The organism is Flavobacterium sandaracinum (assembly GCF_004349135.1).
Classification (GTDB): Bacteria; Bacteroidota; Bacteroidia; order Flavobacteriales; family Flavobacteriaceae; genus Flavobacterium; species Flavobacterium sandaracinum.
On the sequence record NZ_SMFN01000008.1, the window covers coordinates 1 to 57,671 of the forward strand.

The 57,671-nt window shown below is 34.1% G+C and carries 58 protein-coding genes (1 of these 58 running past the window's edge); 13 read left to right on the forward strand and 45 right to left on the reverse strand.

Annotated elements, in window-relative coordinates:
* Nucleotides 1–221 (reverse strand): DUF4372 domain-containing protein (locus E0F91_RS08225; protein WP_132065863.1); only part of this gene is annotated, 221 nt, incomplete at its 3' end.
* Between the two features lie 115 nt (nt 222–336).
* Complete coding sequence (locus E0F91_RS08230; protein WP_132065865.1) at nt 337–759, reverse strand: DUF2452 domain-containing protein; 423 nt, start codon at nt 757–759, stop codon at nt 337–339.
* 217 nt (nt 760–976) lie between these two features.
* Here E0F91_RS08230 and E0F91_RS08235 point away from each other — a divergent pair, with 217 nt between their 5' ends.
* The 3 genes from E0F91_RS08235 to E0F91_RS08245 all read left to right on the forward strand — a co-directional run bounded on the left by E0F91_RS08235 (nt 977) and on the right by E0F91_RS08245 (nt 5,974).
* Entirely contained in the window at nt 977–3,307 is a 2,331-nt protein-coding gene (locus E0F91_RS08235) for a glycoside hydrolase family 3 protein (RefSeq protein WP_132065867.1), read from the forward strand.
* 1,095 nt (nt 3,308–4,402) lie between these two features.
* The gene (locus tag E0F91_RS08240; protein ID WP_132065869.1) at nt 4,403–5,527 is read left to right on the forward strand and encodes a PQQ-dependent sugar dehydrogenase; all 1,125 of its coding nucleotides are present in this window, start codon (nt 4,403–4,405) and stop codon (nt 5,525–5,527) included.
* The gene (locus tag E0F91_RS08245) at nt 5,528–5,974 is read left to right on the forward strand and encodes a c-type cytochrome (RefSeq protein ID WP_243698862.1); all 447 of its coding nucleotides are present in this window, start codon (nt 5,528–5,530) and stop codon (nt 5,972–5,974) included. It begins immediately after the preceding gene.
* Nucleotides 5,975–5,996: 22 nt separating this feature from the next.
* Here E0F91_RS08245 and E0F91_RS08250 read toward each other — a convergent pair whose 3' ends face one another.
* Complete coding sequence (locus E0F91_RS08250) at nt 5,997–8,075, reverse strand: TonB-dependent receptor family protein (RefSeq protein WP_132065871.1); 2,079 nt, start codon at nt 8,073–8,075, stop codon at nt 5,997–5,999.
* Between the two features lie 276 nt (nt 8,076–8,351).
* Between E0F91_RS08250 and E0F91_RS08255 the strand changes: the two genes are divergently transcribed.
* The 3 genes from E0F91_RS08255 (at nt 8,352) to E0F91_RS08265 (ending at nt 13,013) form a co-directional block, all read left to right on the forward strand.
* A complete protein-coding gene (locus tag E0F91_RS08255) occupies nt 8,352–9,377 on the forward strand; it encodes a hypothetical protein (RefSeq protein ID WP_132065873.1) in 1,026 nt (341 codons plus the stop codon).
* Nucleotides 9,378–9,392: 15 nt separating this feature from the next.
* A complete protein-coding gene (locus E0F91_RS08260; protein ID WP_132065875.1) occupies nt 9,393–10,232 on the forward strand; it encodes a polysaccharide deacetylase family protein in 840 nt (279 codons plus the stop codon).
* A gap of 534 nt (nt 10,233–10,766) precedes the next feature.
* The gene (locus E0F91_RS08265) at nt 10,767–13,013 is read left to right on the forward strand and encodes an inorganic phosphate transporter (protein ID WP_132065877.1); all 2,247 of its coding nucleotides are present in this window, start codon (nt 10,767–10,769) and stop codon (nt 13,011–13,013) included.
* Between the two features lie 64 nt (nt 13,014–13,077).
* Here E0F91_RS08265 and E0F91_RS17705 read toward each other — a convergent pair whose 3' ends face one another.
* From E0F91_RS17705 to E0F91_RS08400, 28 genes are all read right to left on the reverse strand, one after another.
* Nucleotides 13,078–13,230 carry a hypothetical protein gene (locus E0F91_RS17705; protein ID WP_165930106.1) on the reverse strand — a complete coding sequence of 51 codons (153 nt, stop codon included), beginning with the start codon at nt 13,228–13,230 and terminating at the stop codon, nt 13,078–13,080.
* 277 nt (nt 13,231–13,507) lie between these two features.
* Nucleotides 13,508–14,725 carry a murein hydrolase activator EnvC family protein gene (locus E0F91_RS08270; RefSeq protein WP_243698863.1) on the reverse strand — a complete coding sequence of 406 codons (1,218 nt, stop codon included), beginning with the start codon at nt 14,723–14,725 and terminating at the stop codon, nt 13,508–13,510.
* A 59-nt stretch (nt 14,726–14,784) separates the two neighbouring features.
* Nucleotides 14,785–15,573 (reverse strand): lipoprotein insertase outer membrane protein LolB1, encoded by a 789-nt coding sequence (gene lolB1 / locus E0F91_RS08275; RefSeq protein ID WP_132065881.1) that lies wholly within the window; start codon nt 15,571–15,573, stop codon nt 14,785–14,787.
* Nucleotides 15,570–16,919: a tetratricopeptide repeat protein gene (locus E0F91_RS08280; RefSeq protein ID WP_132065883.1), complete on the reverse strand. Its 1,350-nt coding sequence runs from the start codon at nt 16,917–16,919 to the stop codon at nt 15,570–15,572. Before E0F91_RS08280 ends, lolB1 begins: the two co-directional genes overlap by 4 nt.
* Nucleotides 16,920–17,790: 871 nt before the next feature.
* Nucleotides 17,791–18,801 carry a sugar phosphate nucleotidyltransferase gene (locus E0F91_RS08285; protein ID WP_132065885.1) on the reverse strand — a complete coding sequence of 337 codons (1,011 nt, stop codon included), beginning with the start codon at nt 18,799–18,801 and terminating at the stop codon, nt 17,791–17,793.
* A 220-nt stretch (nt 18,802–19,021) separates the two neighbouring features.
* Nucleotides 19,022–19,456: a dUTP diphosphatase gene (gene dut / locus E0F91_RS08290; protein ID WP_132065887.1), complete on the reverse strand. Its 435-nt coding sequence runs from the start codon at nt 19,454–19,456 to the stop codon at nt 19,022–19,024.
* A gap of 221 nt (nt 19,457–19,677) precedes the next feature.
* Nucleotides 19,678–21,144: a lipopolysaccharide biosynthesis protein gene (locus E0F91_RS08295; protein WP_132065889.1), complete on the reverse strand. Its 1,467-nt coding sequence runs from the start codon at nt 21,142–21,144 to the stop codon at nt 19,678–19,680.
* A gap of 118 nt (nt 21,145–21,262) precedes the next feature.
* On the reverse strand, nt 21,263–21,724 hold the full coding sequence (locus E0F91_RS08300; RefSeq protein WP_132065891.1) for a hypothetical protein: 462 nt from the start codon (nt 21,722–21,724) through the stop codon (nt 21,263–21,265).
* A 10-nt stretch (nt 21,725–21,734) separates the two neighbouring features.
* Entirely contained in the window at nt 21,735–22,178 is a 444-nt protein-coding gene (locus E0F91_RS08305; protein ID WP_132065893.1) for a GNAT family N-acetyltransferase, read from the reverse strand.
* Between the two features lie 89 nt (nt 22,179–22,267).
* Nucleotides 22,268–23,128: an ATP synthase F1 subunit gamma gene (atpG, locus tag E0F91_RS08310; protein WP_132065895.1), complete on the reverse strand. Its 861-nt coding sequence runs from the start codon at nt 23,126–23,128 to the stop codon at nt 22,268–22,270.
* Between the two features lie 85 nt (nt 23,129–23,213).
* On the reverse strand, nt 23,214–24,791 hold the full coding sequence (gene atpA / locus E0F91_RS08315; RefSeq protein WP_114753732.1) for a F0F1 ATP synthase subunit alpha: 1,578 nt from the start codon (nt 24,789–24,791) through the stop codon (nt 23,214–23,216).
* 38 nt (nt 24,792–24,829) lie between these two features.
* Nucleotides 24,830–25,363, reverse strand: a complete 534-nt coding sequence (gene atpH, locus E0F91_RS08320) for an ATP synthase F1 subunit delta (protein WP_132065897.1) — start codon at nt 25,361–25,363, stop codon at nt 24,830–24,832.
* Between the two features lie 2 nt (nt 25,364–25,365).
* Nucleotides 25,366–25,866 (reverse strand): F0F1 ATP synthase subunit B, encoded by a 501-nt coding sequence (locus tag E0F91_RS08325; protein ID WP_132065899.1) that lies wholly within the window; start codon nt 25,864–25,866, stop codon nt 25,366–25,368.
* Between the two features lie 118 nt (nt 25,867–25,984).
* Nucleotides 25,985–26,176, reverse strand: coding sequence for an ATP synthase F0 subunit C (atpE, locus tag E0F91_RS08330; RefSeq protein ID WP_073353856.1), 192 nt, complete (start codon nt 26,174–26,176; stop codon nt 25,985–25,987).
* 114 nt (nt 26,177–26,290) lie between these two features.
* Complete coding sequence (gene atpB, locus E0F91_RS08335; RefSeq protein WP_132065901.1) at nt 26,291–27,421, reverse strand: F0F1 ATP synthase subunit A; 1,131 nt, start codon at nt 27,419–27,421, stop codon at nt 26,291–26,293.
* 120 nt (nt 27,422–27,541) lie between these two features.
* Nucleotides 27,542–27,934, reverse strand: coding sequence for a DUF6168 family protein (locus tag E0F91_RS08340; protein ID WP_132065903.1), 393 nt, complete (start codon nt 27,932–27,934; stop codon nt 27,542–27,544).
* On the reverse strand, nt 27,931–28,158 hold the full coding sequence (locus E0F91_RS08345; RefSeq protein ID WP_132065905.1) for an AtpZ/AtpI family protein: 228 nt from the start codon (nt 28,156–28,158) through the stop codon (nt 27,931–27,933). The genes E0F91_RS08340 and E0F91_RS08345 overlap by 4 nt, the downstream gene beginning before the upstream one ends.
* A complete protein-coding gene (locus E0F91_RS08350) occupies nt 28,127–28,534 on the reverse strand; it encodes a bactofilin family protein (RefSeq protein ID WP_132065907.1) in 408 nt (135 codons plus the stop codon). The genes E0F91_RS08345 and E0F91_RS08350 overlap by 32 nt, the downstream gene beginning before the upstream one ends.
* 2 nt (nt 28,535–28,536) lie before the next feature.
* A complete protein-coding gene (porW, locus tag E0F91_RS08355; RefSeq protein ID WP_165930107.1) occupies nt 28,537–31,164 on the reverse strand; it encodes a type IX secretion system periplasmic lipoprotein PorW/SprE in 2,628 nt (875 codons plus the stop codon).
* 361 nt (nt 31,165–31,525) lie between these two features.
* Nucleotides 31,526–32,221 carry an ABC transporter ATP-binding protein gene (locus E0F91_RS08360; protein WP_073353848.1) on the reverse strand — a complete coding sequence of 232 codons (696 nt, stop codon included), beginning with the start codon at nt 32,219–32,221 and terminating at the stop codon, nt 31,526–31,528.
* Nucleotides 32,222–32,269: 48 nt separating this feature from the next.
* On the reverse strand, nt 32,270–33,739 hold the full coding sequence (locus tag E0F91_RS08365; RefSeq protein WP_132065911.1) for a DUF5687 family protein: 1,470 nt from the start codon (nt 33,737–33,739) through the stop codon (nt 32,270–32,272).
* A gap of 47 nt (nt 33,740–33,786) precedes the next feature.
* The gene (locus tag E0F91_RS08370; RefSeq protein ID WP_132065913.1) at nt 33,787–34,494 is read right to left on the reverse strand and encodes a hypothetical protein; all 708 of its coding nucleotides are present in this window, start codon (nt 34,492–34,494) and stop codon (nt 33,787–33,789) included.
* A gap of 214 nt (nt 34,495–34,708) precedes the next feature.
* Entirely contained in the window at nt 34,709–35,434 is a 726-nt protein-coding gene (locus E0F91_RS08375; protein ID WP_132065915.1) for a hypothetical protein, read from the reverse strand.
* A 1-nt stretch (nt 35,435) separates the two neighbouring features.
* Nucleotides 35,436–36,110 (reverse strand): hypothetical protein, encoded by a 675-nt coding sequence (locus E0F91_RS08380; RefSeq protein ID WP_132065917.1) that lies wholly within the window; start codon nt 36,108–36,110, stop codon nt 35,436–35,438.
* A gap of 9 nt (nt 36,111–36,119) precedes the next feature.
* Entirely contained in the window at nt 36,120–36,716 is a 597-nt protein-coding gene (locus E0F91_RS08385; protein WP_132065919.1) for a hypothetical protein, read from the reverse strand.
* 74 nt (nt 36,717–36,790) lie between these two features.
* Nucleotides 36,791–37,456 (reverse strand): hypothetical protein, encoded by a 666-nt coding sequence (locus E0F91_RS08390; RefSeq protein WP_132065921.1) that lies wholly within the window; start codon nt 37,454–37,456, stop codon nt 36,791–36,793.
* Nucleotides 37,453–38,118, reverse strand: coding sequence for a hypothetical protein (locus E0F91_RS08395; protein WP_132065923.1), 666 nt, complete (start codon nt 38,116–38,118; stop codon nt 37,453–37,455). The genes E0F91_RS08390 and E0F91_RS08395 overlap by 4 nt, the downstream gene beginning before the upstream one ends.
* A gap of 10 nt (nt 38,119–38,128) precedes the next feature.
* Nucleotides 38,129–38,470 (reverse strand): PadR family transcriptional regulator, encoded by a 342-nt coding sequence (locus tag E0F91_RS08400; RefSeq protein WP_132065925.1) that lies wholly within the window; start codon nt 38,468–38,470, stop codon nt 38,129–38,131.
* Between the two features lie 151 nt (nt 38,471–38,621).
* On the opposite strand from E0F91_RS08400, the gene E0F91_RS08405 reads away from it, so the two are divergent.
* The 4 genes from E0F91_RS08405 to E0F91_RS08420 all read left to right on the forward strand — a co-directional run bounded on the left by E0F91_RS08405 (nt 38,622) and on the right by E0F91_RS08420 (nt 40,855).
* Complete coding sequence (locus E0F91_RS08405; RefSeq protein ID WP_132065927.1) at nt 38,622–39,674, forward strand: ferredoxin--NADP reductase; 1,053 nt, start codon at nt 38,622–38,624, stop codon at nt 39,672–39,674.
* 304 nt (nt 39,675–39,978) lie between these two features.
* Complete coding sequence (locus tag E0F91_RS08410) at nt 39,979–40,230, forward strand: type II toxin-antitoxin system ParD family antitoxin (protein WP_132065929.1); 252 nt, start codon at nt 39,979–39,981, stop codon at nt 40,228–40,230.
* Nucleotides 40,223–40,516 carry a type II toxin-antitoxin system RelE/ParE family toxin gene (locus E0F91_RS08415; protein WP_132065931.1) on the forward strand — a complete coding sequence of 98 codons (294 nt, stop codon included), beginning with the start codon at nt 40,223–40,225 and terminating at the stop codon, nt 40,514–40,516. Before E0F91_RS08410 ends, E0F91_RS08415 begins: the two co-directional genes overlap by 8 nt.
* A gap of 30 nt (nt 40,517–40,546) precedes the next feature.
* A complete protein-coding gene (locus E0F91_RS08420) occupies nt 40,547–40,855 on the forward strand; it encodes a hypothetical protein (protein WP_132065932.1) in 309 nt (102 codons plus the stop codon).
* A 109-nt stretch (nt 40,856–40,964) separates the two neighbouring features.
* Here the strand turns inward: E0F91_RS08420 and E0F91_RS08425 are convergent, their stop codons facing one another.
* Genes E0F91_RS08425 through E0F91_RS08435 form a run of 3 tightly spaced genes read right to left on the reverse strand, consistent with a single transcriptional unit; the run spans nt 40,965 to nt 42,854 of the window.
* The gene (locus tag E0F91_RS08425) at nt 40,965–41,981 is read right to left on the reverse strand and encodes a glycosyltransferase family 9 protein (RefSeq protein WP_132065934.1); all 1,017 of its coding nucleotides are present in this window, start codon (nt 41,979–41,981) and stop codon (nt 40,965–40,967) included.
* A gap of 32 nt (nt 41,982–42,013) precedes the next feature.
* Nucleotides 42,014–42,247, reverse strand: a complete 234-nt coding sequence (locus E0F91_RS08430) for a hypothetical protein (protein ID WP_132065936.1) — start codon at nt 42,245–42,247, stop codon at nt 42,014–42,016.
* Nucleotide 42,248: 1 nt separating this feature from the next.
* Complete coding sequence (locus E0F91_RS08435) at nt 42,249–42,854, reverse strand: DUF4254 domain-containing protein (RefSeq protein WP_132065938.1); 606 nt, start codon at nt 42,852–42,854, stop codon at nt 42,249–42,251.
* An 86-nt stretch (nt 42,855–42,940) separates the two neighbouring features.
* Between E0F91_RS08435 and upp the strand changes: the two genes are divergently transcribed.
* Nucleotides 42,941–43,594 (forward strand): uracil phosphoribosyltransferase, encoded by a 654-nt coding sequence (gene upp, locus E0F91_RS08440; RefSeq protein ID WP_132065940.1) that lies wholly within the window; start codon nt 42,941–42,943, stop codon nt 43,592–43,594.
* Here the strand turns inward: upp and E0F91_RS08445 are convergent.
* The gene (locus E0F91_RS08445; protein ID WP_132065941.1) at nt 43,589–44,518 is read right to left on the reverse strand and encodes a DUF6427 family protein; all 930 of its coding nucleotides are present in this window, start codon (nt 44,516–44,518) and stop codon (nt 43,589–43,591) included. The two genes, upp and E0F91_RS08445, sit on opposite strands and share 6 nt — an antisense overlap.
* Nucleotides 44,519–44,661: 143 nt before the next feature.
* On the opposite strand from E0F91_RS08445, the gene E0F91_RS08450 reads away from it, so the two are divergent.
* Nucleotides 44,662–44,892 (forward strand): DUF6341 family protein, encoded by a 231-nt coding sequence (locus tag E0F91_RS08450; protein WP_073353823.1) that lies wholly within the window; start codon nt 44,662–44,664, stop codon nt 44,890–44,892.
* A gap of 31 nt (nt 44,893–44,923) precedes the next feature.
* Here E0F91_RS08450 and purD read toward each other — a convergent pair whose 3' ends face one another.
* Nucleotides 44,924–46,198, reverse strand: a complete 1,275-nt coding sequence (purD, locus tag E0F91_RS08455) for a phosphoribosylamine--glycine ligase (RefSeq protein ID WP_132065943.1) — start codon at nt 46,196–46,198, stop codon at nt 44,924–44,926.
* A 132-nt stretch (nt 46,199–46,330) separates the two neighbouring features.
* Between purD and E0F91_RS08460 the strand changes: the two genes are divergently transcribed.
* Nucleotides 46,331–47,641 carry a phenylacetate--CoA ligase family protein gene (locus E0F91_RS08460; RefSeq protein ID WP_132065945.1) on the forward strand — a complete coding sequence of 437 codons (1,311 nt, stop codon included), beginning with the start codon at nt 46,331–46,333 and terminating at the stop codon, nt 47,639–47,641.
* Here the strand turns inward: E0F91_RS08460 and E0F91_RS08465 are convergent.
* The 9 genes from E0F91_RS08465 to E0F91_RS08505 form a co-directional block, all read right to left on the reverse strand.
* A complete protein-coding gene (locus tag E0F91_RS08465; RefSeq protein ID WP_132065947.1) occupies nt 47,625–48,407 on the reverse strand; it encodes a glycosyltransferase family 2 protein in 783 nt (260 codons plus the stop codon). The genes E0F91_RS08460 and E0F91_RS08465 overlap by 17 nt on opposite strands.
* Nucleotides 48,408–48,409: 2 nt before the next feature.
* Nucleotides 48,410–49,762 carry an exopolysaccharide biosynthesis polyprenyl glycosylphosphotransferase gene (locus E0F91_RS08470; protein WP_132065949.1) on the reverse strand — a complete coding sequence of 451 codons (1,353 nt, stop codon included), beginning with the start codon at nt 49,760–49,762 and terminating at the stop codon, nt 48,410–48,412.
* 289 nt (nt 49,763–50,051) lie between these two features.
* Nucleotides 50,052–51,035, reverse strand: coding sequence for a UDP-glucuronic acid decarboxylase family protein (locus E0F91_RS08475; RefSeq protein ID WP_066075904.1), 984 nt, complete (start codon nt 51,033–51,035; stop codon nt 50,052–50,054).
* A 271-nt stretch (nt 51,036–51,306) separates the two neighbouring features.
* Complete coding sequence (locus E0F91_RS08480) at nt 51,307–52,269, reverse strand: NAD-dependent epimerase/dehydratase family protein (protein WP_132065951.1); 963 nt, start codon at nt 52,267–52,269, stop codon at nt 51,307–51,309.
* A 5-nt stretch (nt 52,270–52,274) separates the two neighbouring features.
* A complete protein-coding gene (locus tag E0F91_RS08485) occupies nt 52,275–53,021 on the reverse strand; it encodes an FkbM family methyltransferase (protein ID WP_132065953.1) in 747 nt (248 codons plus the stop codon).
* A gap of 295 nt (nt 53,022–53,316) precedes the next feature.
* Nucleotides 53,317–54,531: a WcaI family glycosyltransferase gene (locus E0F91_RS08490; protein ID WP_132065955.1), complete on the reverse strand. Its 1,215-nt coding sequence runs from the start codon at nt 54,529–54,531 to the stop codon at nt 53,317–53,319.
* 9 nt (nt 54,532–54,540) lie between these two features.
* Nucleotides 54,541–55,632, reverse strand: a complete 1,092-nt coding sequence (locus E0F91_RS08495; RefSeq protein ID WP_132065957.1) for a glycosyltransferase family 4 protein — start codon at nt 55,630–55,632, stop codon at nt 54,541–54,543.
* Nucleotides 55,629–56,837, reverse strand: a complete 1,209-nt coding sequence (locus tag E0F91_RS08500) for an O-antigen ligase family protein (RefSeq protein WP_165930108.1) — start codon at nt 56,835–56,837, stop codon at nt 55,629–55,631. The genes E0F91_RS08495 and E0F91_RS08500 overlap by 4 nt, the downstream gene beginning before the upstream one ends.
* Nucleotides 56,838–56,839: 2 nt before the next feature.
* On the reverse strand, nt 56,840–57,671 hold the 3' portion of the coding sequence (locus E0F91_RS08505) for a hypothetical protein (protein WP_132065961.1). 227 nt of this gene lie beyond the right edge of the window; only the last 832 of its 1,059 coding nucleotides appear in the window; its start codon lies off the right edge, out of view — the gene reads right to left on this strand; its stop codon occupies nt 56,840–56,842.

A 57,671-nucleotide genomic window follows, 5' to 3' on the forward strand; every position in this document is an offset into this window, starting at 1 on the left:
TGACAAACCCCTATACCAGTAGAAATATCACTCAAAGTATAGCATTTATTGAGCTGTCCGAAAGTTAAAGCTACGAACTGGTCATAAGTCTTGTATTTGCTACATCCTTTGTCACTTTGATGTTTTTTAATACACGATTCCAAAATCCAGCGAGGAACTAAATCTAATATTTGCCCAAGTAAAGGTTTATTGTTATTTTTGTTTCGTCTGAAGAGTCCCATAAAATTATTTTATTTTTCGCAAAACAAAAATAAGGGATTCTCAGACAATTTTAATTTCCGACTTTCGGATAGCAGTGACTTAAAAATAACACCACTACAAAAATAAGTACCGTAATTATGATTGAAAAAAAGAATCATTCCCATTAAGGTAAATCCATTTCTTATCACTATTAAGTTTAAAGGTGCCAATATGTTCCTTGTTCCACTCCTGCGGTCCAATTAACGATAGAAAATGTACTCCTTGAGCGTCTCGGTACAAATGATAAATCTCGCCAATCACAGGTTCGAACGAAAATTTAGCACTGTACACTAATTCATTCCACTCGTATTCCTCCATCAATTTTTGATATTGCAGTTTGAGTTCGTTGAACTTATTGCCTAACTCTTTGTTTACATTGTCAATTCCTCTGCTTTTCCAAGAAACAACATCATCAACACGAATTACAGGAGCACCAACTCCGGTTGCGTAAGGTAAAATATTAGCGTTATACCCAGCTTCGGCAGTATAGACAACATTATCTGGTTTTTTATCTTCCATTTCTTTTCAGGTTACAAAACACAAAGCGGTGTTTTTTGTTTAAAATATTCTATGCAAAGTTAAACAAAAATTATAAAAAAATACCATTACAATCCTTTGTTGCCGGCAATTGGAATTGGAAAACGCAAAATAGATTCATTGCGTCCATACAACACATATAATTTTTTATTACATTTGGTACACATCAAATAAAGTTATTGACCTGAAAATAGACTATATGAAATCAAAAATTGTAATTCTCCCTTCCTTACTCCTACTTGCAGTAGGATTGCAGGCACAAACTAAATGGACGGAAACCACCAAAAGCACCTATAAATTAGTGTCGAATAAAGGCGGTCAAACTTTAGGCTATTCGCCAAAATCAGGCATCAAAATCATTCAAGTAGCGGGTTTTGCTTTTAAAGATTTGAATAAAAACGGAAAATTGGACGGATACGAAGATTGGCGCAAACCAGTGGCAGAACGTGCCAAGGATTTAGCCAAACAAATGACAGTTGAACAAATGGCTGGTTTAATGTTGTATAGCAGACATCAAGCGATTCCAGCGCAAGAGGCTGGCATGTTTACGGGAACCTATCAAGAAAAACCTTTTTCTAAAAGTGGCGCTAATCCCGCTGATTTGTCCGATCAGCAAATTGCTTTTTTAACCAAAGATAATTTGCGCCATGTATTAATGACCTCGGTAGCATCGCCAGATATTGCCGCCCAATGGAACAATAATATACAAGCTTTAGTCGAAGGAATTGGAATGGGAATTCCGGCCAACAATAGCTCTGATCCTAGAAATGGAGCCAATAAAGATGCGGAATACAACGCTGGTTCTGGTGGCGCTATCTCACAATGGCCGGAGGAATTAGGTTTAGCCGCTACTTTTGATGCTGCCATCACAGCACAATTTGGCACCATTGCAGCCGCAGAATACCGAGCCATGGGAATCGCCACGGCGCTATCGCCACAAATTGACTTGGCAACAGAACCAAGGTGGAATCGTTTTGTGGGTACTTTTGGCGAAGACCCAAAACTGGCGACCGATATGGCAAGAGCGTATGTAGATGGATTTCAAACCTCTACAAAATCAATTGACGCTTATGAAGGTTGGGGGAATCAAAGCGTGAATGCCATGGTAAAACACTGGCCAAGTGGCGGCCCGGAAGAAGGAGGTCGTGATGGCCATTTTGCCTACGGTAAATTTGCGGTGTATCCAGGAAATAATTTTGAAACACACTTAAAACCGTTTACCGAAGGCGCTTTTAAACTAGATGGTAAAACTAAAAAAGCCTCCGCTGTGATGCCTTATTATACGATTTCGTATGGTCAAGATAAAAAATACGGAGAAAATGTAGGGAATGGCTTCAGTAAATACATCATCACGGATTTATTGCGTGATAAATACGGTTATGACGGCGTGGTGTGCACCGATTGGTTGATTACAGGAGATGAAGGAGCTAAACCAGATATTTTTTCAGGAAAATCTTGGGGTGTTGAAAAATTAAGTGTAGCCGAAAGACATTATAAAGTTTTAATGGCTGGAGTGGATCAATTTGGAGGAAATAATGATATCAAACCCGTTTTAGAAGCCTACCAAATGGGTGTTCAAGAACATGGCGAAACGTTTATGCGGAACCGCTTTGAGCAATCAGCAGTTCGCTTGCTTTTGAATATTTTCAGAGTGGGATTGTTCGAAAATGCCTATTTAGATCCTATCGAAACCAAAGCGATTGTGGGAAAACCAGCGTTTATGAAAGCAGGCTATGACGCACAATTGAAGTCGGTGGTGCTGATTAAAAACCAGAATAAAACCTTGCCAATTGCAAAAGGAAAAACGGTTTATGTCCCTAAAAGAGTTACTCCGGCGGGAATCAACTTTTTTGGTCAACCCTCACCAGAAAGAATAGAATATCCAGTTAATTTAGAATTGATTAAGAAATACTATACCGTAACGGATGATCCTGCTAAAGCAGATTTCGCGATTGTATTCATCAAAAGCCCAATTAGTGGCGGATACAGCAGAGCGGACAGAGAAGCTGGTGGAAATGGATATGTGCCCATCAGTTTACAATTAAAAGACTATACCGCAGTCGATGCCAGAGTTCAAAGTATTGCTGCTGGAGATCCCGTAATTGACCCAACGATTACAAACCGTTCCTATGTGAATAAAACAAGTAAATCCAATTCGTATCCGGATTTAAATACTATCCTGGAAACGAAAAAAGCAATGAAAGGAAAGCCCGTTATAGTCTCTGTCAATATCTCAAATCCTATGGTTTTTGGAGAATTTGAAAAAGAGGCAGACGCCATCGTGGGAGAATTTGGTGTACAAATAGAAGCATTATTGGACATTGTTTCTGGTAAAACCGAGCCTTCTGGATTGTTGCCTTTACAAATGCCATTGAATATGTCAACCGTTGAAAAACAATTGGAAGATGTCCCTCACGATATGATTCCCTATACAGATGCTGTTGGAAATGTGTATGATTTTGGTTTTGGATTAAACTGGAAAGGAATAATAAAAGACGCCAGAACGGCAAAGTATAGCGTTAGGAACTAAGTAAATTATATTTAAACCACCTAGATTTTTAGGTGGTTTTTTTAATTCGATTGCCCCCATAACCGGCAGTCAATTTCAAAAAACTAAAATTCTAATTTAACATATAAGTCATATAAGTCGTTGTTGGTTAAACAAAATTAGGTAAACACTCTCATGACGTATCTATTTAAAAAGATCACGAAAAACAATTTCTTTAAACCATTAAGGAATTTAAGGAAATTAAGATTTTTACTTTATGACTCAATTAAAGAATACAATTTTAAAACTTATATGAACTTAAATGCCTTATATGTTTCAAAAATCACGAAAAAACTAAAATTTTAATTTAACATATAAGTCATATAAGTCGTTGTTGATTAAACAAAATTAGGTAAACACTCGCATGACTTATCTATTTAAAAAGATCACGAAAAACAATTTCTTTAAACCATTAAGGAATTTAAGGAAATTAAGATTCTTACTTTATGACTCAATTAAAGAGTAAAATTTTAAAACTTAAATGCCTTATATGTTTCAAAAAAATCATTAAAAACTAAAATTTTAATTTAACATATAAGTCATATAAGTCGTTGTTGATTAAACAAAATTAGGCAAACACTCTCATGACTTATCTATTTAAAAAGATCACGAAAAACAATTTCTTTAAACCATTAAGGAATTTAAGGAAGTTAAGATTTTTACTTTATGACTCAATTAAAGAATACAATTTTAAAACTTATATGAACTTAAATGCCTTATATGTTTCAAAAATCACGAAAAAACTAAAATTTTAATTTAACATATAAGTCATATAAGTCGTTGTTGATTAAACAAAATTAGGTAAACACTTTCAGGACTTATATGTTTAAAAAGATCACGAAAAACAATTTCTTTAAACCATTAAGGAATTTAAGATTTTTACTTTATACGAACTTAACCAGAATAAATTTTAAAAAACTTATATGCCTTATATGTTTAAAAAAAACAGAATTATTTTGCTTTAGCTACTGACTTTGTTAATTCTAAGCAAAATTAAAAGCGATATGGCTCATTTTATTCCTCTTTTACTATCTTTAAAAAAGATTGTACTCATTCTACAGCTTAAAAACCAAACTCATGAAAAAAATCACATTAGTTTCACTTTCCATTATATCTTTTCTTTCTTTTAGTTGCGATGCGCAGGTAAAATCCAACGACATTCCAATTAAAGACGAAGTAAAAAACTATACACTAGAAACCGTAGCTTCCGATATTGCCATTCCGTGGGGAATGACTTGGTTGCCAGACGGCACAATGTTAGTTACCGAAAAAAGCGGTGTTTTATATCAAGTTAAAAATGGTACAAAAACTGAAATCAAAAATGTTCCTAAAGTATATGCTCGTGGGCAAGGTGGATTATTAGATATTGCTTTACATCCTGAGTATGCTAAAAATGGCTGGATCTATATGACATTTGCTTCAGATGAAGGCGAAGGAACTGGTGGTCACACAAAACTCATTCGAGCCAAATTATTGGACGGAAGTCTTACACAAATTGAATCACTTTATAAAGCGACTCCGAATACTACTAAAGGGCAGCATTTTGGTTCCCGAATTGTATTTGACAACGACGGCTATTTGTTTTTCTCCATTGGAGAACGTGGGGAGCATTTTGTAAATCCGCAAGATATAAAACGCGATGGTGGGAAAATATACCGCTTAAACGACGACGGTAGCATTCCAAAAGACAATCCGTTTGTAGGTCAGACCGGAGCTAAAGAAGCGATTTATACCTACGGGAATCGAAACCCACAAGGAATGGCAAAAAATCCTGTAACAGGAGCAATTTGGGCCCATGAACATGGTCCTCAAGGGGGTGATGAAATCAACATCATAAAAAAAGGAGTCAATTACGGCTGGCCTGTTGTTACTTATGGTATCGATTATGATGGGACAACAATCAGCAAAGAAAATGAAAAGCCTGGCATTGAAAAACCTATTTATTATTGGCTGCCTTCTATCGCGCCAAGTGGAATGACCTTTGTTACCAGCGATAAATATCCAGATTGGAAAGGACATTTGCTCGTAGGATCCTTGAAATTTCAATATCTTGAATTACTTAAACTCAAAGGAAGTGAAGTAATCGACAGACAAAAAATCGCCACTGGCGTAGGTCGCGTGCGAAACGTAGCGCAAGGTCCTGATGGTTATATTTATATGGGCGTTGAAGGAAAAGGAATTGTAAAAATTATACCGAATTAAATGATGTTGACAACCAAATTATTTTTAGGATTAGGCGTATTTGTATTGGGAAGCTTCTCATTCGAAAACCCATTTTCCAAAGAAAACTATATTGATTTGAATCCTGAAACCGCAGTTGTTTCAAAACTTCAGACGCCCGGAAAAGAAATTTATGCTGATTTTTGCATGCAATGTCACGGCGCTAACGGCAGAGGAGACGCTACAAACTTCCCTCCACTTGACGGTTCTGATTGGCTAAAAAACAAGAGGAATGAAAGCATTGCTGCAGTAAAATTTGGGCAAAGTGGCCCCATAATAGTCAACACTAAAAAGTACAATAGCAGCATGCCAGCGATGGGACTTACGGATCAAGAAGTGGCTGATGTGATGAACTACATCATGACTTCTTGGAGTAATAAACAAACTAAAGTCGTTACTGAAAAAGAAGTAGCGGCCATCAAAAAATAAAATTCATACTTGGGATTGGAATTTAAAAAACGTACGATACTGAAAACCCACCATAATAATTTACCGGATTTCCAGGATAAAAATAACGCGGTGCAGCAGTGCCAAAACCAACTGCGTTCGGCAAAATGTTGGCTGCATATTTGGTGTCCAAAGCGTTATTGATTCCGGCAGTCAACTCTGTTTTCAGGATTTTAAGAATCGTGAAAACATAGGTCGTTTTAATATCCAGCAACGAATACCGCTCACTGTATTTTGTATTGGAATCATTTAATGGGATTTTGCCCATCGTTCGGAAAGAAGTGTTCAAACTCAAGCCGTTTTTCGTGTTTACATCTACTCCAAAATTAAATTGTGTTTCGGGCACGCCTGTCAGTTGGTTTCCTGAATAGTCCTCGTCACCATCTATAAATTCTTTGAATTTAAAATTATTAACTGCTCCAGATAGATAAGGCGTGATTTGAAGTTGCGTCTTTTCTAAGAGTTTATAATTAAATAAAAATTCAACACCCGAATGGGAACTACTTCCGGCATTAATTCCCACAAATTGATCCTCAGCGGTGCGTCGTGCTACCAATAAATTTTCAATTTGTGTGGTATAAAAAGTTACTTCGGTATAGACTTTATTTTTTAGCCAATTTCCTTTGAAACCCAATTCATAATTCCAACCCACTTCTGGTTTCAGATCGGTGTTTATTTGACCTTCAGGCGTCAAGGTTTCCGCCACAGAAGGAACCGAAAATCCATTGCTGATGGAAGCGAAAATATTCTTACCGTTACTTACTTTATAAGACAAACCAACTCTTGGTGACCACACATTTCCAAAAGTAAATGGCATATTTTGACCGCCAGAATTATTTTCGAAAACATTTTGTAAAGAATAGGAAGTGGTATTCAATGCCAATCCGCTTTCCAAATGTAATTTTTGAGAGAGCCAAAGTTCCATTTGTAAAAAGTAGTTGCTGTACTTCCTATTTTGTTTAATGGCACTGAACGCATCACCTTGAAGACTTCCCTGACCCGGTTGCGATTGGTATAAATTACGATACAGCGTAAAGTCATATTGCTCTGTAAGCAACTCCGTACCCAAACTCAATTCAATGGGCAACGAAAACAATTGGTCTTTATAATTCACATTGGAACGAATCCCAACTGAACTGGTTCTATCCTCCAAAATATCAAAAGGTCTGGGTTCGTAAGCGTCTTTGAAATTTGAAAAAATACTGGTTTGCAGAGACCATTTTTCAGAAAACCGATGATCGTATCCCAATCCAAGCAGGAATTTATCGTACGACTCAAAACCTTGTGCAGAAGCCCAAGTGGTAGCCGCTATTTCTGGATTATTTCTCAAATCATTCTCATTAATAGAACTCGGAATAAAGGCTTTCAAGCGGGTAAAAGTACCTAAAAATGACAATTCCCCTTTGGCACTTAGTCGTTGCTTTCCGTGCAAGTTGAACGTCTTTCGTTTATAAGAACTGTTGGCTCTAAAACCGTCACTTTCCAAATCCGTAAAACTGGTAAATACATTCGTTTTAGAATCGCTATATCCTGCTGCAAGTCGTTGTTGCAATAAGCCAAAACTCCCAAAAGTAACCGATGCGTTCCCAAACGATTCCAGCAAAGGAGTTTCCTTAGAAAACAATTGAATCACGCCTCCCAAACCGGAACCAAAACTGGTGGAATTGGGTCCTTTTATAATTTCAATTTTTTCGATAGCAGCCAAATCAAGATCATCAATTGTAGTATCACCTTCGCCAGAAGTCAACGGAATTCCATCAAAATAGGCTTTTATTTTAGTGGTGCCAAATTGCGATCGTGCCCCAATCCCGCGAATCGTTATTCTATTGGTGTTCAAAGCGCCTTGTTGCATGGTAACACCTGGGATTTTATTCAAAACGGGAGTCAATATAATTCCGTCACTTTTAGCAATGTCGGCAGCGGTAATCACTGCAACAGATGAAGCAGTGTTTTGAAGCACATTTTTGATTGGCGAACCCTTCAAAGTAATTTCTGAAAGAGCAATCGTATCTTTTTTTATTTGGCCAAAAACAGCAGTGGCACTACATAGAAAAAGAAAAAAAATAAGAATTTTTTTGAACAATTTTTAGAGTATTTGAATGAATAAAAACTTTTATAAAGTTAGCTTTTTCTTTGTATTTCCAAAAGCTATTGTGAAATTATAATAAAAGCAAACCGTTTTTATAATTATATTAGCAAGCCCACAATTAACGTAAATAGATTTCGTTTGAATCTTGAATTAAAAGAAATTTAAAATTAGAATCCGTAAATTATGTAATAAATAGGTGTTGAAACACAATTACAAATGAATTCTCGGCTCTAAAATACTTTACCTTTACATTAAAAATTAGACCAATATATGAAAAAATCAGCTATTGCATTACTTGTACTTCCATTACTGATTATGACCATTTCCTGTGAAAAAGGAAAAGCTACAAATGGAGTAACCGCTACAGAAAAATCAGATACTGTAAAAACAGTAACCCAAGAAAAAAAACCAACACTGACCATTGACACTGTTGATTTTAACAAAAGAATGATCGCTTTAAGCAACAATGATACTACGGGCAGATGGCCCGTAAAAGCACCTTATCCTTTGCCTGGAGCACTTTTGCCGTACAATAGAATTATTGCATATTACGGGAATTTATACTCCACCAGAATGGGAATATTAGGAGAAATTCCTCGAAAAGAAATGTTGGCAAAACTACAAGGCGAAGTTGCCAAATGGCAAGCAGCCGACTCAACCGTGAAAGCAATTCCGGCTTTACATTACATCGCGGTTACTGCTCAAGGCGCCCCTGGGAAAAACAATATGCACCGCCTACGCATGCCTTTTAAACAAATTGACACGATTATCAGCTGGGCAAAACCGATCAATGCTTTGGTGTTTTTGGATATTCAAGTAGGACACAGCACTGTAAAAGCAGAGGTAGCCGAACTAGAAAAATACCTTGCTATGCCAAATGTGCATCTTGGGATTGACCCTGAATTTTCTATGAAAGGCGGAGAACGTCCAGGTTCTAAAATTGGGCATTTTACGGCGGCTGACATTAATGATGCGATAGACATTCTAGCAGACATTGTGCGCAAAAACAAGTTGACTCCAAAAGTATTGGTAATACACCGATTTACGCAAGGAATGGTAAAAAACTATAAAGAAATCAAAAAAGTTCCTGAGGTGCAAATCGTAATGGATATGGATGGTTTTGGAAGTAAAGTATTAAAGAAAGACACTTATAAAGCATATATATACAGAGAACCCGTTCAGTTTACAGGTTTTAAACTATTTTATAAAAATGATAATAAAAACGACTGGAAAATGTATAGCCCAGAAGAATTAGTGAAATTTACTCCTAAACCGATTTATATTCAGTACCAATAATTTACCATTGAATTCATGAAAAATATTTTTTATTCCGTTTTCGTTGGCCTATTTTTAATGGTTAGTTGTCAATCAGAACCCCGTAAAATAGTACCGGAAGTTCCGCTGGTTGTTGCTCCCGCGAAAGTTGTAGCACCCAAAAAAGTAGCTGCTGATGCCGCGACCATTCTTTCGAAAAAAGAAGTGCCTATTTTATGTTACCATAACATTAGGGATTTTAGTGCGAGTGCAAGTGGAAATATAAAAGTGTACACTGTAAAACCGCCGGCCTTTGCCCAACAAATGAAAGCCTTAGCCGATGCTGGATACGAAACCATTTTACCAGAACAACTGTATAATTATTTGGTTTTTGATGGTCCATTGCCCGCAAAACCGATCATGATAACATTTGATGATACTCGAGAAGAACAATTCAGCATTGGCGCAGCTGAAATGAAAAAATACGGTTTCAAAGGCGTATTTTTTATTATGACTGTTTCTATTAATCGTCCGGGATACATGAGTAAAGAACAAATTAAAACCTTGTCAGACGACGGGCATGTGGTAGGTGCACACACTTGGGATCATCATATGGTTACGAAATATGCAGGAGACGACTGGAATTTACAATTGGTAAAACCAAAGGCAAAACTAGAGGAAATCATAGGAAAACCAGTAACCGATTTTGCTTATCCGTTTGGATTATGGAATACTGCGGCAATTCCTGAAATAAAAAAGAGTGATTATAAAATGGGTTATATTTTGTCCACGAAAAGAGATTCGGTAGATCCTTTATACACTATCAGAAGAATCATTGTTTCTGGAACGTGGTCAACTGAAGGAATGATGCGATCTATTGATTCCTCTTTTAAATAAGCTGAATAGTACCGTTGCAACGAGCAACTCACAAACATTAATCTTATTTTAATCACGAGTAAAGACCTTTTTAACTGTATTTACGGCATTCTTAAACGAAAAGACTCACTATAAAAGCACTATCAATACTTAGATATTCGATAGTGCTTTTCTGTTTTATGAACGGCTGTTACTATCCAATTGCACACCAAGCAGGATGAATAAATACCCCAAACTTCAAAACTATTCCGATTAGAAGTGGAACAGAAGGGAATCTTTATAAACACCACTTGATGTTGTACTTTGCATCTCCAGAAAGGAAAAGGCAACAGCAATAAGTATAGTAAAATAAAGCGTGACTTTGAGTCTTTCTTTTTGCAACAAAAACGGATTCCAATTGTTTTTATTTGAATATCATTCAATACGAATTTGTAATTTTACATTTAGGTACTGATTTTTCACTTTATTTCAACTTTTCTGGTTTTAATAACATTAAGTTAACATGAAAACAAAGTCCTTAAGGGACTTTTGTACAAAATTAAACCCCAAATTAATATGGAACAGATTTATGTAATTATGTTGATTGCGCTAGGTGTCTTAGCTATCATCGATTTAATGGTTGGTGTGAGTAATGACGCAGTAAACTTTTTAAATTCTGCCATAGGTTCAAAAGCCATTTCATTTAAAACTACTATGATTGTCGCTAGTATTGGAGTTTTAATTGGAGCTCTGTTTTCTAGTGGAATGATGGAAATAGCGCGAAGTGGTATTTTTGTTCCCAGCATGTTTAGCTTTAACGATGTCATGATCATTTTTTTAGCGGTCATGATTACTGACATTCTACTTTTAGATGTTTTTAATTCCTTAGGCTTACCTACCTCCACTACCGTTTCCATAATTTTTGAGTTACTAGGAGCGGCAGTTTGTTTAGCCCTTTACAAAATATATACTACCAGTGATTCTATAGATACTTTGGGAATGTACATTAACACAAAGAAAGCTTCTACTATCGTTTACAGTATTTTACTTTCAGTGCTACTGTCTTTTTCAATAGGAAGTCTTGTCCAATACATTTCGCGATTGATTTTTACTTTTCATTATGAAAAAAAGTTAAAATATTTTGGCGCAATTTTCGGAGGAATAGCCATTACGGCAATTACTTTTTTTATCCTAATTAAAGGATTAAAAGGGGTTTCCTTCATCTCTAAAGCACAATTTGACTGGATCGATGAGCATCAGTTTATGATTGTAGGTTTAAATTTCCTTGTTTTTCTAGTACTGTCTCAAGTCCTGATTAGTTATTTTAAGGTCAATATTTTACGTGTTATTATACTTGTAGGAACTTTTGCTTTAGCACTGGCTTTTGCAGGAAATGATTTGGTTAACTTCATTGGAGTACCCATTGCGGCATTCAACTCTTATGAAATTTTCAAAGGCAGTGGTGTTTCAGGAGATTCCTTTATGATGGGCGCTTTAGCGAATGATGATATTGTAGCACCCTTTTACTTTTTATTATTAGCTGGTGTTATTATGGTGATCACCCTTTGGACCTCAAAGAAAGCCAAAAGTGTTATTGAAACGGGCGTTAATTTATCCAGACAAGGCGATGGTATTGAAAAATTTGCACCCAATACAGCTTCAAGATTTATCGTTAGATTGGGCTTGTATATTGGCGAAGGCATTAATTTCTTTTTACCAAAAAAATTACAAATAAAAATCGACAGACGGTTTGAAAATATAGTGAAGCCCTCAAAAAAAACAGATGATGAACCAGCTTTCGATATGGTGAGAGCTTCAGTTAACTTAATGGTAGCCAGTATTTTAATTGCTATAGGAACCTCTTTAAAGTTACCTCTATCCACTACTTATGTAACATTTATGGTTGCCATGGGAACTTCGTTTGCTGATAGAGCCTGGGATCGGGAGAGTGCAGTTTATAGAATTGCTGGCGTTTTTAAAGTAATTGGTGGTTGGTTTTTTACCGCAATTATTGCTTTTATCTTGGCTTTTATCACCGCTTATATTTTAAAAATTGGTGAAGTTTTCGCATTCGTAGCATTATTACTTTTACTAGGAATCATGTTATATAGAAGCTCTAGAAAACATAAAGAAAAGGTACAAAGTGAAGCAGAAATTAAGAGCTTGCGGAAGGAAGATATTGGAACTGTCAAAGAAATGATTACGGAAAGCTCTGCACAAATTTCCAAAGTGTTCCGCAAAACTAGTGCTTTGTATGGTAATTTGATTGACAATTTAAGTTTACAAGATTTAGCTAAATTAAAAGAAAATAAAAAAGACCAAAAGAAATTAGAAAAAGAAATTGACGAATTAAAAAGTAACGTTTTTTACTTCATTAAAAACCTAGACGATAATTCAGTTGAAGCGAGTAAATTTTACATATTGATTTTGGGTTATTTGCAAGATATGGTTCAATCCATAGATTTTATTACAACCAATAGTTATTCGCACGTCAATAACAATCACAAGCAATTAAAATTCAATCAAATTAGAGACTTGAAAACAGTGGACGAACAATTGCAACAGTTGTTGCGACTGTTAGAAGACAGTTTTAAGACCGAGAATTTTTACAAGATTGACCTTATATTAAACGACAAACAGGTTCTTTTAGACACGGTTTCTGAGTTGATATCAAAACAAATAATAAGAATCAGAACTACAGAAACGAGTCCTAAAAACAGTAAGTTATATTTCGCTTTGTTGTTAGAAACAAATGATCTAGTTAAGTCTATTATGAACTTATTGGAATTATTCAAAGAATTTAATAAACTCAATAAAGAGTAGTTCAGTTGACAATAAAAATTAGAGAGATTACTCTAAAAGGATTTTAATTCCCAAAACAGTCTTATTAATAGTGTTTTATACCTAATTGTGACTTACTATAACAGAAATAGGCTTCGGTTTCTATCCGCTTTGGTTTGGAGATCGCTGCAGTTTTTGAGTTCATAGCTTCGCCAACGAGCAACCAAGCCAAAGTGACAATTGGTAAAATCGAGTTCATTTTAATTTCTAAAACAACTATTAATAAATAAGTATTCCGGCAAAAAATCTGCTCGATTTGTAGCGTAAGATAGTATCTCAAGAACTTTTAGCGCTGCGAGATAAATCGCCATTAGGATGCCTTCAAACTAAGGATAGATTGCACAATACAGCAGCAAGAAATGGCTACTTCCTATACTTTATGCCTTCTTACTTTTTTTCATTAGAACAGATTTCATAAAAAAAGCACCATCACATTCCTTAGAATCGATAGTGCTTTTTTATGAAAATTACTTTTTTTATCTTGGCGACAACCAACCCTCAGGATTGTTATAAGTCGTATTTTGTAGGATTAGGAACTTAATGATTGTTTTTCCTGTTTCGCCGTTGGTTCTAACTTTACCAAGGCTTTGCTTGATACTCACCTTATCCCCTTTGCTTACATTCACTGAACTCAAATTTTGATACACCGTGAAGTAATCCCCGTGTTGTACCATTACCGCTTTGTTTACGGGTGACAACACAATCACGCTGGTGACTTCTCCACCAAAAACGGCTCTGGCACTTGCGCCTTTATCAGTAGTGATTTCTACCCCGCTATTGTGTACGGTTATTGTATTAAACAATGGATGCGTTTGGTTCCCGTACCCTAAAGATACATATCCTTTTTCAACAGGGTAAGGCAATCTTCCTCGGTTTGCTCTAAAATTATCTGCAACAATTTTGGCTTCCGGAGTTAACTCAATTTTGGATGATGACACCGCAGCTCTTGAAACAGGTGCACTTGGATTGGCTTTTGCTTTTTCTAAAGCTGCTTTTCTATTGGCAGCAGCAATTGCCTCCCGTATTAATTTATTGATTTGTCTGTCAATTGTTCTGTATTCTTGTTGTCTTTTCTTAATTTCTACAGAAATCTTGTTTTTATCTTTCTTGAGTACACTAACGAGTTTCAATTGCTCTCTTTTCTCAATTTCGAGAGACAAACGTTCTTTTTCATTCTCGGCAATCAGTTTCTGTTTTGCTGTTTTTTGTACGTTTAGTTTTTGATTGAAATCCGTAAGCTTATTCGATTTCGTTTTTATTTCTTCCCCTTGCATCTTTCGGTAGCTAGTATATTGCTTCATGTACTGCGCTCTTTTGTACGCCTGCAAAAAGTTTTCAGACGACAATAAGAACATCGCTCTACTTTCTGACGAACGACTTTTATACGATTTCACAATCATTTCGGCATAATCCTCCTTAAGTTCAACCAATTCTTTCTTCAATTTATTAATCTGAACTTGATTAATATACATGTCATTACTCAGCAATTTGGTTTGCTTTTCAGTGGTACTTATTAATTTTTCTTTCAGCTTGATCTTAGTGCTTTGAACGATCACTACGTTGACCGCAGATTTTTCTTTTTTCTTTACCGATTGTAATAACTTTTCATTTTCTCGAATTTCTTTTTGAATTTGAGCTTTACGTTCTTCTAATTTTTCTTGTTGGGATTCCTGACTCCATAGCAAGGAAGTCATACAGATAAAAATTAGGCTTAGGAGAAATTTTGGCATATCGAAAAAATATTTTGGCTAATTTACTTAATTAAAATTCTTTTGTACCCATTTGGAACACTATAAGGAAAAGAAAGTTCTTCATTGAACGTTACGGAGTTGTATTCCAGATTAATTTCGGTGTTTCCTTTCTTCTGAAACGTATTGATTGAAACGCTGGTCGGCAATACCACCTCGCTATATACTTTGTTATCTGCATACGCTACTTTGATCATTCGTTCTTCAGCTGTTTGCGTGATTTCTTGCTTTTGAACTAAAAATTTATCCGCGTCTAAAAAGAATGATTTTTTTGTGTTCTTATTCGATGTATCATCCAATCGATAAGTTTGTTCCAATAAGGTTTCTAAATATTTCCCTTTAGTCAAATCATCAATGGCTTGTCCTAATAACATATTTTGAATTTTATTGTAATCCAAATCCGTTCCTAACCATTGGCTTAAGCTACTAAAATCACCTTCAAAATATTTCCCATTGATCTTTTCGTAATAGCTCACTGTTTTAGGAGTGATTAATGCTTTTGCCATTGTAATTCCCAGAAAACGAATGCTTACCAAAATTTGTTCGTCTTTCTTGATTTTGATTTCAGCAGTTACGTTTTGCGTTTGCTTATCATCTGCATAACGGGCGCTTGACTTAATATATAATGTAGAAAATTCGTTTTTATTGTTGTAATGATTTTCTATTATTTTTTTAGCCGACATTTTTTCAGCCGCAGCAATTGGCTCATTACTGGCCGCAACGGCAATGGCTTTCGATTTGCAAGAAACCATAAAAACAGTAAGTACTACTAGTATTGAAATTTTTTTGATCATTTTTTTTCTTTTAATAATTGATTGGCTTTAGCAAAAAACAAGTCTTTTTTCTTGAAATCTCCCAAACCGTTGTACGCTTCTCCAATTTGGATATTGAAATTTATTTCCAATTCCTTATTCTCCACTACATAATCCATGCCCATTTCTAAAAAATCCTTCGCTTTTTTAAATTGCTGCAACTGATTATTGGCCAAACCAGCATAATAATAAAACTGAGGCTGCGTTGGAAAAGTTTCTATTATTGTCATCGCTTTTTTAGCCACGGCATCAAATTGTTTCAACTCTGTATGCGCTTGAAGCAAAAGTAAATTCGTTTCAACTACATCACCTACTCCATTATTTATCGATTTTTCATAATATAAAATGGCTTTTTCCCATTGTTTTTTGACTTGGAAAAACTTACCAATTTCTTTCGCAACATCAACAGAAGTGTCATTTTCGAAATAACCGACAGCCTTTTCTAAATCGGCCGAAAATTGCGGATTCTTGTCGGTAAAAATCAGAAATTCATTGAGAATCCGGTGCTTAATTTTCGAGTCTATTTTGGCACTAGCCAAAACAATATTCATGGCCATGATCGCTTTTGGTGCATCATTAGCATCCAAATAATTTTTGAATAAACTCACTTGCGCCCACTCCGAATTAGGAATGGCTTTTTCTAGTTTTTTGACGGTTTCAAAAGCTTTTGCCTCTTCATTATTTTTGGAATACAAAAAGATCAAACTGATATAATTTGCCTCTCCTTGTGGATTTTTAACAATCAATCCTTCTAGATTCGAAATTTCGTTGTTCTGAAACTTTCCTTCGGATAGGATTTGGCTTTTGTATAATTCCCTGCGATCTGTTTTTCCAACAGTTTCATTGAGTTCTTGAATTAACTCCAAAGCTTTCTCATACTGATTGGTCCCCATATACAAAGAGGTCAAATCTTCTTTATACTTTGGATCAAATTCAATTAATTTATTAATGACTGTAATTCCCTGAGTGAAATTTTTAGTTTCATAACTCACATCGTACATTCCTATCCAAAACCATTTGTTTTTAGGATCAATCTTAGTGGCGTTTTCAAAATAATTATAGGCGCTTTTATATTCTTTTAAGGCTAAATAATTCTTTCCCAATTCGTAATAAACAGTTGGATCATTGGGTTTTAATTTATCGGCTTTATCCAAAGCTGCAATTGCTTTGTCATAATTCTCAATCCCTTTTTGAAGCAAAGATTCGTAAAAGAGTTCTTGAAATTGATCCGTATCGAGCTTGATTTCTTCGGGTTCCGTTTGCGCCCACAGCAAAGCCGAATTGCATTGCAAAACGAGAAATAAAATTATGAAAGCGCTCTTTTTCATGCTGTTTTTTAATCCTTAATCTTTATTATATAATACCACTTAACATTACAAATACTAACATTTTGTCGCTTACTTTTTTAAACATATAAGTCATATAAGTTTTTAATTTATTCTCTAAAAGTTTGTAAACAATGAAAAACTTAATTTCCTTCAATTCCTTCATGGTTTAAAAAACTGTTTGCAATAAAATTTTCAAACATATAAGTCATATAAGATTATTAAAATTTAGAACCAATGAAAAAACTTAATTTCCTTCAATTCCTTAATGGTTTAAAAAACTGTTTTACGAGTTCTTTTGAAACATATAAGTGATATAAGGTCATATAAGTTTTTTAAAATTTATTCTCTAAAAGTTTGTAAACAATGAAAAAACTTAATTTCCTTCACTTCCTTAATCGTTTAAAAAACTGTTTACAATAAAATTTTCAAACATATAAGTCATATAAGGTCATATAAGTTTTTTAAATTTATTCTCTACAAGTTTGTAAACAATGAAAAACTTAATTTCCTTCACTTCCTTAATCGTTTAAAAAACTGTTTACAATATAATTTTCAAACATATAAGTCATATAAGGTCATATAAGTTTTTAAAATTTATTCTCTAAAAGTTTGTAAACAATGAAAAACTTAATTTCCTTCAATTCCTTAATGGTTTAAAAAACTGTTTACAATATAATTTTCAAACATATAAGTCATATAAGCTTTTCAAAAATTTGTACCCAGTGAAAAAACTTAAATTCTTTAATGTTTTAAAAAACTGTTTACATTATGATTTTGAAACATATAAGTCATATAAGAATTAAACTTACATGACTTATATGGTGAAAAAAATACGACATTGTTTTATTCTTATTGCATTAATTGAACCATTCTACTCCAATACCGAATAATCTCCAATACTGATGCTGGTGAACTTCCCATCAAAACTAGCATGATTTCCGATCATGGCATTGTCCAAATTCGCATTTTTGATATGAGAATGAGTTTGCACCAAACTGTTTTGTATCGTACTATTTGAAACATGGCATCCATCGCCTAAAGATACATTAGGCCCAACCGTTGCGTTTGTCAAAACTACATTTTTACCGATATAACACGGCGGAATAATCGTCGAATTCTCTAATTTGACATCAAAGTCTACTAAATGTTCGCCATCGCTATGTAAGAATCCTAGCATTCTAGAATTGGTTTCTACAGTTACATTTTTGTTACCGCAATCCATCCATTCGTCTACTTTTCCGGGAACGAAAGTCATCCCTTTGGCCATCATTTGCTTGATACCATCATTGATTTGGTATTCGCCACCATGGATAATATTGTTGTCTAATACTAACTGCAGTTCGTTTTTCAGCACGGCTACGTCTTTAAAATAGTAAATTCCGATAACGGCAAGATCCGATACAAATGTGGCCGGTTTCTCTACCAATTCTACTATTTCGTTAGCATCGTTTAATTTTACAACACCAAAAGCTTCCGGTTCCTCTACTTGTTTTACCCAAATCACGCTATCTGCATTTTGATCTAAATCAAAATCAGCACGAATTAACGTATCAGCATAAGCGATAACTGCGGGTCCGCTCAAAGAATCTTTGGCGCACATAATCGCGTGACCGGTTCCTAAGGCTTCGTTTTGGTAATAAATAGTTCCTTTGGCACCTAGTTTTTGTGCGATAGCAAGTAGTTCTTCTTCTACTTTTTTACCAAAACTTTCGTGAATAATAAAGGCTACTTCTTCGATATCTTGATTTAACACTCCGGCGATATCTTCTACTAGACGGTGCACCATTGGTTTTCCAGCTACAGGAATTAATGGCTTAGGAATGGTTAATGTATGTGGGCGAAGGCGTGATCCACGGCCAGCCATTGGGACAATTATTTTCATATTATTTTTTATTGAAAAATTAAATGATTGAAAGATTTAAAAATTTAGTACAAATCTTTGAATTTTTTAATCTTTGAATTATTAAATTAATTTAGTTTTTAACCGCAAAGTTCACAAAGGATTTCGCAAAGTTCGCAAAGTTTTTTTGTTTTATTATGCCACAGATTTAACGGATGAAACAGATTTTCACAACTGTTAACTGCGACTGAACACTGAATGCTTATTTCACTCCAGTGCTTCCAAAACCACCTTCTCCTCTGGAGGTTTCTGATAATTCCTGAACTTCGATCCACTCTGCTCTTTCGTGTTTTGCGATGATGAGTTGAGCGATGCGCTCTCCGTTTTGGATTACAAAATCTTCATTGGATAAATTTACTAAAATTACTCCAATTTCGCCACGATAATCGGCATCTACCGTTCCGGGAGCGTTTAGGACTGTGACTCCGTTTTTGGCAGCGAGACCGCTTCGTGGACGCACTTGTGCTTCGTACCCAATAGGTAATTCGATGAACAAGCCTGTTTTTACGATAGCTCTTTCTAGTGGTTTTAGTGTTATAGCTTCGGTTATGTTCGCTCGTAAGTCCATTCCTGCGGAAGCTATGGTTTCATAGTTAGGCAAGGCGTGCTGCGATTTGTTGATGATGTTTATGGTCATTTTTATTTGTTTATTTTGGAACTAGCAATGGCTTGCCGATTCACACTATTTATGTACTATTTATGTTCTAGCCGTGATGGAAGTGGAAAGCCTTTATTATGAAATTGTATTTTTTCTTGGGTAAAAAGAGCGACCGCAGGAAGCTCCTTTTTTGCCTTAGAAAAAAACAATTTCAGGAAAAAGCTTGAAACGTACAGCGCGATTAGCTCCTAAAGATTGTTTTAATTGTTTTTTCGTTTTATAATTTTCATTAATAATTCTTTTTCGTTGTGGTATATAAAATACAAGAATATAAGTAATAACGGAATTCCAACGAAATAATTCTCTCGGAAACCGTAAAAAGAAATTGCCGAAAATCCTATTGAAATCAGCAGATACAACGCGATTTTATTGATGTCATACGGAATGGGATAATATTTGTTTCCAAAATAATAAGAGATAAACATCATGCTTCCGTACGCGGCTATAGTGGCGATTGCCGAACCGTAATAGCTCATTGTTGGGATTAAAAGGAAATTTAATGCGAGTGTGATTATCGCTCCCACGATGGAAATGTACGCGCCTATATGCGTTTTGTCAATCAGTTTGTACCAAACCGAAAGATTGGTGTAGATACCCAGAAAGAAGTTGGCCAGAATAATCAGTGGTACCACTTTCATCGCTTCCCAATAGGATTCATCTTGGATCATAATGACTTTTAGAATATCAGCAAAAACGATTACGGACAGTAATATGAAAGACCCAAATATGACAAAATATTTGGTAATTGTAGCATACGTTTGTGGCGCATCTTTATTTTCAGAATGGCTGAAAAAGAATGGCTCAATTCCAAGCGTGTAGGCCGTACGGTACAAAACCATGAATAAACCAAGCTTGTAACAAGCGGAATATACTCCTACTTCGGCATCGGCAATATCCAGTGGCAATAAATAACCCAATAAAATTTTGTCGAATTGTTCGTTGATGGCAAATGCTATTCCGGCGATCATTATTGGCGTGCCGTACTGCATCATTTGTTTCCATAATTTGTAATCAAAATGCCATTTCAGTTTGAAATAATTGGGTGACAAAACTATAAAGGTGAGTAAGCTAGCCACAATATTAGATACAAATATATAGCCTATCTGAAAATCTTCCAGGTATAAAGAGCGTAAGATACTGTCTGGATTTGATGTTGCAATAGCAGGTAAATAACTCAAAAAGAAAAGGTTCAGAAAAAGATTGACCGCTACATTTCCTATTTTGATTATTGCATATTTTACGGGTTGCTGTTTGACCCTTAATTTAGAGAAGGGAACAATGACCAACGCGTCAAGTACTAAAATCCAAATGGTGTAACTGATGTATTGTTCGTCAATTTTAGCCCAACTCGATATTGTATTTCGGAAGAGTAAGGAGACAAATAAGAAGGAAATGGACGTCCAAAAAATAGAAATCGAAGTGGTTTCTACAACCGCACTTTTATTGGTTTCTTTATTGTAAAATCTAAAAAAAGCAGTTTCCATTCCATACGAAAGAATGACATTAAAGAAAATCATTCCTGCAAAAATGATGGAAACCTTTCCGTATTCCGCTTTTGGGAGTAATCCTGTGTACAACGGCACCAATAAAAAACTGAACATCCTTGGAATTACTGTTGCCAATCCGTAAATCGCAGTTTGTTTAAAAAGATTTTTATATAATCCCAAAATGGTGTGTTTATTAAAATTAAGGAAACAAAAATAACTAATTCTTTGGTTTAATACGACGAAGTGAATATTTGTTTTGAAAGAGAAAATCAATTACAAAAGCTTTTCTATTGCGCAATTACCTTAATGGCTTTTCTGGGACATTCACTATTTTATAAAAAAGGGTTTTACTTTCTTTCTTATATTCCAAAACTGCTTCGTTGCGTTTTAAATCGAATTTAGATTTTAGAATTACGGGCGCTTTATTTCCATATTCTCTTGAAGGATCTTTGTGCAGAATCACATCTTCCTTTTTATTGCTTTGCAAAAAAGAGGCTTTAAAGTCTTTTCGTGTGATTTCTTCAACCGGAGATTCTTGATTGTGAAAATAGATTTTTTCCAGTTTTATATTTGCTGACAGGGGATTTTTGAATTCGATGTAAAAATGAGTTGTGCTGCTTTCGGCATCATTTTTCTCTATTTGGTAAAATACGGATTGTATTTCTTGAGGAAATTCCTTCTGAAGTTCTGGTTTCATGGCACAAAAAGTAAGACTGATAGCGGTAATCAATAAGAAACCAATTGTTTTATATTTTTTCATAATTTTCATTTTAACTTAATCCTTCTTCATTCAAAATTTTGAGAAAGTGAAATCCTTTTGGGACATATCCTTGATTGTAATAAAAGCGATGCGCAGTATAATTTCCTGTAAAAGCGTCAAGAACAATCATCGTACAGCCCGTTTCTTTTGCTAAAGCATCAACATAATCAGTCATCATTTTGCCAATCCCTTTATTGCGGTGTTCAGGATGCACAATGAAATTGTCAATTTCCAGATATTTACCAGACCACAATTTAGTGCCTGACCATAATCCCGAAATCCCTACGCAAACATCGTTTTCAAATACGCCTATTTGCTTGTAATTATGCGGAATCATTTCCGTAAGATAGGAATCGTATTTTTCTAAAGTGAAATTGGTATATAAATAGTGCATGACAGGATATTGCGCCAGCATTTCTTGTTTTGTGGTGAGTTCTTTGAGTTGTAGTGTCATTCTTCCAAGTATTGTTTTAAACTATAAAATTAAACAAAAAAAGAGTCACGCTACGCGTGACTCTTTATATATTTCGAATCAATAACCTATTACCCATTCAACGCTTCAGCACCACCAACAATCTCTAAGATTTCGTTAGTAATCGAAGCTTGACGTGCTTTGTTATAAGTTAATTTCAATTGATTTCTCAATTCTGTTGCGTTATCCGTTGCTTTGTGCATTGCAGTCATACGTGCGCCGTGCTCTGAAGCAAATGAATCACGAATCCCTTTGTACAATTGTGTTTTCAATGATTTTGGAATCAAAGTCAGTACAATTTCTTCTTTTGACGGTTCAAAAATATAATCACCTGTCGAAACTGGTACATCAGATTTTATAGGTGCCAATGGTAAAAATTGCTCCGTTTGAACGATTTGTGTTGCTGCATTTTTAAATTGGTTGTAAATCAACTCAATTTTATCGTATTCACCAGAAACGAATTTCTCGGTTAACAAGTCTGCGATTACAGCCACATTATCAAAAGTCAAATCGTCAAATACAGCGCTATGATTGTCTACAACCGGAAGTGTTTTACTTAAAACATCGTTTCCTTTTTTACCGATAGCAAAAACATCCACCTGTTTTCCAGCATAAAATTCTGCACGGCTTCTGGCTTCTTTAATGGCATTGGTGTTAAAAGCGCCAGCCAAACCTCTATTAGAAGTTATTACAACCAGTAACACTTTTTTAACTTCGCGTTGTATTGTAAATTCACCACCTGCATCACCTTCAAGTGTAGCAGAAAGATTTTGCAATAGTTCCGTTAATTTTTCGGCATAAGGGCGCATTGCTGTGATCGCATCTTGTGCTTTCTTTAGCTTTGCTGCAGAAACCATTTTCATTGCCGATGTAATTTGCATCGTAGATGAAACGGAAGTAATTCTATTACGGATTTCCTTTAAATTTGCCATTGTTTTTTAAGTATTAAGATTTAAGTATTAAGTATTAAGCTCAGGACTAACCTTGATACTTAATACCTAATACTTAATACTTTTTTTAGTTATATTTCGCTGATAATTCTTTTGCTACAGTTTCGATTACATCTGTAATTTCGTCTGTTAACTTTCCTGCTTTCAACGCATCAAGTGTAGCTCTGTGTTTGTTATTCAAGAATTCCAAGAAATCTTTCTCAAATTCTCTTACTTTATTCACAGGAACATTTCTCAATAAGTTTTTAGAACCAGCATAGATAATGGCAACTTGATCTTCAACAGTATAAGGATCGTTCAAACCTTGTTTCAAGATCTCAACGTTTCTTTTTCCTTTTTCAATTACGTTTAAAGTAACGGCATCCAAATCAGAACCAAATTTAGCAAACGCTTCCAATTCACGGAATTGTGCTTGATCTAGTTTTAAAGTACCTGCTACTTTTTTCATTGATTTAATTTGTGCATTTCCACCCACACGAGATACCGAAATACCTACGTTAATCGCTGGACGAACCCCTGAGTTAAACAAATCTCCATCCAAGAAAATTTGACCATCAGTAATCGAAATTACATTTGTTGGGATATATGCCGAAACGTCACCCGCTTGCGTTTCAATAATTGGTAAAGCAGTCAAAGATCCACCCCCTTTTACAATTGATTTCAATGAATCTGGTAAATCGTTCATGTCTTTAGCAATTCCATCATCAGCAATTACTTTACAAGCACGTTCTAATAAACGACTGTGTAAGTAGAAAACGTCTCCAGGGTATGCTTCACGTCCCGGTGGTCTTCTCAATAAAAGAGAAACCTCACGATACGCAACAGCTTGTTTAGATAAATCATCATAAACAATCAAAGCTGGACGACCTGAATCTCTAAAATATTCTCCAATTGCAGCACCTGCGAAAGGAGCATACACTTGCATCGGAGCTGGATCAGAAGCATTAGCAGCAACAATAATGGTATACGCCATTGCACCTTTTTCTTCTAACATTTTAGCAATTCCTGCTACAGTTGACGCTTTTTGTCCAATTGCAACATATATACAGAATACTGGTTTCCCAGCATCATAAAATTCTTTTTGATTTAAGATCGTATCGATACAAACAGTTGATTTCCCTGTTTGACGGTCACCAATAACGAGCTCACGTTGTCCACGACCTACTGGAATCATAGCATCTACTGCTTTGATACCGGTTTGTAATGGTTCAGTAACGGGTTGACGGAAGATAACTCCAGGAGCTTTTCTTTCCAAAGGCATCTCGTATAAATCTCCACCTATTGGTCCTTTTCCATCAATTGGAAAACCAAGTGTGTTTACTACACGACCTACCATTTGTTCTCCTACTTTAAGAGAAGCAATACGTTGTGTTCTTTTTGCAGTTGAACCTTCTTTGATTCCTGTAGAGGGTCCTAAAAGTACCACACCTACATTGTCTTCTTCAAGGTTCAAAACAATAGCTTCTAATCCATTGTCAAATTCAACTAATTCTCCATATTGAACATTAGAAAGCCCGTAAATACGAGCAATACCATCTCCAACTTGAAGTACTGTTCCTACTTCTTCTAGTGTAGCACCAGATTCAAAACCTTCTACTTGCTTTCTTAATATTGCTGAAATTTCAGCAGGTTTAATTTCCGCCATTTTATTTTATAATTTAAACACTTAAATGTGCAATAAAACTAATTACTTAACTCTCTCTTTAATACTTGTAATCTGTTGGCTATTGAAGCATTGTATTGCTTGTCGCCTATTCTTAAAATAAATCCTCCAATAATTGAAGCATCTACTGTATTTTCAATTGTGATTTTCTTATCTGAAAGTGTTGCTATTGTCGCTTTCACTTTTGCTTCTAATGCAGCATCCATAGGAATAGCGGTAGTAACTTTAGCTACTTCAATACCATTCATCACGTCAGATAATTTGCTGTATTCTGTAGCAATACCTTCTAGAATTTCGAATCTTTTGTTTTCAAATAACAAATGAAATAACCCTTGAGTAACTACATCAATACCTGCAAAAACTTCCAAAAGTGCTTTCTCCTTCACCTCCACTTTTAAAGTTGGATTTTGGATAAAAGTACTCAATTCTAAGTTTCCATTGATTGTTGAAGCAATCAATTTCATATCGTTATTTACAACTTCGGCAACTCCTTTTGAGTTTGCTAAATCTAAAATTGCTGTTGCATAACGAATTGCTGCTCTTGTACTTGCCATAATTAGTTCAGTTTTACGTCACCTAACAATTTCTCCACTAATTTAGTTTGAGCTTCTTTGTTAGACAATTCGTCTTTCAATAATTTTTCAGCAATACTCAATGATAAAGTAGAAACTTGTAATTTCAACTCAGCCATAGCTGCATTTTTTTCACTTTCAATTGCTGCTTTCGCTTGTTCAATCATTTTCAATCCTTGAACTTGCGCTTCGTTTTTAGCATCCGCAACCATTTTTTCTTTCATTTCACGAGCCTCTTTAAGCATGTTGTCACGCTCTAATCTAGCTTCTTGTAAAATACGTTGGTTGTCAGCTTGAAGATTTTGCATTTCTTTTCTAGCGTTTTCAGCAGAAAGTAAGGCATTCTTGATTCCTTCTTCTCTATCATTTACTGCATCAAGAATTGGCTTCCAAGCGAATTTTTTTAACAAGAGTATTAATCCAACAAATATCACTATCTGCCAGATAAACAAACCAAACGAAAAATCATTTATTAACTTATCCATTATATCTAATTATAAATTTTAAAGTATGTATTGCTTTTAATCGCAATTTGTAATGTTTTAATTTTAAAAACAATAGTTACAACCAACCGTTGCAACTATTGTTTTATTTTAGTTTTAATTAAGATGCGAATAACGCAGCAAAACCAATACCTTCAATAAGTGCAGCTGCGATAAGCATAGCTGTTTGGATTTTTCCAGAAGCCTCTGGTTGACGAGCAATAGCGTCCATTGCTGAACCACCAATTCTACCAATACCTAAACCTGCTCCGATAACAATCAATCCTGCTCCTACAATAGTTGGAATTTCCATAATATATAAATTAAAAATTAAACATTCAATTTGATTTTAGATTGAAGATTAACGATTTTTGATTTCAGAATTGCAAAATCTGCAATCATAAATCAAGTTTCAAAAATCTGAAATCTAGTGAGCCTCTTCGTGATGATGCTCTTCGTTTCCTGCTCCAAAATACAGTGCAGATAACATGGTGAAAATATACGCTTGTAAAAAAGCTACTAATATTTCAAGTATCGAAAGTGCAAATGCCAAACCAAATGACAATGTGCTTCCAATCCAGCTTTTGAATATAAACATTAAACCAATGATACTCATTAAAACAACGTGTCCTGCTAAAATGTTAGCATACAAACGTATCATTAATGAAAATGGTTTGATAATTGTTCCCAATAATTCAATTGGAGCCAAGATAAATTTCATTGGAGTTGGTACACCTGGCATCCAGAAAATGTGAGCCCAGTAATTTTTATTAGCCGTGAAAGTAGTAATTAAATACGTTAATAAAGCCAATGATGCTGTAATAGCAATATTCCCTGTTACGTTAAATCCTAGTGGAGTTAATCCTAATATATTTAAAAAGAAAATAAAGAAAAATATAGTCAATAAATAACTCATGTATTTTTTATATCCTTTTTCTCCAATGTTAGGAATGGCTATTTCATCTCTAATATAAAGTACAAGTGGTTCAAAAAACCTTCCCGCACCAGAAGCTATTCCGTTATTTTTACCATACGATTTTGCTAATCCTGTAAACAAGACAAACATTAAAAGTGCAATCCCTAAAATACCAATTACACTTTTAGTAATCGATAAATCAAGTGGCGCAGCGTTTGTTGGGTGACCGTGCTCCTCTATTAAAGTTCCAGAAGCATCTGTTTTGTATATTTTTTCGTGGTGCAACACATAGAAGTTTCCATTGTGTTCTGCTGTTTCCTCACCGTGGTGAAATTTTGAAGAAGAAAATACTTGTAAACCATTATCCCAAAGAATAATTGGCAAAGAAAAACCATTATGCACTCCTGTTGCCTCGTCAACATTAAAAGTAAAATCATGCGCATCTAAAAGGTGATGATTGATAAATGCCTTAATTTTAGATTTTACATCTGTTGGTTCAGCATGAGCTCCTTCGGCTGCATCATGGGCAACTTCCGTTTTTACTTTCACAGTATCCACCTCAGGATTTGCAAAACTAATTAGTGGAAGACACGCTATTAAAGTCGCTACTATAAATCGAAGTGGTTTGTTTGAAATCACCATAACAGTTAATTATCTTAATTTATTACGTTTCTGAAATTTGGTGCAAATGTACATCTTTTATTAATATTCAAAAGAATATAAAAATTTATTTTTGATGGATTTGTTCCTTAAATCACATATTCATTGCTTTTCGTTTAATATCCGTATTGTTAATATCGTTTCAATTGCTAAAAAGATAATAAACATCACAAAAAAATTAATTTTCTCCAATGTATTTTCCTCGTTTGTCACCTGCAATATAGGTTTTAAAATTACATAACAAACAATCATTTTGATACTTGTGCTCAAAAGAAAAGACATCCCTACATTGTCAAAACTGCGTTCTTTAACTTTCAACAAAACTACAAATACCATAATTGACAATACTAAAAACAAGAGATATAGGGTTTCTATAGAATAATAAAAAGACGTGTCGTTTATGTCTAAAGCATAAAAAATAACGCGATGAATAAGGTATGCTAATCCTACAACTGCAGTTAAAGACAAAAGCGGTCTGTATTTTTTTAAACTCATTGTGTTTTATTAATTTCGTTTACTTGCCGAATCACGTTATACAACGCCAGTACAACACCAACGAATACTAAAATTTTAGAATAATATACCTTGGGATTGGGATGGTTTTCATCTAACCAGCCTCCAAGATAGGAGAACAAGAAAATAATAACACCCATTTGAATGGGAATATTAATGAGTGCAAGCCATTTATTAGGCCGTTTTTGAGGCGGTTTGTTGTCCATTAGTAGGCATTTGATTTTTAATATTGGTCTTCATTGCGCACGATGCACTAAAATCAGCACCTGGTTCCACAGATAATTTGCCTACGATAACTTCACCATGAATACTAGCTTTCGATTTTACATTTAGCACCTCCGTTACCTGAATTTTTCCGTTAAATTTGCCTTCGATATCTGCATTTTTACATACAATATCTCCCGTGACACTTCCTGCAGGGCCAATTACAATTTTTCCGCCAGACTCAAAATTACCAATCAAGTGTCCGTCTAATCTAAAATCAGCTTGTGAAATAATGTCTCCTTTGATCGTGGTTCCTTCTACAATTCTATTGGTCTTTCCTAGAAGATCAGTATATGATTTTTGTTTTTTATCAAACATAATTATTGCTTTTTAGAGGCTAAATACGTTTCAAGATTTTTCTTGATTTGGATGACTTTATAATTTTCGCCAGAAACTACTATAGCCGCATCAGTAATTTTATATTTTATATTTTCTTCTAAAACCAATGCAATATCTGCTGCGTAGGCCTTTGATTTTATTCCATGTATCGTGATGAAATTTCCTTTGTCCGTATAGATATCATACGAATAATACATTTTTTGAAAGTTTTCACTAGCCAAGAATACTTTTATTTTTTCTTCTAGCGCTTTGGTGTTTTGAGCATCGCGTGCTCCCACTTGATATAAAATTTTCCAGTTATTTGAATCTGTTGTAACAAAGTCCATTTTTTCTAAAAACGGAATTTGATCATTCAATATCAATAGGGCATTTTTCCCCTCTTCGCTATTTGGATAATTATCTGCAACCACTTGCAGCGCGTTTTTGTAAGCGGCAACCCCTTTTAGCTTGCCTATCACATTCGCTTTAAGCAGTTCAAATTTAGATCCAATCTCTTCGCCCGAAAACTGAGTAATAAGAGCATCGGCATTCTCTAAAACCAAAACAAATTGCTCTTGTTGAAACAGTTTATACCACTTGTTATAGACGCTTTCTGGTGAGTCAACTGCTGAAATAGCACTTGGATTGGTATTGTTTATAATTTGGGCATAGCGGGAGTCCGGATATTGCGTTACGATTCTGTTTTTCATCGCCTCTGCTTTTTTGCTACCGTTGATTTGATATAACTTATACAAATTGTACATAGCAGGAAGAATCAGTTTTTCCTCTGGATTATTTTTCAATAGGTATTCCAGTTTGGCGATAGCCAAATCATTTTCTTTGAATTTTTCTTTGTAAATAATTCCCAATTGATAGTAGGCAAAATTGCGTTCTTTACTAATGCTGTCTAATTCTATTTGTGCGGTCGGAAGTTGTTTTAAATAATAATTCGTAGTGTACTGCTCTACAACTACTATGATGTCCGATTCCTTTTTTGTACCGTTCTTTTCCAAAGTCAAAGAATCAGCAGTTACTGTATTTACATTCCCTGATGAAAGTCTCCAATTGCCATTTAGAACCCTGTCGCCCCATATTTTTTTAAATTCTAATTTACCAAAAGCCACGGTTGTAAAATTATAAAAGTAGAATGTACTCGCTCCAGGCTGCGCATTAATGGACGCCGCTGTAGGTGGAGTCATTGTCGATTTGCGGTTTGGTCTTGTCGGATCTTGAGTAGAAACGGGATCAATAGAAGAAGGTGCATTATTACGCGCGCTATTTTCTTGTATCACTTTATTTTTTTCTTCTAAGAGCCTTTTAACCTCATCTTGTTCCTTTAATTTAGTAATGTATTTTTCATAATAAGCGGAACGATCCGCAGGATTCATTGCCACTACATTTAGAATACTGTCATTTCGCTTTGCCAATGCCTCGTACAAAATAACCTCATCGAGATTACTTCTGATTTTTTGAATTTTACCAAACTCTCTGGTTTTCTTATTTAGCTTGACTAAAGTACTGTCATAGTATTTTGCCGCCAAAGGATATTCCGCGTTTCTAAAATACATGTTTCCTAGATTTCTATAATTAGAGGCTACTAAATAGCTGTCTTTTGAATTCGTTTTTAAGGAAGCGCTATACAAATCCATTGCTGTTTTCCGATTGTTTTGCTTGTCATGATACACGGCCATTTGATGAAAAATCAAATCTTTGTAGGGACGATTTTCTCGGTCTTGCATCAGTTTATTGAAGGTGTTTACAAAAGAAATCGTATCCCCAATTTGGTAATCAAACAACTCCGCTTTTTTAGCATGTGCTTGAATGACAAATTTTCGCTCCGCTTTTCGATTCATACTAATTACTTCTTGGTAGGCTGCAACAGCACTGTCTTTATACCCCATCTCTTGATACAATTGTCCTAAAACAAAACGGTATCTTGCTCTTTCCTGATTTACTTTAGTGAATGCGATGGCTTTTTTTATTTTGGCCACGGCGCTATCCTTTTCTTCCAAGTTTAAAAAAGAAGCCGCTAAAAGGGCGTTTGCATCTGCAAAAACCTGTTTCTTTACTTGGTGCTCTTCTAATAATTTACTGATGTTTTTTATCACCAAAGCATCATTTCCCAGACGCATATTGGTTTTTTCTCGCCATATTTTAGCTTCGTAAATCTTGCTGCTATTGGGATATTTATACAGTATATAATTGAATGCCTCGAGAGCTGGCACAAATCGTTGGTCATAATACCTTGCTTTTCCAAGCATGAGATAGGCTTCATCAATTTGGGAGTTTTTTTCTTTGCCTCCAATATTCATGGAGTGTTTTTGAATGGCTTTGGTCGCTTTGGTTTCAGCCAATTCAAAATCAGCATTTATTGGTTTTGTGGTAGCGGTGAAGTCCTCTACAATTTGCATTTTTTCTGGAGGTAAAAGTTGCCAGAAGTCATCATCATCATTGGATTTTAAGGTTTGAACTCCTTTGTCTAAGCCTGCTTTACCGTTGTATAAAATGTTATACTTGGTGCTCAAAGCATGTGAATTCCTAGCCATAAAGGTGTCTTTTTTAGTAGAACAAGCTACCAAAAAAGCAAAAAACAATAAGAAGGGTAACGGTTTAAATATATTGATTTTCAAGGGGAAGCGTTTTTATCAATTAACTTTTAAATATGCTTTTTAGTATACTGACTGGTAAAAATACGTTTCTTTTTGACATCGTGAAAATTATCCGGGTTTATTTGACTCTTTCGCGTGCGTGAGGGATGGAAGCGGCATCCTTTATTTTCTTTCTTTAAGAAAATAAAGATACAGCGTACAGCCCGACCCGAAGTCTAGTCTTTTTGGACGAGACGGAGGGGCACGCCCACATTAAATTCTAACCGAATTACAAATGCCTTTTGACTGGAAAGCTTAAAAATAAACCGCTAATTCGCAAATTTCAAATGTTTAATTTGCGAATTAGCGGTAAAAATTTTGACTAGGACTGTTGCGTTAAATTTTAAACAGCAAAAAACAATTCTAGTTCCTTTAAGGTTTCTGGTGAGGTTTGAATATCCTTGACTACTTCGCCTTTGTGCATGGCAACAATCCTGTCGCTTACCTCAACGGTGTGCTGCAAATCGTGGCTAGAAACCAAAACAGTAATCTCTGGATTATCGGCTAAATCTTTGATGATTTTTTTTAAACGGAATTGAGTGGTTGGGTCTAAATTAGCAAAAGGTTCGTCCAGAATAATCACTTCCGGATTCCCGATTAAGGTAGCGATGATGCCCACTTTTTTCTGATTCCCTTTGGATAAATCGCGTAAATATTTCTTGTTTTTCAGGATTTCACCATTGAAAAATTCTTCGTGTGTGGCTAATAAAGCATCGACATCGGCTTTGTTTTGTCCGCGTAAATCGCCAATGAAATAAAAATATTCTTCGGGAGTCAAATAGCCAATTAAAAAACTTTCATCAAGGAAAGAGGCGGTGAAAGGTTTCCAAGATTCACTGGTGTTTACTTGTACGCCATGGTTGACAATATTTCCTGTTGAAGGCTGGATTAAATCCAATAAAAGGCTAAAAAAAGTGGTTTTTCCTGCACCGTTATTGCCTACTAATCCAAAGCTTTCGCCTTTTTTTATTTCTAAAGAATCTATTTTTAATACGGTTGTTCCGTTGTATGTTTTCGAAAGGTTGTTTACTTGTATCATATTTGAAAAAGTTTATTCGGTTATTTGTTGATTTTGTTAATCGCTGGATTATCCTTTTTGTTTGTAAGCAGCAATGGTCGCGTATTTCTCTGCTTTGTAGATTTTTTCGATCAAGGAGAATGCTTTGTCTTTGAAAGCAAAACCAATTACTCCTACTGCGGCTACTAGAGACAATCCGATAGTTGGATTCCCATATTTAGAACCTAGCCAATACAGTAAAACGGGCAGTCCTAATTGCGGTATAGATATTAGCATGGTTTTTACGTTGAATGCTTTTTTGTCTCCAAAAGCCCCTTTTCCAGAACTCAAATCGATGGGTGTTTTTGTATATGCTCCACCCAATAAAACCAAATGCGAGTTGATACCAATATTATAAATCGCTCCAACAACAATGGTTAAATACACCTGCACGCCAAAATAAAGATAGAAAGACGCAATAGTTGTAGTCACTAGTGTTGCAATTACCATCAGCCACCACTTCGAACTCAAATAGCCTTTATACGGAATGTTTTGTGTCATCATTAATTGGTAATACGCGCTGTCCCAACTTGGTACAAACTGCCCAAAAGTGATTAAGAATCCACCGGAGACAAAAATCCCGGCAAAAATGTGCATTACGGGGTTGTTATACGCTTCGATAGAATTAGTGAAGAATAGCAAACCATAAAAAAGGAACATCACGCTCAGTCCTACCGTGGTTTTTGAACGTTTGTTTCTTTTAATCAATTTAATGTCGTTTTTCAAGAAGGTTCCTATGGTTCCAAATTGGTTCAACCAAGTCAAATCCTCTGTTTTGGCAATATCATGTTTGCTTGACAATCCTGCGTCGAGGTATAAATTGTTTTTGAAATACTGAAATGTGGCAACATACAACCCAACAAGCGCCATAACTGGAATAGCAAAAGCCCAATAGGTATTGAAAATTGCATCAAAAAATGGAGCAGTATAATCTGTAATATTAAAATAATCGTAATAGTGCAATCCTCCTAAAATCGCAACTATCGCAAGGAAAATACCAAATAAATTATCTTTATTACTCAGTATAATATTTATGAAATTATTGATGTACAAAAGCGAATACACGGCCGTGAACCAAAGCACTACTGACAACGCATCATAGCCTTCGATGATTAGTACAACGCTAAACGGAATCAGGAAAAAACCATGTACTAAATTAAAAAAAGATAAAATAGTTTTCCCCAAGGAGAAATGCACAATTGTCGATTTTTTGATTGGAAAAACCAGCATCGGGCGAATGTTTAAAACTGGGATTTTTTGCAATAGCAATCGGATGATTAAATCCATCAACACATAGTAAATCATGAACTTATTTACCGTTGCAACAGGATCCATGTTCTCTTTCTTGAGGATGTAAAAAACACCAATTCCCACGGCTAAGAAAATCAGAATAAAATAAACGGCGACAAAACCCATCAGGATTTTTAAAGCTAAATTGGTCGCGAACGAAGCCGATCTAATAAATGCTTTCCATTCGAGATAGAGGAATTTTTGAATCATAGTTTGGTTTTTTGGTTTGCTAATAAGTACCTAAAAGTAAGGAAATGTTACACGTTTTCTAATTTATATTCTGGATAAGTTGTTTGTAGATACTCTTCTGCTTTGGCTGGAATGATTTTAAAAATGATAAAAAGCAGTAAGATGACCACCACTAAAAAGAAACTCAATCCCATCATCCAATAGTAATTGCCTAAATACTTTTCGGAATGGTTAAAAACTGAAACGAATACATTAAACGGAAAAATAATAGCTCCTGAAAAGCTGCCGTATTGATTTATTATTTCTTCAAAAAGCCATCTTTTTTCTTGGGTTTGCTTTTTTCTTTTTTTGATTCTATTGTTTTTGAAAAGTTCGTAAAAAGTAAATCCTACTACAATAAGATAGAGACCTACAAAAATCCATGCGCTATAAGCGCTTATTTTTAAAATACTGTATAAAACTAGCGTCATGGCGATTGTCAATATAATTTTTGGAATGCCAAAGAAATCTTTGAAATGTTGCCAAACCAAACCATTGTATTTTTTATCCAAAACGGCTTGTCGTTTTTCGACCACATCCATAAACCCAAAAACACCAAACTTTTTGAATTCAAGTTGGAGCGCTTCATCAAACGAGCGATTTGGGTTTTCTTGCCATTGGGTTTCTATTGCGTTTGCTATGTGATCTACCAATTCTGATTGTAAGTCGTACCACTCTACATAATGCTGGCGCGTGAAAGTGAATAGGTGGTCAATTTGTTGAGAAGTTAATTTCATATTCTATTTTGCTGTTCTTGAAAGTTATTTGTCACTTACGATTTTCTTGCTTTTTCTCTCTTTTTTGTCATGCTGAGGAACGAAGCATCTCAGCATTGTGAGTCATTTTAGTAACTTAAAAAAACGTTTTCATTTGCGATTATTTTATCCGGTACACTGTGAGCAACTTGTGAAGACACTTCGTTCCTCAGTGTGACAAATTTGTGGAAACGCGCTAATTAGTATAAAATCTAGTTTCATTTTCTAATTTATATTCCGGATAGGTAGCTTCTAGGTATTGTGTAGCTTTAGAAGGGATAATACAAAGCACAATGTAATAAACAATCCCAATTAATACGAATATAAAACTAAGGACAAAAAGAATAAAATTATCAAAGTTATAATCAAATGACTGATATTGCGATTGAATAATTATATTTAAAGGTAGACTTATTAATCCTCCCAAACCTCCCAATCTAAAAATTGTCTCCTCAAATAGCCATATTTTTTGTCCAGATTTGGTTTTCTTTTTTCTAGCTTGGTTCATTTTTATCATTTTATAAAAGACGAATCCAACTAGGACGACTAACACCCCAATAATTAGCGGTTTAAAATTTTCACTATATTTTACTACACAAAATAAAAGCGTTGTCAATATTACTGTTACTAAAATTCTAGGTATCGTAAAAAAATCTTTCAAGTGATGCCAAATATGTTTGTAATACGTTTTGTTTAATGCCTTTGTCTTTTTTTCAACCACATCCATAAACCCAAAAACACCAAACTTTTTGAATTCAAGTTGCAGCGCTTCATCAAACGAGCGATTTGGGTTTTCTTGCCATTGGGTTTCGATAGCGTTTGCTATGTGATCTACCAATTCTGATTGTAAGTCGTACCACTCTACAGAATTCTGGCGAGTGAAAGTGAAAAGGTGGTCAATTTGTGAAGAGGTTAGTTTCATGTTAGGCAAAAATTTGTTGGTTTAGTTCGAGGAGGGTTGTTTTTCGCATTTTCATAAATATGAAGTATGTCATTAACGTGCTCGTAAATATAATAGCCATGAAGATTTTGATAAATACATTATGGAAATCTATCACGTCTTTGCCTATAATTGCCATAGCATTATTTATATGCATTCCTATCATCAACAAGTTAAAATACAAAAAGATTGATTGGGTTCTCAAAATAAAAAGCCCTTCTTTTTTTATTAGTTTTCTAAAAGGCAGTAACTGTAATAAACCTACTACTAAAATTGCTACGAGTGTTATTGTATGAAAAATTCTTGGTTTATCTAGTACGGAAAGCAATAAAAAATAGATTACAAATACTGTAATTGCAATCATAGATTTAGGAAAATCAAAATACGACTTAATCTGTAAATTAAATGATTTTCTGTTTTTACGATTTATAGCTTTGACTTTTTCAGTCATCATTCCTTTAAAACCAATTTTCCCAAAAGCCTCTTCTTTAGCCATTACAACCGCATTTTCAAAAGAAATTGTTTCCTCTTTTTCTAAGATAGCTTCAACACTCAATATAATATGGTCTAAAATTTCCAAGTATACTTCGTAGTACATAGTGTCACATCTAGTGATGTAATTTTTGATATATTCTATTTGTTGGTTAGTTAGTTTCATTTTGTAACTTTATGAAAGTAGGTACTGTTTTCTGATTGTATTAATTGATTGCTTTTGAAGATAAGTGGCACTCGCGACAAATAAAATTCCTACTGTCCAAATCAAACAAAAAACGAGAACTACTGCAGGGTATTGATTAATTTCCTCTTTAAATGGATTAATTGAGCACATTCCTATTTGAGGCACTCCCATTATTGTTAAATAAGGATGTACAGATTCAATGGCGAGAAAACGTTTACCATTTATCTTGCGGTTTTTGTGAAAGAAATAAAGCAGTGGAATTGCTAAAACATATAATGACCAAAACAATGCTAGTATATATTTGTAAGGGCTATCGAAATAGAATGATACTTTAAAACTTATAATAACAAGCAAAATACAACCCATAATTTTAGGAAACTTTAAATAAGTTCCAACCATTTTTCGTTGTTGTTTATTGTACTCTTCGACAAGAATTTGTTTACGCTGCTTTTCAATCGCTTTTAATTCTGGTTTTGTGAATTTTTTAAATGTGTTTTCTTTTACTTGCTCAAAAGACAGCTCAGGATTCTGTTCCCAAAATTCTTCCATACTAGTAACCATGTGATCGGTGAGTTCTAGTTGCAACTCATACCATTTGATATCTTTGGATTCAATGTGATTTGAGATGCATTGTATTTGTTGGTTGGTTAGTTTCATCCTTAGTTATTTTTTAATTTTCTTTCAAACTGAAAATGTTTTAATGCCAGTTGCAAATACATTCCTGCGAGCAGGACATAAATTATAGATATAAAAATAGTAACGAAAGAGATTTTAAAATCCGTATGATTTAATTGCGCTGGAAATAAGCCAATTCCTATCATAAAAAGAAAAATGAACAAACCGATACTTTTTTTCTTAATTAAGTAACTGAACGATGTTTGTCGCTTTGATAACGAAAGTAATCCCCAAATGGAGAGAACCAAGCAGAACACAACGAAAATAAAAGTTTTAAAAACTTGCTGTATCTCTAGGATAAAAGCTAAAAATTCTAAGTTTCTTGTCAATAGCAGTACTAAACTAGTCGTAAAACTTGCGATACAAATTACAATTAACAATTTGTTTTTTATTAGTTCATGACATTTTGTTGTCATTATTTTGGGATTCGCAAAACCAATTAAAAATGAAAACGAAGGCTGTAATTGTGGCTTCCATTTATCCAATACCAATTTAAAATTTTCTTCAAAAGGTAGTGTATTTTCCTCCATCAGAATTTCTATTTCTGAAGCAATATGGTCCGTAACTTCTAGTTTTAAATCTTCAAAATAAAGACCGTTTAAAACTAATGTTTCTTCAATATGGGCGATGTGTTCTTCAGTTAGTTTCATACTAAACTATTTTTTAATTTCTTTTCAAATTGAAAATGTTTTAGTGCCCGTTGTGAACTTAATAGCAACTGAAAAAGCATGAAAGTACTTGTAAAAACAAGCATAGATTGATTCCTTAAATCTAGTGGCGGAGTATTTATAAAACAAAATGGGTATATCCAAGTTATATATACCGCCATTTTAGACTTATGATTCATATAAAATGAAGTGTTTAGTTTTGATTTCCAAATCCTAATTGTATTAAAAATCAGAATTACATATCCAAGGACAAAAACATAACGAGCAAAAGCTTGAAAATTATGTGTGATCATTTTGGCATCATAAAATTCAATTAGACTCATAAAAACTAATAAGGCAACTATACTTGATGAAAACCCAAACAACATTTGTTTCTTTACAAGTTGCAGTTTTTTCTCTAAAATAATTTTCGGATAACTGACGCTTATTCCTGTAAAAAAAGAGCTAGAAGGTTTTAATTCTTCGGACCATTTATCTAATACTAGTTTAAAATTTTCATCAAATGAAAGAGTATTTTCAGCCATCTCATTTTCAATTTCTGAAGCCATATGATCCATCATCTCTAATTTTACATCATCATACATAATGCCGTTTGATAATAAGATGGAATCTATAAATTCTATTTGTTCCGCGGTTAATTTCATCTTTAAAAAATTAAAATTCTAAATTCGGTTTTGGGCTTACTAAACTTTGCATGTTCCTAATGAAATCTTCGAGCTCGGAGAGTCGGTTTATGGTTTCCTTGGTGCCAGCCTCCGTCAACTTGTAATATTTACGCATGCGGTTGTCGACTTTCTCCATCTCTACGTCCAGAATTCCTTCTGCTTCCATTTTGTGTAGCGCAGGATATAAAGCACCCTCGGTGATATTGAGTTCGCCTTGCGTGATGGCCTTTACTTTTTGCGTGATTTCATAACCATACATTTTGCCGTTTTCCTCTAGCAGTTTCATAATGATGGTGTTCAGACTTCCTTTGTATAATTGTGAGTTTTTCATTTTTTTGTCATAGCGAGACTAGAAGCCATCTCATATTGAAAAACAAATATACATAAGATTCTTATACATAACTTCATTAGGTATGTAAATTTTCAAACACTTTAATTTAAGATACCTATTCACTTTAGTATATTTGCAAAAAAATAATCAGATGTCATCCTTTTTAAAATTAATTATAAAAGAAGTAAAACGCGAAACCAAAGATGCGGTTTCCATACTTTTTAATGTCCCTCAAGAACTAAAAGCGAACTATTCCTTTATTGCGGGTCAATACTTAAACTTGAGATTAACCCTTGATGGTGAAGAAATTCGCCGTGCCTATTCGATTTGCTCTTCACCCGATAGCGGAGAATTACGTATTGCAGTAAAAGCGGTGCCTAGCGGTGCTTTTTCTCAGTTTGCTAATACCAAACTTAAAGTAGGTGATGCATTAGAAATAGGAACTCCAGAAGGTAAATTTACTTTTGAACCTCAGGCTGAACGCCAAAAAAACTACGCGGCATTTGCTGCTGGAAGCGGAATTACACCGGTAATGTCCATCTTAAAATCCGTATTGAAAAACGAACCGAATAGCTCTTTTGTATTGGTTTACGGTAACAAAACTCCCGAAGAAACCATATTTCATCAAGAATTACACGACTTGCAATTGCAATATGTAGGTCGCTTTTTTGTGCATTATGTTTTCAGTCAAGCCAAAGCAGAAAATGCTTTGTTTGGTCGCATCGAAAAATCAACAGTGAATTTTGTTCTGAATAACAAACACAAGGAATTAGAATTTGATAAGTTCTATTTGTGTGGACCGGAAGAAATGATCAATATTGTTTCTGGAGTTTTGAAAGAAAAGAACGTAAAGGAATCGAACATCAAATTTGAATTGTTTGCTACTTCAACACAGGTAAACGAGATCAAAAAATCATTAGGCGGACATTCTAGAATTACCATTTTGGTAGATGACGAAGAAACCACTTTTGAAATGTCGCAAAAACAAACCGTTCTTGATGCAGCCTTGAAACAAGGTATTGATGCGCCGTATTCTTGCCAAGGTGGAATTTGTAGCAGCTGCTTGGCGCGTGTTACTTCAGGAACTGCCGAGATGTCTAAAAATTCCATCTTGACGGATAAAGAAATCGCCGATGGTTTGATTCTTACCTGTCAAGCACATCCAACATCAGAATCTATTTATGTAGATTATGATGATGTTTAAAAGATAAATTGCTTTATAATGAAACTTCTCTGAAAAGGGAAGTTTTTTTGTTTTACGGAGGTTGGGATTTTTAGTATATTGGTGAAAAGATGAAACTGTCGAAAATTATCTAGTTACCAAAGGATAAAAGACTAATAAAAAATACTTTGCGGTTTTACATATCCTGCTTAATTTAATGTGACAATCCATAACAACAATCTTAACATAATCTCAAAACCCTAGCGAAGAGGACAGAACGTTAAATTTGCGGAAAAAAAATTCCAATTGTTACCAATATTTGGTACTTTAGTAAAAAATTAAAATCATGGGAAAGAACACATCAATCTCTTTAGATAAGCATTTTGAAACTTTTGTAGAAAAAAGTATTTCAAAAGGTCGGTTTCAAAATGCAAGTGAGGTTATCCGGGCCGGACTTCGCATGCTAGAAGAGGAAGAAGATAAAGTTTTACTATTAAAAAATGCCATTCAGGCAGGTATTGATAGTGGGATTGCCAGAGACTTCGATCCAAAAAAACACTTAGAAACGTTACAAGCAAAGAAAAAAGCAAATGGCTAAATATTATTTGACCAATTTAGCTGTTGCCGATTTAGCTGAAATCTGGGAATATACTTATGAGGAATGGTCAGAAAAACAAGCCAATAAGTATTATAAACTCCTATTAGCATCTTGTCAGGAATTAGCAAATTACCCTAACTTTGGCAAAAAATACGAGCTAATTCAACCTGATCTTTTAGGATTTAAAGCCAATCATCACATTATTTTTTTTAGAATTATTTCGGTCAAAGAAATAGAAATAATAAGAATTCTTCACGAAAGAATGGATTTAAAATCAAAGCTTTAATCCAAAATTAGCCACTAAACCGTTTTTAAAATGAAATCCACTCGAGAAATTTTCAAAAGCAATCCTTCCCTTCTTGACGAACCAGAAGTAGCGCAACTTTTGGAATATTGTGAGCAATTGCAAGATGAAATCGTGGAATTCAAATTTCAAAAAACAAACAACAAAGAACTAGCGATGCTTGATATGATTAAAGAAGTCATAAAAGGCTGCAATGCCATCGAGAAAGAACATGCGGAACATGAACGTTTTGGTTATGATGCGCCAAATTATCAAGAAACGATTTCGAATTTAAAAAGATATATTTTGGGTCGCTGTCGTGAGGAGAAAATTTGGCTTTAAATCTCGTAACATCCTTAATGATTCAAAACAAGATTTGAGTTTTAATTTTTAAAACATTAAGAAAGTTAAGTTTCATTAAGTCTTAGTTTTCTTAAATCTCTTAACGCGCTTAATGATTCAGTAGAAGAGCATTAATTTTTAAAACTATTGTTTCTGGCAAAATCGTTCGCATGGCATCTTCATAACCAGCTACTTTTTTGTTCCCATACACCGAAGTTGGTAGTTTAGGAAACTGATTTCTATCAGAAATCAAAGCATTTTCCATTGGTTGATTAAAAGGTGAAAATCCCGCATAAGGATGCGTCGCGCCCCAAAGCGTAATGACTTTTACACCAAGCATGGCCGCAATATGCGCATTCCCGGAATCCATGGAAAGCATGACATCAAGATTGCTAATGAGTTGTAATTCCTGCTGAAACTTAATTTTTCCTGCAACAACAACTACATTATCTTTATTCGCAGCAAGCGAATTTAAGAGCTCTATTTCCTTTTTTCCACCGCCAAAAAGCAGAATAGTTTGGGTTGAATCCAAAGCTAATTTATCAATAACTTGTTGCATCAAATCCAACGGATACACTTTAGAATCGTATTGTGCAAAAGGTGCGATTCCAATCAATTTGCGATGATTTGTTCCAATTATCGCTACAATTTCCGGACTTAAAACAGCTTTTTCAGGAAAAACTACATGAGATAAATCAACATTAAAACCGAGTTGTTCAAACACTTTTACATGTCTTTCGAACATCGTAGGCAGTTGCTGGAACACTTTGTTTTCGGGTTGAGTCAAAGCTTTCTTTTCTGCTCTTCCTTTATCCACCGAAGTTGTTTTTTTTCCGCTTAAAGCAAAAAGGTTTCGGATTATTTTAGAACGCAAAACGTTATGTAAGTCGGCGAAAGCATCAATTTCTAAACCTTTCAAATCTTGGAACAAACGCAACAATCCTAAAAATCCTTTGTGTCGTTCTTTTTCATCGAAAGCAAAAAAAGAAAGATTAGGAATTCCTTCAAAAAAAGGTTTAAAAAAAGGTCTAGAAATAACAGTGATTTTTACTTCTGGGTACTGATTTACAAAAGCGCGTAAAACAGGAACCGTCATGGCGACATCTCCCATTGCGGAAAGTCTCATGACGGCTATGTGTGTGTGTTTACTCAACACCACTATTGCGCTGTATTTTTTGAATTGTTTTGTGATTTTCTGTGCTTCAACATAACATTAGCTCTTCTTAGATGAAAAAGACCGAATAATAAAAGAATATAAATGGCAATTCCAGACTGTTTCTCTTTTTCAAGAAAAATATTTTCGTACAAAGCATAAAAAGCGCCTAAAAAGCCAACGATATAAATGAACTTAAAAAACAATGGTTCCGTTGAAAAGAAAGAAGCTTTTACCATCTTATTTTTTATTTTGATACAAAACAGGATTCAAATCATCATCGTTGTACATTTTCATTTGTTTGTACACTTTCATGAATTTATTACCATTTTCGATGTCTGTTAACAAATCATCTATTGCGGTTGACAAATCGGATCTTTGTTCCAATAATATATTCAACTTTGCCTGACATTTATCTCTGTGGTCTTGGGAAGCTTCTGCACGCGTCGCTTCTTCATTCATGTGATAAATTTTTAATGCTAAAATTGACAATCGGTCAAAAGCCCAAGCTGGACTTTCTGAGTTGATTTTTGCTTCCTCTTTTACCACAACATGACTGTATTTTTGAAGAAAATAACTATCAATATATTCCACCATGTCCGTACGTTCTTGATTAGAAGCATCGATTCTTCTTTTCAAAGTCAGCGCTGCAACTGGATCGATATTTGGATCCCGAATAATATCTTCAAAATGCCATTGAACGGTGTCAATCCAGTTTTTGTGGTATAACAAATGTTCAAATTTATCCTTCGGGAAAGGATTGTTTATAGGCTGATCGACATTATCAAATTGATGATAATCCTTGATACTTTGTTCGAATACGGAGTACGCTAGTTTTGAAAACATATCTTTATATATTAAAAGACAAAGATACTTTTTATACTTTTATACCATAAAAAAATAACTAGAAGTTTAATTACAAATATATAACCATGCAAATTCATTATTTATCAGAGGGAAACAGTGTCCTAAATCATTTTTTGGGGCAAATACGGAATGTGAATGTTCATAATGACAGCATGCGTTTCCGAAGAAATATTGAACGTATTGGCGAAATAATGGCGTATGAATTAAGTAAACAACTGCATTACGCACCCATTGAAATCCAAACGCCGCTAGGCATAAAAAATACGACTGAGATCAAAGATCAGTTGGTTTTATGCTCCATTTTAAGGGCTGGCATACCCTTGCATCTGGGTTTTCTGAACTATTTTGATAATGCCGAGAATGGTTTCGTATCTGCTTATAGACATCATCCCAATAATGACGACTACTTTGATATTTTAGTCCAATACCAAGCCATTGCTGATATCAATGGAAAAAATTTAGTACTAGTAGATCCCATGCTTGCCACAGGTCAATCCATAGTTGCGGTGTACAATAAATTAATGGAAAATGGGACGCCAAAAGAAATCCACATTGCAGTTGTGATTGCCGCGCCTGAGGGAATTGCTTATCTAGAGGAACATTTACCAGAACATTGTCATCTTTGGGTGGCTTCCTTAGACGAGAAATTAAATGAACACCGTTATATCGTTCCAGGATTAGGTGATGCAGGTGATCTTGCCTATGGCAATAAGTTATAGCTGGCTAAAAAAAGAAAATAAACTGCAGATAATTAGTACTGAAAGTACCATCTCTTGCTTTAATTTAAGCTGTGGTATTTCTATATAACTAGTTGCCATTATTGCTAAAGGTGCAACCGTAAAAATTAATAGGTCATTGCTTTTATTAGATGAAATCAAGAAAATAAGTACTCCAATAAAAAAAGAAGCAATGATTTTTTTGAAAGAAGTATGCAATAGTTGTGGTCTGCCTGATAATGTGGCAAACATAGAGACTAGAAAAAATAAAGCGATTGTAGCATAGATTGACAAAGCCGCATTTTGATAATTATTAGTAAAATAATCAATGCTAAAGTTTGTCGTTACACTATTAGTTATGTATTCCAGCACGTTTACATTGAACACTGTAGCATATACTAAGAAAATAATTGAAGTAATAAAAAAAGCAATAAAAGGCAGTATCCAGTTTCTATAATCTCTAGAAACATGGAAAATTATAGATATAAAAACCAATACAATAAAAATTATACTCCAGAAATGAAATAATGTTGCCAGAAAAATCCACAAAGAAGCATCAAATATTTTTTCTTTGGACGCTTTCAAAGATTGTAATGAAATCAATCGACGTAAGGCTAATAGAATAAAGAAATTAGACAAAATCAGACTTAAATTATCCAATACGGTTGGAAAAAAAAGCAGCAATAAAAAATAAAAAAAGATCGTGTAGGTACTGTCTTTGCTCAATCCGTTCTTTTTAGCTACAAAATCTGTAATGAACATAGAAGCCAATAAAAGACACAGTAATCCACCCTTACTTAGCATTAATAAAAAGGAATTGGTCCAAGATAAATCTTGAATTTGAAACAGTAAAAAGAAAATCAGCATTAAAATTAAGACCAATGAAAAATTTAATGGTGTAGATTTTCTAAAAACACTTGTTATCATAAGGATATTTTATACTTTTGTGTTCGTAAATATAATACTTGTTTAAAAAGTAAACCCTGCAAGTTCAAAAAGATTCTTCTAAATAAGACTTTTTACTTTCCAGAGTTCCTCAAAAACAATTAATAAAATTAATTTTATACATTATGAAATCATTTTTCGAAGGAATACAGTACTTATTTGTAAATATTTTATTTGCTCCTCTAGACTTTTTACGCTCATTAGAGCTATCTTCTTGGTTTGTTGCTAATACAATCAACTGGATTTTCATGATTATTTGTGCCTCTGCCATGGTGTATTGGATCAAACAATTGAAAATTTTTGAAGATGCTGGAACAGAGAAGCAAGATACTACCGCTCACTCTTTCTTAAAATAATATTTAAAAAAAAGTGAACGATAATTGGAAATTATTTTAAATCGTTTCCAATATCTTTTCTAAAATACATCTTATCAAAGTGTAGCTTGTCTATATTTTGGTAAGATTTTTTTATGGCCTCCTCAAAATCATTTCCATACGAAGTTACGGCTAAAACCCTTCCTCCATTTGACACTATATTTCCATTATCCAGTTTAGTTCCAGCATGAAAAACAATTGAATCTTTAATGTTCTCTAATCCAGAAATTACTTTTCCTTTTTCGAAATCCTCCGGATATCCACCAGAAACAACCATAACTGTAGTGGCGCTTCTTTCGTCAACTTCTAAGGTAATTTCATCCAGTTTTTCATTGGCTACAGCCAAAAACAATTCCACTAAATCCGTTTTTAATCTAGGAATCACCACTTCGGTTTCCGGATCGCCCATTCTTACATTATATTCTATTACGATTGGCTCATTATTGACATTAATCAACCCAATGAAAACAAAACCTTTGTACGGAATTCCATCTTTTTGAAAACCATCAATTGTTGGTTTTACAATACGTGTTTCAATTTTTTCCATCAAAACAGCATCAACATAAGGAACTGGAGAAACTGCTCCCATTCCGCCTGTATTCAATCCTGTATCGCCTTCGCCAATGCGTTTGTAATCTTTAGCAGTTGGCAATATTTTATAATTTTTTCCATCGGTGAGAACGAAACAGCTTAATTCTATTCCGTCAAGAAATTCTTCTATTACCACTTTAGAACTAGCGTCACCAAATTTTTGATGCACCAGCATGTTTCTTAATTCTTCTTTGGCTTCCGCCAAATCTTGAATAATCAAAACCCCTTTTCCGGCAGCTAAACCATCTGCTTTCAAAACGTACGGAGGTTTTAATGTTTCCAAAAATTTACATCCGTTTTCCACCGTTTCAGCTGTGAAACTATCATAAGCGGCAGTTGGAATGTTATGTTTGATTAGAAATTCTTTGGCAAATTCTTTACTTCCTTCCAGTTGCGCACCCATTTTTGATGGACCGATAACTGGAATGTGTTTTAACTCGGCGTCATTTAAAAAGAAATCATAAATCCCTTTTACCAAAGGATCTTCTGGTCCTACGACAATCATTGTTACTTTTTCCTGAATCACAAACGTTTTTATAGCTTCAAAATCAGTTGGACTCATCGCAACATTCGTCGCTATTGATCCGGTTCCAGCATTTCCTGGCGCTACAAAAAGTGTGTCGCAAAGCGGACTTTGAATCATTTTCCATGCAAAAGCATGTTCTCTTCCGCCTGAACCCAGTAGTAAAATTATCATGTGTAGTTGTGTTTAGTTGTCGTGCAAAAATAATTGCTTTTGAACTTAAAAAATAATTAAATTTCAAAAAGTTGTTGGTTCTCCATCATTAGTTGTTGGTAAATATTATTTTTGGTAAAATATACCTTTGAAATGTTTCGACTATTCGACTTATCCTTGCAAATAAATGGCTTTCCTATGAAGGAAGCTAAAGCCGAATTGCGGAAAATTGTAGCCTTTTCTGAAAAAGAACATCAAGTTTTTGTTCAAAATAAAAAACAAGAAATTGTCCATTTTCATTTGCAAAATAATGCTTTTTATAAACATTTAGTCGGTTCAGAAAATTATGAAAACTGGGAAGATTTACCAGTTCTGAATAAGAAAAACTTACAAAAACCATTACTAGAAAGACTGTCAAAAGGCTATTCCGTTAAAAACAGTTATGTAAACAAAACTTCCGGTTCCAGCGGAACTCCGTTTATTTTTGCCAAGGACAAATATTGTCATGCCTTGACTTGGGCTTCAAATATGTACCGTTTTGGTTGGTACGGAATTGATTTTAATACTTCCTATCAAGCGCGGTTTTATGGAATTCCAATGGATTTTATTGGCAACAAAAAAGAACGTTTCAAGGATTTTTTAAGCCATCGGTTTCGGTTTTCCATTTTTGATTTATCGGATGACGTTTTAGAAAAGATGCTGAAAAAATTTCAGAATAAAAAATTCAATTACATCAATGGATACACGAGTTCGATTGTTTTATTTGCTAAATTTTTACAAAAGAAAAATATCGTATTAACTTCAATTTGTTCTACTTTGAAAGTATGCATGGTAACTTCTGAAATGCTTTTTGATGACGATAAAATGCTTTTAGAAAAACAATTTGGCATTCCTATCGTCAATGAATATGGTGCTTCAGAATTGGATTTAATTGCTTTTCAGAATACGGAAGGAGAATGGCAAGTGAATTCAGAAACGTTGTTTGTAGAAATTTTAAACGAAAATAATAAAGCGGTTGCAAATGGTACTTCGGGCCGAATCGTCATTACCTCCTTGTTCAATAAAGCGCATCCTTTTATACGATATGACCTTGGTGATATTGGAATTTTAGATGAAAAAAGTACATTACAAAAACCCATTCTGAAAAAATTAATAGGAAGAACTAATGATGTAGCAGTTTTGCCCAGCGGGAAAAAATCACCTGGACTTACCTTTTATTACGTCACAAAAAGTATTATTGAGGATGACGGAAACGTCAAAGAATTTGTGATCAAACAGACCAAAATAGATTGCTTCGAAATTGAATATGTCAGCGAAGCCGAATTGAATTTGGAACAAATAAAAAAGATTAAAAAGGCGATTGAATTGTATCTCGAACCGCATTTGAATTTTATATTTATCCGAAAAAATAGTTTAGAAAGAAGCAATCGAGGAAAATTAAAACAGTTTAAATCGATGCTTTAATGATTTTAGAATAACGTGGTTTGAGTAGCAATTGTGTGAATAAAAACCCAATCATACAAAGCGTTGCGCCAATTAAATTCAAACGGTGATGCGCTCTATAAACGTAAAAATTATGTTTAATCAAATCGAATTTAGAAGCCGAAATCGAATTTTCTCGAATGCGATACAGCGCTAAACTTTCCGGAACAGGTTGTGCGAATTGTATTTTTTTTAGAATAGTCAACCACATCATCCAATCTTGCCGTTTCCGAATTGAGGAAATAGCAATTTTTCCAAAATAATTGACATCATAGATTCCCGTAAGGTTCCCAATATAATTACAAAAAAACAACTGTTGGTACGAAAGATGCAAAGGCGCTTCTACTCTTTTGTTCACAGGTATGCCTGCTTCGTTAATGCAATCATAAAATGAAAAGGTGAAAGGAAGGTTATTCGCTTTCATAAAAGTAAGCTGTTTGTCTAATTTTTCGGGTTTCCACAAATCATCCGCATCTAGAAAAGCAATGAATTTGCCAGTTGCTTTCTCCAAAGCAGTATTTCGGGCAATTCCAGTTCCAGCGTTTTTCTGGAGTTGAAAAAGATGAATTCTATTGTCATTATTCACGATTTCTTCAATGATGGAAACCGTTTCATCTGTTGAACAGTCATCCACAATAATCATTTCCCAGTCCTGATACGTTTGATTTTGGACTGATTGGATCGTTTCGGCAATGAATTTAGCCGAATTAAAAGAGGGTGTGATTATGGATACAAGTGGATTTTCCATTTTCAATATGCTTTTTTATCACCTCTTAAAGTGTTGTATATTGTGATGAAAATGATCTTTATGTCTAATAAAATAGACCAATTTTCCATGTAAAAGATATCAAATTTTACGCGATTGATTATGTCCTCATCGGTTTCTACTTCACCTCGAAATCCTTTAGTTTGAGCAAGCCCCGTAATTCCTGGTTTGACAAAGTGACGCACCATAAACTTATCAATTTTCAGGGCATACATTTGGGTATGACTTACCATGTGCGGTCTAGGCCCAACAACAGACATATCTCCAAATAATACATTGAAAAATTGTGGAAGCTCATCAATGCTTGTCTTGCGTATAAAGCGCCCTATTTTAGTAACGCGTATATCATTTTTACAAACCTGATTTAAATGTGCCTCCTCATTAATCTCCATCGATCTGAATTTGTAGCAACTAAATTCTTTATAATTTAATCCGTTGCGCTTTTGGATAAAAAACAAAGGTCCTTTGGATTCCCACTTAATTAAAATTGCAAGAATTATACTCAACCATGAAAGCAGACCAAATATGACTACAATCGAAAACAAAAGATCAAAAACGCGTTTGATTATCTTATTCAAGGTATCATCTAACAAGATATTTCTCAATGAAATTACTGGAATGTAATTGTAATATTCAAAAGTAAAATTTCGAGAAAGAATTTGCTTTTCATCAGGAATAAACTTTAAGGTTTTCATGTTATTATCAGCAAAATAAACAATCTCATTCATCTGATTTTGCGTTAAATCACTCATCGAGCAATACATTTCATCTATTTTTTGCTCTAAAACATAGTCAAAACTCTCCCTTAGAATGCGGGTTTTATCCTTTTCAAAATTAAAAACCCGTTCTAATTTGTATCCATAATCTGGATTCTCCGTAAAGAAATGCTGTAAAGGTTCAATACTTTGAGCTGTTCCTAATAAAATAACCGTTCTGAAATTTCCACCGAAAAGAACTCTGAATTTCTTTAGAAAGTAATAAATACATAATTTAACGACTAGAATTACTGCAAGTGACAGCGTAGTAAAAAGGACAACTCTTTTAAAACTAGAATTTTCCGAATCAAAAAAAGCTAAGGCGAGACAAAAAAGAGTAAACAAAACACCTTGCTTTAAGGCGCAGTTTAGTATTGATATTACTTTAGTATATCTGTAAACTTCGTAAAAGCCAAGGTTTGCAGCGATGACAAACCAACTGACACTGATAAATAAAGGATAAAAAATCTTATCTACAGGGAAGTCGGTCAAGTATACTGAAAGTACATTGATAACAATCAAGTCTATGACAAATGAAAAAGGGCGAATATAGCCTGAATATCTTCCCGTTTTGGTTTTCACTATTTTATACAATTAGAAAAGTCATGCTACTTTTCTTTTACTACTATGATTACACTCCTAAGCCAGAAATAAGTGGCTGTTAAACGCACTATTTTCACACCTAAATTATACTTTTTAAAACAAAAACAACGAAGTGGGTTAGCTAAATTTTAAAATAATTCATTCCTCACTTATACTCCGCAATCCAGTGTGTAAAGATGGTTTATATTAGCACCATAAAAGATTAAACATTGTATAATAAAACCATACATGGCCTCTAAAAAATAATTTTTGCGTCTAAATCACGGCTTTAAAAAATATATTTTGAAAAATCCTTATGTTCTTCTTTAGACAGCTCTTCTTTAGACAAGGATTTGAAATAATCGTAGGTGATTTTCATTCCTTCGGCCCTGCCTACTTTGGCTTCCCAGCCTAATAAATTTTTAGCTTTAGTAATGTCAGGCTGACGCTGTAAGGGATCGTTTATTGGTAACGGATGATAGACCACTTTTTGATTGGTTCCGGTAAGTTTGATGATTTCATCAGCAAAATCTTTGATGGTAATTTCGTCAGGGTTCCCAATATTTACTGGAAAAACATAATCTGAATGCAGTAATCTGAAAATACCTTCTACCTGATCATCGACATAACAAAAAGAGCGCGTTTGCATGCCGTCACCAAAAATCGTTAAATCTTCGCCACGAATCGCCTGACCAATGAATGCTGGAATCACACGTCCATCATTGAGTCGCATTCTTGGACCGTAGGTATTGAAAATGCGCACAATTCTGGTTTCTACTCCGTGAAAGGTATGATAGGCCATGGTGATTGATTCCTGGAAACGTTTGGCCTCATCGTATACACCTCTTGGTCCTATCGTGTTTACATTGCCATAATATTCTTCGGTTTGTGGATGGACTAACGGATCCCCATAAACTTCAGAAGTGGATGCGATAAGAATTCGGGCTTTTTTGACTCTCGCCAATCCTAATAAATTATGCGTTCCCAGAGAACCCACTTTCAAGGTTTGAATTGGAATTTTTAGATAATCTATTGGACTTGCTGGTGATGCAAAATGAAGTATGTAGTCTAAATTACCTGGAACATGGACAAACTTTGTAATATCATGGTGATAAAATTCGAAATGTTCCAATTTGAATAAATGTTCGATATTTTTTAAATCTCCTGTGATGAGATTGTCCATTCCGATAACAAAATAACCTTCCTTGATAAAACGGTCACAAAGGTGTGAGCCTAAAAATCCTGCAGCTCCGGTGATAAGTATTCTTTTCATGAAATATTTTTGTGTTCGCAATATATAAAAAATGCTCGTTTTTAAAAGCGAATTATAGAATTATATTACGTCTTCTTTTTTACTAAACTGCAATGGCGACTTAGAATCATAACCTATGGCGGTGTTAAATAAATAAGAAAAATTATTGCCGTTTTACTTCCTTATGATTTTCACAGCATTGTGTAATTTAGCTTTTAATCTGGAACGACGAAATGGCTATTAATTTCACTGCAATCTAAATTAATGAAAATCATAAAGACTGGTATCAATTTTAAAAATTATTTTTCATCCAAGAAGTAGTTATTGCCACGCTTTCCTCTAATTTATAAGGTAACTCTCCACATAGTTTTTCTAATGAGGTAGTATCATATACCATATTCGTGATTAGGTTATTTAATCTAAAAGTCGTTAATGGTGGATTTTTCCAACCTACTTTTTGAAGTGCATCGCCTATTTTGGAAGCCATCTTTAAGGGTAACATTGGTATAGTTTTTATCTGTTCTTGATTAAATTCTACAGCAATCAAGTTAGCCCATAATTTCAATTCTAAAGCTGGATAATCCGCTAAATAGTAATTTTGGTCAACCTTTTCTTTTGACGCAAACAGTATTTTTTCTATTTGAAAAGTCGTATTGTGCACAAAACCAAATGATTTTTTAGGATTATGGTTTCTGGGAATAAAAAACATTTTTTTTCGAACAGCATCAAAAAAAGTTCGGTATGGAATTTCGAAATATGGTCCCCAAATAGAAGTAGGTCGGACAATTACAAAATCATGGTTGGCTTTTTCTTTTACTATTTTTTCTCCAATCACTTTACTTTCTCCGTATAAATTAGGAGGACAAAAATCATTAAATGATTCAGGCGCATAATCTATTCTGCATACCATTCTACTAGAGGCATAAATCGTTCTTTTGATGGTTGGATATTTATTTATGAGGTCGATTATATTTTCGACACCTTCGATATTTGTGGCATATCCCGTAATAGATTGTTTTTCATCTAAATCTGTTCGTGCTGCTAAATGAATCACATAATCCGGGTTAAAGGACTCAAAACATGCTGCAAGATCTTTTTGATTTAGAATATCTCCTTTGACCCAGTTTTTTATAAATGATTTATTTCTGGGCTTTTTAATATCATAATTGATAACCTGATGATTTTTAGAGCTCAAATATTCAACAAGGTTTGAGCCTATAAAACCTGAACCTCCTGTTACTAGAATCTTAACCATAAGAATTAATCCTTTTTTGATGTTTTTTTATATAGTAAATCAACTTCAATATATTTGTTTTTATGTCCTAAATTGAAATCAAGCATTCCAGAAAGTTCAAAATGCTTACTCATGAGATGAGTATTCATTTCAGTAAATGAAGGTTGATTTGTATAAAGTTGTTCTAAATTAGCTTCAATTATAATATAATCTATGTTTTTTAATGATTCTTCAGCCCCTTTTAAGACTTCTAATTCATAACCTTGAACATCTAATTTTAACAACGTAATTTCGGCCTTTAAACTATTTGTCAATAAAAGAGAATCTAGCGTTTTTATTTCTACCTTAATCTGCGACAAGTCATTCTCTTGTTTTGGGTAGTGAATATTTTCCGAGCTGATATCTAATATAGAACTAATATGACCGTATTTGTTTTTGTTGAAATTAATCACTCCCACTTCGTTTCCTAAAGCAAGGTTATGCGTTTTGATTTTTTTATTGGAATCGAATAATTTTTCGATTTTTAAATACAAGTCTGGCAATGGTTCAAAGGCGTTTATTGCTGCATTAGGATAAAAATGGCTAGCGACTTTAGAGAATTGGCCTGAATTAGAACCAACATCAATAATATTATCTAATTGGGGCACCATTTTTTTTAAATTAGAAACAACTTCAAATGAAGCTATGGAAAAGAGTTTTCCTTTAACTAACTGTAAAGCCCATTTAGACTTTGCAACAATAAATAGCTGTTTGATCAGTGTAGAATACCTCATTGTTTTTTAATTATCTAGTGCTTGTATTAACTTAATTTTAATAGTGCAAGATAAAATAAAACCTAAAACAATATCCTGTTTAACACTACTATTTTACTTCTATTGTTTAATTAAAGATGCCTACTGATTATGAGGTTTTACTACTATAAATATGGTACATTTTATCACGAAATGAAAGCTAAATTGATGCATTTAGGGTTCCATTTACGAGCTTTAGAAAATGGATTCTATGATAAAAAGACAGGAGAACAGCTGGAAGTTGACGGTATATTCTTTAAAATAAATAAGATCTAAATCAATAAAATTGTTTGCTTTTCTTTATCAAATCTTGCTCGAATTGTGGCAATACACTTTCGAGAGCAAAATTTTCTACCACGTATTGTCTTGCTCTTAAGCCCATTGATTTTGCTATTTCGGGATTTTCTTTTAATTGGAGCAATACCTGTTTTACTGTTTCAATACTGTTTTCATGGAAATAACCCCCCCCTTGAGAATGCTCAAAATTGTTCTTTATTTCAGAATCTTCGTGGCCAGTAACTATGGAAGGCTTTGCGCTTGCCATCATTCCTAAAATTTTTGAAGGCATTACTAGATCTTTGAACTCTGGTTTTTGAAACAATACATGAACATCTGCTTGACACAACAAATCATTTAACTGATTATAAGGGACTGGCGGACAATAGGTAAAATTCCCTAGGCTTTGCAACTGCTGCACAATTTCCTCTCGTTTTGCGCCTTCACCAACCAAATAAAAATGGAATTCAGGATGCATCTGCATTGCTGTTACAAACGCCATGTAGAAATCCCAATCTTGCTTTTCACCAATGTTACCCGAGTAAAGAATGTTGAACGTAGTACTACTAAATGCTTTATGCTCTTGGACATTTTCAGGATTTATGATGGAATAATCAATCCAATTAGGAAAGTAGATTGAATCAACGCTAGATTTGTGCGCTAATTTGATCATCATGCCTTTACTAATAGTACTATTAAAGTCCGCTCTGTTTAATGTCCATTTTTCAATTTGAAATAAAATCTTAGAGGTGATCTGATGCTTAGACGGTACCTTAGTTTTCAAGGCGGCATCAAATTCAAAATCCTGTATGTGAATCCAAAACATTCCTCCTTTGCATATTTTTAAAAACCAACCTAAAATAATGGAAACTGTGAAAGGCATAACGACAATAATCACATCCGATTTTTTGATTTTTAAAACATTAACAACAGAACCCATAAGGAAATGAACCATTTGAAGGACTCTTTTGAAAAAAGTTGGTTTTGCGGGTGTGTATTGCTTGAATCTATATACTGTGACGTGGTTTATCGTTTCTTTCGAAAAAAGGGGGCTATTAGCATATTCAGCATGAACCTTCCATTGCGGATAGTAAGGAACCCCAGTTATAATGGTAACCTCATGTTTGAGCGCCAGAAATTCTGCCATACCAGTTGTGTATAAACCAATCCCGCTGTCCTCTGGGAAATAATTATGGCCAATTATAGTAATTTTCATAGTTGCCGTTTATTTCCTAATTGTTTCTAAAATTGTACTTTCTAGAGTAGTAATAAATTTGGTTTCAGTAAACCTCTGCCTAGCATAGACTCCGTTTGCTATTGCTTTTTTTTGTAATTCCGCCCAATTTGAAATTATGAATTTCAATTTTAAATACAAATCTTCTTCACTTTTTTCGATACAAAATACTGCGTTTTCCTCTGAACAAATATCGGGAATTCCGGCATGTTTTGTAGTTAGTATTAACGCATTAAAAGCCATTGCCTCTAAAATACTAATGGGTTGTCCTTCCATACTGAAAAAAGTAGGTAGACAAAAAACATTTCCCCAAATCAACAAGTCTTGCTTGGCGGTTCCAGAGACAATTCCTAGATAGGATACATTACTCAATTCTGCCACTAACCCATCTACATTGTTGTCTTTTATCTTGTTTCCTGCAATTTTAACTTCTATAAATAGACCTTCTTCATTCAATCTTTTAATCACTTTAAGCAATAGGTTTATCCCTTTTTCTTCTAATAAATTACTTAAGAAGAAAAGTCGTATTGCGGAAAAATCTTTTTGCTGCAACACTATTTCCTCAGAAAGCAATAATTTATCTTCTACAAAATTATACAATTCATAAACAGCATCTTCCGCAATAAATGGAGTCAAGTTGTCTCTTAATGAATTAGAAAGGACGATTCCTGTATCGAATGAAGCAATGAGTTTAAAAAAAAGAGTCTTTTTTATTCCATGTAACGAATGATATTCTTTTTTTAGATGGTTGCTGTGCAAATGAAGGAGTGTCTTCTTGTTTAAAATTTTCGCCAAAATTATGAAAGGGGCATATTTTAGGACGCCAAAAAAGGTAATACCAATAGTGATATAAACGGCATCGGCTGCGAAAATTTTGTAGCTCTGAAAATAAGTCTTTAGAAAGTTCAACTTCTCAAATGAGAAAGTACCAATGGCACTATTGACGGCGTCTGAAAGTTCGGTATTTATTTTTTTTACATTCCAACCCCTATTGGCTAAGCCATTTGTAACAACTTGGTTGGACAAACTAATTCCTTTTGGTGGACCTGGAAAAGGGCCAATGATAAGCAAGTTATGTCTCATTTTGAAATGTTTTTATCAAACTCCGAAGTGTAAATAAACATACTGGTAATAAAGGAGTAAATGATTATTCCGTTTTGCCGTTCCAGAACACTTTCGAAAAGAAAGACAAAAATAAAAAATAATAAAAAGACGATTGCTTCCGCATTTTTTCGCTTCATAAAATTTCGAAATAAGTAAGCTACTGAAAATAAATACAAAAGAATACCAATAACACCAGTAGCTAATCCTATTTGAAGATATTGATTGTGTGCATTATAATTTTCTTTGGATAAAACTGCATAACCATCCAAAGCCAATTGTTTGCTTAAAACTTCTTGGGCATCTCCTACACCATATCCTAAATAATTTGAATTTTTAATTACTTTTTCACTTGTATTCCATAAAATATACCTAATTCCAGAGGAGGTTTCCTTGTTATTTACCACTTTACTAGTGTCGAATAGTTCTAAAAAACGGCTTCTGATTTCGGTGACACAAAGCGATACTAAAAATAGTCCAATAAAAACAAAGACCAATTTAGCGGTCTGTTTTTTGTCGTTTTTGAGGAATAATAAGATACCGGATAGAATAAAAAAGGAAGCGATTACACCTTTTCTAGCTAGTATTAAAAGTCCAAAAATTAAAATTAGAAACAGAATAAAGTTTAATATTTTGTTTTTAAAACCTTCGATCAAAATAAAAAACAAGGCAATTGAAAAAAAGATGGAGCTATAAATAGGATGTTCATTCAAACCCCAAAATTCATAAGTTATATAGGAATAGCAAGTATACAGATCCAGTTTTTGGCTAAAATAACCTAATTGAAATAGGTAAATAAATAGCAGACTTGAGTAGATACTAGCCGCAACAATAACCGTTTTACGGAATAGTTTATTAAAAATAATTTTTGTTTCTAAGGTCAAAAAAGAATATCCAAGCGGAATCAGGACAATGGGAATACAACGAAGTAAAATTGTAAAACCTCTTTGAATATTTTCCGAAAACAGTAGGCTGATTGCATAACAAATGAAAAAAATACTGCTTATAATTAGCGTTTTTATTTCAATTTTAATGGTTTTTCTGTTTTTAAAAAGTGAAAAAAGACTCCAGACAAAAAAAACAAATACCGTCAAAGGCTTTAGCTTAAAAGGCAATAACACGAATAAACCACAAAAAAAAGCAACATAAGGACCTACTTTTTCAAGTGTAAAATCTTTTATTTTCATGCTCATTGTTTCTGAAAATTACTAGAATTTGTTTTAAGAGGCATTTTAATTTTAACTCTTTTTAAAATAAAATAAAGCATATAAAGTGCCATCGAATAGTATATAAAACGATGGGAAGATCTAAGGTTGTACTCAAAACTATGAACTACATATAAAGCTAATACTAAAAATTGGAGTACTGCCCAAAAATATTTTTTATGAAGGACTTGACTTTTGATAAAAAAATCTATCGCCGCAAAATAATAACCCAATAGCGAATAATAAAAGATACTAAAAAGTGGATATTTAGCCAGTTCCCCTATGGCTGTATAGGGAGCAATTTCATTTATCCTGAGTTTTGAGGCAATTGCATACCAGTTTGTCAGCCTTCCAGGTAATGGGTTTAATGTGGTGACTAAATTACTTATAGAAGCATTTTTATAAACGTGAATGGTCTCCGAAGTTGCATAAAATCCAAAAATAAACGTATAATAAATATTCATGATTGTATACTTGAACAGAATCTCCGGTTTAGAAACCGTTGCCTTCAAATAGGGAATAAGCCCATGCGTGTTGGACTCCAATCGCAGCGAAATATTATACCCAAAAAAAACAATAACAAAAGGAATAAAGAAAACAAAAAATCTTTTGGCACGCTCATGATTCAAAAACACGGAATAACTCAACCCAAATGCTACTAAATAAATTGTTGCTGACCTACTCCCCACTCCTATCCCAACGGTCATTGCAATAAGAAATGCCGCTACCGCAAGAGATCTATTTTGCCTGTAAAGCGTACCTGACAATAAGCAAAGAACAATAAATAAATTTTGATAAATAATTTTAAAAATTGAA

What these genes read in the sequence shown, in the direction of transcription:
- E0F91_RS08375 (WP_132065915.1), bottom strand. Translation starts at nt 35,434, where the DNA reads ATGAAACTAACCTCTTCACAAATTGACCACCTTTTCACTTTCACTCGC.
- E0F91_RS08345 (WP_132065905.1), bottom strand. Translation starts at nt 28,158, where the DNA reads ATGGACAACAAACCGCCTCAAAAACGGCCTAATAAATGGCTTGCACTC.
- E0F91_RS08430 (WP_132065936.1), bottom strand. Translation starts at nt 42,247, where the DNA reads ATGGTAAAAGCTTCTTTCTTTTCAACGGAACCATTGTTTTTTAAGTTC.
- E0F91_RS08245 (WP_243698862.1), top strand. Translation starts at nt 5,528, where the DNA reads ATGATGTTGACAACCAAATTATTTTTAGGATTAGGCGTATTTGTATTG.
- purD (WP_132065943.1), bottom strand. Translation starts at nt 46,198, where the DNA reads ATGATAATTTTACTACTGGGTTCAGGCGGAAGAGAACATGCTTTTGCA.
- E0F91_RS08445 (WP_132065941.1), bottom strand. Translation starts at nt 44,518, where the DNA reads ATGATAACAAGTGTTTTTAGAAAATCTACACCATTAAATTTTTCATTG.
- E0F91_RS17705 (WP_165930106.1), bottom strand. Translation starts at nt 13,230, where the DNA reads ATGAACTCGATTTTACCAATTGTCACTTTGGCTTGGTTGCTCGTTGGC.
- E0F91_RS08270 (WP_243698863.1), bottom strand. Translation starts at nt 14,725, where the DNA reads ATGACTTCCTTGCTATGGAGTCAGGAATCCCAACAAGAAAAATTAGAA.
- atpE (WP_073353856.1), bottom strand. Translation starts at nt 26,176, where the DNA reads ATGGAAATTCCAACTATTGTAGGAGCAGGATTGATTGTTATCGGAGCA.
- E0F91_RS08465 (WP_132065947.1), bottom strand. Translation starts at nt 48,407, where the DNA reads ATGGAAAATCCACTTGTATCCATAATCACACCCTCTTTTAATTCGGCT.
- E0F91_RS08370 (WP_132065913.1), bottom strand. Translation starts at nt 34,494, where the DNA reads ATGAAATTAACTTCTCAACAAATTGACCACCTATTCACTTTCACGCGC.
- E0F91_RS08475 (WP_066075904.1), bottom strand. Translation starts at nt 51,035, where the DNA reads ATGAAAAGAATACTTATCACCGGAGCTGCAGGATTTTTAGGCTCACAC.
- E0F91_RS08285 (WP_132065885.1), bottom strand. Translation starts at nt 18,801, where the DNA reads ATGAAAATAATTGTCCCAATGGCTGGCCGTGGATCACGCCTTCGCCCA.
- lolB1 (WP_132065881.1), bottom strand. Translation starts at nt 15,573, where the DNA reads ATGATCAAAAAAATTTCAATACTAGTAGTACTTACTGTTTTTATGGTT.
- E0F91_RS08280 (WP_132065883.1), bottom strand. Translation starts at nt 16,919, where the DNA reads ATGAAAAAGAGCGCTTTCATAATTTTATTTCTCGTTTTGCAATGCAAT.
- E0F91_RS08230 (WP_132065865.1), bottom strand. Translation starts at nt 759, where the DNA reads ATGGAAGATAAAAAACCAGATAATGTTGTCTATACTGCCGAAGCTGGG.
- E0F91_RS08305 (WP_132065893.1), bottom strand. Translation starts at nt 22,178, where the DNA reads ATGACACTACAACTCAAAGAACTCACCACAAAACAAGAAATGCTGGCG.
- E0F91_RS08450 (WP_073353823.1), top strand. Translation starts at nt 44,662, where the DNA reads ATGAAATCATTTTTCGAAGGAATACAGTACTTATTTGTAAATATTTTA.
- E0F91_RS08490 (WP_132065955.1), bottom strand. Translation starts at nt 54,531, where the DNA reads ATGAAAATTACTATAATTGGCCATAATTATTTCCCAGAGGACAGCGGG.
- E0F91_RS08300 (WP_132065891.1), bottom strand. Translation starts at nt 21,724, where the DNA reads ATGAAAAAATATAAAACAATTGGTTTCTTATTGATTACCGCTATCAGT.
- E0F91_RS08435 (WP_132065938.1), bottom strand. Translation starts at nt 42,854, where the DNA reads ATGTTTTCAAAACTAGCGTACTCCGTATTCGAACAAAGTATCAAGGAT.
- E0F91_RS08495 (WP_132065957.1), bottom strand. Translation starts at nt 55,632, where the DNA reads ATGAGACATAACTTGCTTATCATTGGCCCTTTTCCAGGTCCACCAAAA.
- E0F91_RS08240 (WP_132065869.1), top strand. Translation starts at nt 4,403, where the DNA reads ATGAAAAAAATCACATTAGTTTCACTTTCCATTATATCTTTTCTTTCT.
- E0F91_RS08255 (WP_132065873.1), top strand. Translation starts at nt 8,352, where the DNA reads ATGAAAAAATCAGCTATTGCATTACTTGTACTTCCATTACTGATTATG.
- E0F91_RS08410 (WP_132065929.1), top strand. Translation starts at nt 39,979, where the DNA reads ATGGGAAAGAACACATCAATCTCTTTAGATAAGCATTTTGAAACTTTT.
- atpA (WP_114753732.1), bottom strand. Translation starts at nt 24,791, where the DNA reads ATGGCGGAAATTAAACCTGCTGAAATTTCAGCAATATTAAGAAAGCAA.
- E0F91_RS08420 (WP_132065932.1), top strand. Translation starts at nt 40,547, where the DNA reads ATGAAATCCACTCGAGAAATTTTCAAAAGCAATCCTTCCCTTCTTGAC.
- atpB (WP_132065901.1), bottom strand. Translation starts at nt 27,421, where the DNA reads ATGGTGATTTCAAACAAACCACTTCGATTTATAGTAGCGACTTTAATA.
- E0F91_RS08235 (WP_132065867.1), top strand. Translation starts at nt 977, where the DNA reads ATGAAATCAAAAATTGTAATTCTCCCTTCCTTACTCCTACTTGCAGTA.
- E0F91_RS08480 (WP_132065951.1), bottom strand. Translation starts at nt 52,269, where the DNA reads ATGGTTAAGATTCTAGTAACAGGAGGTTCAGGTTTTATAGGCTCAAAC.
- E0F91_RS08405 (WP_132065927.1), top strand. Translation starts at nt 38,622, where the DNA reads ATGTCATCCTTTTTAAAATTAATTATAAAAGAAGTAAAACGCGAAACC.
- E0F91_RS08325 (WP_132065899.1), bottom strand. Translation starts at nt 25,866, where the DNA reads ATGGATAAGTTAATAAATGATTTTTCGTTTGGTTTGTTTATCTGGCAG.
- atpG (WP_132065895.1), bottom strand. Translation starts at nt 23,128, where the DNA reads ATGGCAAATTTAAAGGAAATCCGTAATAGAATTACTTCCGTTTCATCT.
- atpH (WP_132065897.1), bottom strand. Translation starts at nt 25,363, where the DNA reads ATGGCAAGTACAAGAGCAGCAATTCGTTATGCAACAGCAATTTTAGAT.
- E0F91_RS08365 (WP_132065911.1), bottom strand. Translation starts at nt 33,739, where the DNA reads ATGATTCAAAAATTCCTCTATCTCGAATGGAAAGCATTTATTAGATCG.
- E0F91_RS08460 (WP_132065945.1), top strand. Translation starts at nt 46,331, where the DNA reads ATGTTTCGACTATTCGACTTATCCTTGCAAATAAATGGCTTTCCTATG.
- upp (WP_132065940.1), top strand. Translation starts at nt 42,941, where the DNA reads ATGCAAATTCATTATTTATCAGAGGGAAACAGTGTCCTAAATCATTTT.
- E0F91_RS08265 (WP_132065877.1), top strand. Translation starts at nt 10,767, where the DNA reads ATGGAACAGATTTATGTAATTATGTTGATTGCGCTAGGTGTCTTAGCT.
- E0F91_RS08400 (WP_132065925.1), bottom strand. Translation starts at nt 38,470, where the DNA reads ATGAAAAACTCACAATTATACAAAGGAAGTCTGAACACCATCATTATG.
- E0F91_RS08415 (WP_132065931.1), top strand. Translation starts at nt 40,223, where the DNA reads ATGGCTAAATATTATTTGACCAATTTAGCTGTTGCCGATTTAGCTGAA.
- E0F91_RS08360 (WP_073353848.1), bottom strand. Translation starts at nt 32,221, where the DNA reads ATGATACAAGTAAACAACCTTTCGAAAACATACAACGGAACAACCGTA.
- E0F91_RS08260 (WP_132065875.1), top strand. Translation starts at nt 9,393, where the DNA reads ATGAAAAATATTTTTTATTCCGTTTTCGTTGGCCTATTTTTAATGGTT.
- E0F91_RS08485 (WP_132065953.1), bottom strand. Translation starts at nt 53,021, where the DNA reads ATGAGGTATTCTACACTGATCAAACAGCTATTTATTGTTGCAAAGTCT.
- E0F91_RS08500 (WP_165930108.1), bottom strand. Translation starts at nt 56,837, where the DNA reads ATGAAAATAAAAGATTTTACACTTGAAAAAGTAGGTCCTTATGTTGCT.
- E0F91_RS08350 (WP_132065907.1), bottom strand. Translation starts at nt 28,534, where the DNA reads ATGTTTGATAAAAAACAAAAATCATATACTGATCTTCTAGGAAAGACC.
- dut (WP_132065887.1), bottom strand. Translation starts at nt 19,456, where the DNA reads ATGACCATAAACATCATCAACAAATCGCAGCACGCCTTGCCTAACTAT.
- E0F91_RS08380 (WP_132065917.1), bottom strand. Translation starts at nt 36,110, where the DNA reads ATGAAACTAACTAACCAACAAATAGAATATATCAAAAATTACATCACT.
- E0F91_RS08395 (WP_132065923.1), bottom strand. Translation starts at nt 38,118, where the DNA reads ATGAAATTAACCGCGGAACAAATAGAATTTATAGATTCCATCTTATTA.
- E0F91_RS08340 (WP_132065903.1), bottom strand. Translation starts at nt 27,934, where the DNA reads ATGAGTTTAAAAAAATACAGACCGCTTTTGTCTTTAACTGCAGTTGTA.
- E0F91_RS08425 (WP_132065934.1), bottom strand. Translation starts at nt 41,981, where the DNA reads ATGAGACTTTCCGCAATGGGAGATGTCGCCATGACGGTTCCTGTTTTA.
- E0F91_RS08390 (WP_132065921.1), bottom strand. Translation starts at nt 37,456, where the DNA reads ATGAAACTAACTGAAGAACACATCGCCCATATTGAAGAAACATTAGTT.